The sequence below is a fragment of the Kitasatospora sp. NPDC048286 genome (genome assembly GCF_043201735.1).
GTDB lineage: Bacteria > Actinomycetota > Actinomycetes > Streptomycetales > Streptomycetaceae > Kitasatospora.
Map to the genome: position 1 here is coordinate 227,056 of NZ_JBICZE010000013.1, position 57,671 is coordinate 284,726.

Annotated in this window: 24 protein-coding genes (1 of these 24 running past the window's edge); 14 read left to right on the forward strand and 10 right to left on the reverse strand. The window is 72.4% G+C overall.

Annotated elements, in window-relative coordinates:
* The 4 genes in view from ACGF13_RS29395 to ACGF13_RS29410 are tightly spaced (at most 2 nt apart) and all read left to right on the forward strand, a layout consistent with a single transcriptional unit that may run on beyond the window.
* Positions 1-17,639, forward strand: the 3' portion of a protein-coding gene (locus ACGF13_RS29395) for an SDR family NAD(P)-dependent oxidoreductase (RefSeq protein ID WP_392880741.1). It extends 5,161 nt beyond the left edge of the window; the window shows 17,639 of its 22,800 coding nt (coding positions 5,162-22,800); its start codon lies off the left edge, out of view; it ends in the stop codon at positions 17,637-17,639.
* A 2-nt stretch (positions 17,640-17,641) separates the two neighbouring features.
* Entirely contained in the window at positions 17,642-35,050 is a 17,409-nt protein-coding gene (locus tag ACGF13_RS29400) for an SDR family NAD(P)-dependent oxidoreductase (RefSeq protein WP_392880743.1), read from the forward strand.
* Entirely contained in the window at positions 35,047-37,299 is a 2,253-nt protein-coding gene (locus ACGF13_RS29405) for a cytochrome P450 (RefSeq protein WP_392880746.1), read from the forward strand. The genes ACGF13_RS29400 and ACGF13_RS29405 overlap by 4 nt, the downstream gene beginning before the upstream one ends.
* Complete coding sequence (locus tag ACGF13_RS29410; RefSeq protein WP_392880748.1) at positions 37,299-38,462, forward strand: macrolide family glycosyltransferase; 1,164 nt, start codon at positions 37,299-37,301, stop codon at positions 38,460-38,462. Before ACGF13_RS29405 ends, ACGF13_RS29410 begins: the two co-directional genes overlap by 1 nt.
* A gap of 104 nt (positions 38,463-38,566) precedes the next feature.
* Here the strand turns inward: ACGF13_RS29410 and ACGF13_RS29415 are convergent, their stop codons facing one another.
* The gene (locus ACGF13_RS29415; RefSeq protein ID WP_392880750.1) at positions 38,567-38,956 is read right to left on the reverse strand and encodes a hypothetical protein; all 390 of its coding nucleotides are present in this window, start codon (positions 38,954-38,956) and stop codon (positions 38,567-38,569) included.
* A gap of 382 nt (positions 38,957-39,338) precedes the next feature.
* On the opposite strand from ACGF13_RS29415, the gene ACGF13_RS29420 reads away from it, so the two are divergent.
* From ACGF13_RS29420 to ACGF13_RS29430, 3 genes are all read left to right on the forward strand, one after another.
* Complete coding sequence (locus tag ACGF13_RS29420) at positions 39,339-39,530, forward strand: transposase family protein (protein ID WP_392880811.1); 192 nt, start codon at positions 39,339-39,341, stop codon at positions 39,528-39,530.
* A 159-nt stretch (positions 39,531-39,689) separates the two neighbouring features.
* A complete protein-coding gene (locus ACGF13_RS29425; protein ID WP_392880753.1) occupies positions 39,690-40,112 on the forward strand; it encodes a transposase in 423 nt (140 codons plus the stop codon).
* Between the two features lie 30 nt (positions 40,113-40,142).
* A complete protein-coding gene (locus ACGF13_RS29430) occupies positions 40,143-40,538 on the forward strand; it encodes a hypothetical protein (protein ID WP_392880755.1) in 396 nt (131 codons plus the stop codon).
* 282 nt (positions 40,539-40,820) lie between these two features.
* Here ACGF13_RS29430 and ACGF13_RS29435 read toward each other — a convergent pair whose 3' ends face one another.
* The 4 genes from ACGF13_RS29435 to ACGF13_RS29450 all read right to left on the reverse strand — a co-directional run bounded on the left by ACGF13_RS29435 (position 40,821) and on the right by ACGF13_RS29450 (position 45,208).
* Positions 40,821-41,495 carry a hypothetical protein gene (locus ACGF13_RS29435; protein ID WP_392880758.1) on the reverse strand — a complete coding sequence of 225 codons (675 nt, stop codon included), beginning with the start codon at positions 41,493-41,495 and terminating at the stop codon, positions 40,821-40,823.
* 101 nt (positions 41,496-41,596) lie between these two features.
* Positions 41,597-43,636, reverse strand: coding sequence for a hypothetical protein (locus ACGF13_RS29440; RefSeq protein ID WP_392880760.1), 2,040 nt, complete (start codon positions 43,634-43,636; stop codon positions 41,597-41,599).
* Positions 43,633-44,412, reverse strand: coding sequence for a hypothetical protein (locus ACGF13_RS29445; RefSeq protein WP_392880763.1), 780 nt, complete (start codon positions 44,410-44,412; stop codon positions 43,633-43,635). Before ACGF13_RS29445 ends, ACGF13_RS29440 begins: the two co-directional genes overlap by 4 nt.
* Before the next feature lie 109 nt (positions 44,413-44,521).
* Positions 44,522-45,208, reverse strand: a complete 687-nt coding sequence (locus ACGF13_RS29450; protein ID WP_392880813.1) for a Crp/Fnr family transcriptional regulator — start codon at positions 45,206-45,208, stop codon at positions 44,522-44,524.
* An 810-nt stretch (positions 45,209-46,018) separates the two neighbouring features.
* Between ACGF13_RS29450 and ACGF13_RS29455 the strand changes: the two genes are divergently transcribed.
* The 3 genes from ACGF13_RS29455 to ACGF13_RS29465 are packed head-to-tail and all read left to right on the forward strand — an operon-like array spanning position 46,019 to position 49,723.
* A complete protein-coding gene (locus ACGF13_RS29455; protein ID WP_392880766.1) occupies positions 46,019-47,635 on the forward strand; it encodes an alpha/beta fold hydrolase in 1,617 nt (538 codons plus the stop codon).
* A 52-nt stretch (positions 47,636-47,687) separates the two neighbouring features.
* On the forward strand, positions 47,688-48,410 hold the full coding sequence (locus tag ACGF13_RS29460) for a response regulator transcription factor (protein WP_392880768.1): 723 nt from the start codon (positions 47,688-47,690) through the stop codon (positions 48,408-48,410).
* Complete coding sequence (locus ACGF13_RS29465; RefSeq protein WP_392880771.1) at positions 48,410-49,723, forward strand: ATP-binding protein; 1,314 nt, start codon at positions 48,410-48,412, stop codon at positions 49,721-49,723. The genes ACGF13_RS29460 and ACGF13_RS29465 overlap by 1 nt, the downstream gene beginning before the upstream one ends.
* Positions 49,724-49,807: 84 nt before the next feature.
* Here ACGF13_RS29465 and ACGF13_RS29470 read toward each other — a convergent pair whose 3' ends face one another.
* Positions 49,808-51,073 carry a DUF4157 domain-containing protein gene (locus ACGF13_RS29470; protein WP_392880773.1) on the reverse strand — a complete coding sequence of 422 codons (1,266 nt, stop codon included), beginning with the start codon at positions 51,071-51,073 and terminating at the stop codon, positions 49,808-49,810.
* A 265-nt stretch (positions 51,074-51,338) separates the two neighbouring features.
* Between ACGF13_RS29470 and ACGF13_RS29475 the strand changes: the two genes are divergently transcribed.
* Both ACGF13_RS29475 and ACGF13_RS29480 read left to right on the forward strand, forming a co-directional pair.
* Entirely contained in the window at positions 51,339-51,650 is a 312-nt protein-coding gene (locus tag ACGF13_RS29475; RefSeq protein ID WP_392880775.1) for a hypothetical protein, read from the forward strand.
* Positions 51,651-51,684: 34 nt separating this feature from the next.
* On the forward strand, positions 51,685-51,927 hold the full coding sequence (locus ACGF13_RS29480) for a hypothetical protein (protein WP_392880816.1): 243 nt from the start codon (positions 51,685-51,687) through the stop codon (positions 51,925-51,927).
* 239 nt (positions 51,928-52,166) lie between these two features.
* On the opposite strand, the gene ACGF13_RS29485 is transcribed toward ACGF13_RS29480, so the two are convergent.
* From ACGF13_RS29485 to ACGF13_RS29495, 3 genes are read right to left on the reverse strand one after another with little or no spacing between them, the layout of a single operon-like run.
* Positions 52,167-52,403 carry a hypothetical protein gene (locus ACGF13_RS29485; protein ID WP_392880777.1) on the reverse strand — a complete coding sequence of 79 codons (237 nt, stop codon included), beginning with the start codon at positions 52,401-52,403 and terminating at the stop codon, positions 52,167-52,169.
* Between the two features lie 37 nt (positions 52,404-52,440).
* Positions 52,441-52,890 (reverse strand): hypothetical protein, encoded by a 450-nt coding sequence (locus ACGF13_RS29490; RefSeq protein ID WP_392880779.1) that lies wholly within the window; start codon positions 52,888-52,890, stop codon positions 52,441-52,443.
* Between the two features lie 39 nt (positions 52,891-52,929).
* A complete protein-coding gene (locus ACGF13_RS29495) occupies positions 52,930-53,481 on the reverse strand; it encodes a hypothetical protein (protein ID WP_392880780.1) in 552 nt (183 codons plus the stop codon).
* 63 nt (positions 53,482-53,544) lie between these two features.
* Here ACGF13_RS29495 and ACGF13_RS29500 point away from each other — a divergent pair, with 63 nt between their 5' ends.
* Positions 53,545-53,823, forward strand: coding sequence for a hypothetical protein (locus tag ACGF13_RS29500; RefSeq protein ID WP_392880783.1), 279 nt, complete (start codon positions 53,545-53,547; stop codon positions 53,821-53,823).
* Between the two features lie 35 nt (positions 53,824-53,858).
* Here the strand turns inward: ACGF13_RS29500 and ACGF13_RS29505 are convergent, their stop codons facing one another.
* A complete protein-coding gene (locus tag ACGF13_RS29505) occupies positions 53,859-54,980 on the reverse strand; it encodes an IS630 family transposase (protein ID WP_392880785.1) in 1,122 nt (373 codons plus the stop codon).
* Between the two features lie 990 nt (positions 54,981-55,970).
* On the opposite strand from ACGF13_RS29505, the gene ACGF13_RS29510 reads away from it, so the two are divergent.
* Entirely contained in the window at positions 55,971-57,038 is a 1,068-nt protein-coding gene (locus ACGF13_RS29510; RefSeq protein ID WP_392880788.1) for a protein kinase family protein, read from the forward strand.
* Positions 57,039-57,671 lie beyond the last annotated feature (633 nt).

Genomic DNA, 57,671 nt, shown 5'->3' on the forward strand with positions numbered 1-57,671 from the left:
CCACGGTCACCGGCGAGCCGGTCGACACCTCCGCCCTCGACGCCGACTACTGGTACCGCAACCTCCGCGAGCCCGTACGGTTCGACCTGGCCACCGCCCGGCTCACCGCCGACGGCCACGACCTGTTCCTGGAGGTCAGCCCGCACCCGGTGCTGGTGCCCGCGCTGGACGTCGCCGCCACCGGAACACTGCGCCGCGATCACGGCGGCCTCACCGAGTTCCTCGCCGCGGCGGGACGCCTCTACGCCGCCGGAGCCGACGTCGACTGGATGCCGCTCCTGCCCCGCACCGCATCCAGGGTGGACCTGCCCACGTACGCCTTCCAGCGCGAGCCCTACTGGGTGACCGCGACCCCGCCGGTGCCCCGCGACGACTGGCGGTACGAGGTGGCATGGGCACCGGTGAGCGGTACCGCGGCCCCGGTGGACCCGGCCCGCTGGCTCGTCCTGGCCGCGACCGGGCACCCGTGGGCCGAGGCCCTGCGCGAACGGGGCTTCGCGGTGGCCGACACCTGGGACGCGGCCGACACCGGGGACGCCCGGCCCGGGCCGGACGGCGTGCTGTCGCTGCTGGCGCTGGACGAGGAGCCGCACCCCGACCACCCGGTGCTCCCGGCGGGCCTGGTCCGCACCCTGGATCTGGTCCGCACCCTGGACCCGGTCCGCAGCCTGGACCCGGTGCGGGCGGCTGTCCCGCTGTGGTGCGCGACCAGCGGCGCCGTGAGCACCTCGGGCACCGACCCGGTCACCAGCCCGGCCCAGGCCCTGGCGTGGGGCACCGGCGCGTCCGCGGCGCTGGAGTTCCCGCACGGCTGGGGCGGCCTGGTCGACCTTCCCGCCGTGCCCGACGAGGAGAGCGTGAACGCGCTGCTCGTCGTGCTCGCCGGAACGGGCGAGGACCAGGTGGCGATCCGCGGCACCCGGCGCTTCGCCAAGCGGCTGCGCCGCAAGGCCCCGTCGGGCCCGGCCGCGCGGCCCTGGCGGCCGCGGGGCACGGTGCTGGTCACCGGCGGCACCGGCGCGCTCGGCGGACACGTGGCCCGCCGCCTCGCGCGGCAGGGCGCGGAGCACATCGTGCTGGCCGCCCGCCGCGGCCCCGACGCACCCGGCGCGGCCGGCCTGCGCGACGAACTGGAGGCAGCCGGGGCGCGGGTGACCGTGGCGGCGTGCGACGTGGCCGACCGGGACGCCCTGCGGGACCTCGTCGAGCGCGTCGGAGACATCCGCGCGGTCTTCCACACCGCCGGCGTGATCAGGGCGACCAGGCTGGCCGACACGACACCGGCGGAGTTCGCCGAGGTCGTCACGGCCAAGGTCGCCGGGGCGGCGAACCTGGCGGAACTCCTGCCGGACCTCGACACCTTCGTCCTGTTCTCCTCCACCGCGGGCGTGTGGGGCGACGGCCACGGCGCGGCCTACGCCGCCGGCAACGCCTTCCTCGACGCCCTGGCCGCACAGCACCGCGTCCAGGGCCGCGCCACGACCTCCGTCGCCTGGGGCATCTGGGCCGAAGGCGGCATGGCGGCCCTGGAGTCCGTGCAGCGCCAGCGCACCCTGCTCGGCCTCGGCGAACTGGACCCGGGCCGGGCACTCGACGCGCTGCAGGACGTCCTCGACCACGACGAGGCCCTCGCGGTCGTCACCGAGGCCGACTGGGCACAGTTCGCCCGCGCCTACACCCACGCGCGGCCGAGCCGGCTGCTGCGGGACCTGCCCGAGGCCCACAGCCGGCCGCAGGCTCCCCGACCCGCGCCCCCCGCCGGCGGCACCGACCTGCTGGAGCTGATCACCACCCACGTCGCCGGGGTGCTGGGACACGCCACCCCCGAGCGGCTCGACCCCCGGCAGGCGTTCAAGGACCTGGGCTTCGACTCGCTGACCTCGGTGGAACTGCGCAACCGCCTGACCGCCGCGCTCGGGGTGAAACTGCCCGCCACCCTCGTCTTCGACCACCCCACCCCGGCACGGCTGGCCGCCCACCTGTCCGGCGGGTCCGGCGAGCACGGCGCGCCGCAGGCCGCGGCCCCGGCCGCGACGGACGAGCCGATCGCGGTCATCGGCATGGGCTGCCGCTTCCCCGGAGGCGTCGGCACCCCCGAGGACCTGTGGCGGCTGGTCGCGGACGGCGTGGACGCGGTCGGCGACTTCCCGGCCGACCGGGGCTGGGACATCGACCGCCTGTACGACCCGACGGGAAGCCGTCCCCGCACGTCGACCACGTCCCGGGGCGGCTTCCTCGACGCCGCCGGCGACTTCGACGCGGCGTTCTTCGGGATATCGCCCCGCGAGGCGCTCGCCATGGACCCGCAGCAGCGGATCCTGCTGGAGACCGCGTGGGAGACCATCGAGTACGCGGGTATCGACCCGACCACGCTGGAGGGCACACCCACCGGCGTGTTCACCGGCATCTGGTCCACCGGCTACGCCGCCGGGCCGGTCCCCGACGACCTGGAGGGCTACCAGGTCACCGGCACCGCGTCGAGCGTGGGCTCCGGCCGGCTGGCGTACCAGCTGGGCCTGCTCGGCCCGGCACTGTCCCTGGACACCGGCTGCTCGTCGTCCCTGGTGGCCCTGCACCTGGCCGCTCAGGCACTGCGCTCGGGAGAGTGCTCCTTCGCCCTGGCCGGCGGCGTCACCGTCAACGCGGCACCCACGCTGTTCACCGAGATGTCCCGGCAGGGGGCGAGCGCGCCCGACGGCCGCAGCAAGTCCTTCGCCGCCGCGGCCGACGGGGCGGGCTGGGCCGAGGGCGCCGGCCTGCTGCTGCTGGAACGCCTGTCCGACGCCCGCCGCAACGGCCACGAGGTGCTGGCGGTCGTCCGAGGCTCCGCCACCAACCAGGACGGCGCCTCCAACGGCCTGACCGCGCCCAACGGCCCCTCCCAGGAGCGGGTGATCCGTCAGGCCCTCGCCAACGCCGGGTTGGAGGCGTCCGAGGTGGACGCGGTGGAGGCGCACGGCACCGGCACCACCCTCGGCGATCCCATCGAGGCCCAGGCACTCCTGGCGACCTACGGCCGGGACCGGGTGGAGCCGTTGTGGCTGGGGTCGGTGAAGTCGAACATCGGCCACACCCAGGCGGCGGCCGGCGCGGCCGGCCTGATCAAGATGGTCATGGCGATGCGGCACGGCGAACTGCCGCGAACCCTCCACGTGGACGCTCCCACCCCGCACGTCGACTGGGCCTCCGGCGCGGTCCGCCTGCTCACCGAACCGGTCGCCTGGTCCGGGAGCGGGCGGCCACGGCGGGCCGCCGTCTCCGCCTTCGGCATCAGCGGCACCAACGCCCACGTCATTATCGAGCAGAGCAGCCTCGAACAGCCCGCCGAGGCCGACTCCGCCGCACCCTCTCCCCGGGGCCGCGCGGACGACCAGGTCCTCTGGCCGCTGTCGGCCAGGTCCGAGGCGGCGTTGCGGGAGCAGGCGCGCCGGCTGGGCGCCTTCACCGCCGTGCATCCCGAGGTGAGCGCGGCGGCGGTCGGGGGTGCTCTGGCTGCCCGCACCGTGTTCGAGCACCGGGCCGTGGTGCTGAGTGGCGTGGAGGCGTTGGACGTCCTGGCCGAGGGCGGCACGGCGCCGGGTCTGGTCACCGGGACCGCCCGCTCGCTGGGTCGTTCGGTGTTCGTGTTCCCGGGGCAGGGTGCGCAGTGGGTCGGTATGGGTGGGGAGTTGTACGCCTCGGAGCCGGTGTTCCGGGAGGTGATCGACGCGTGTGACGCTGCGTTGGCGCCGTACACGGACTGGTCGTTGGTGGAGGTGCTGACCGGCGGTGGCTCGCTGGAGCGGGTGGATGTGGTGCAGCCCACGCTGTTCGCGGTGATGGTGGCGCTGGCGGAGCTGTGGCGTGCGCATGGTGTCGAACCCGATGCCGTGGTCGGGCACTCCCAGGGCGAGATCGCGGCGGCGTACGTGGCCGGCGCGCTGTCCCTGGACGACGCCGCGAAGGCGGTCGCCCTGCGCAGCAAGGCCCTGGTCGCCCTGGCCGGCCACGGCGGCATGGTCTCGGTCGTGCTGGCCGCGGACGACGCCGCCGGCTACCTGAGCCCCTGGGGCGAGCGGATCACCGTCGCGGTGGTCAACTCCGCCTCGACCGTCGTCGTGTCCGGCGAACCCGGGGCCCTGGACGAACTGCTGGCAGCCTGCGCCAGGGACGACATCCGCGCCCGCGCCATCCCCGTCGACTACGCGGCGCACTCGGCGCAGGTCGAGACGGTCCGCGAGCAGCTCCTGACCGACCTCGCGGACATCCGGCCCCGGCCCGCGGCGATTCCCTTCTACTCCACCGTCACCGCGGAACCCGTCGACACCTCCGCCCTCGACGCCGACTACTGGTACCGCAACCTCCGCGAACCCGTACGGTTCGACCTGGCCACCGCCCGGCTCACCGCCGACGGCCACGAGGTGTTCGTGGAAGTCAGCCCGCACCCGGTGCTGGTGCAGGACCTGGACGGCGTGGCGACCGGCACCCTGCGCCGGGACCAGGGCGCCATCGGGGAGTTCCACACCGCCCTGGCCCGCCTCCACGTCCAGGGCGTCGCCGTGACCTGGCCGCACGACCGCCCGCACGGCGTCAGGCTGCCGGGCTACGCCTTCCAGCGCAGCACCTACTGGCTCACCCCCGCGGCCGGCGACCACGGCACCGGGCACCCGCTGGCGGGCACCACGGTCGAGCTGCCCGACGGGGGCACCGTGCACAGCGGCCGCGTCTCCACCCGCACCCACCCCTGGCTGGCCGACCACGCCGTCGACGGCACGGTCCTGCTGCCGGGCACCGCCTTCCTCGAACTCGCCACCCTGACCGGCGGGACCCTCGACGACCTCGTCCTGCACCTGCCCCTCGCGCTCCCGGACACACCCACGGACATCCAGGTCTCGGTCGGCGCCCCGGACGACGCCGGCCGCAGCCCGGTCACCGTGCACTCCAAGGGCGGCGACGGCTGGGTCCGCCACGCGTCCGGAACCCTCGGCGGCCAGGTGACGGCCGGACGCCTCGACTGGCCGCCGAGGAACGCCCAACCCGTGGACCCCGAAGGGTTCTACGCCTTCCTCGCCGGACTCGGATACCAGTACGGACCCGCGTTCCGGGGCGTGCGGGAGTTGTGGCAGGGCGAGGACGAACTGTACGCCGAGGTGTCCGTCCCCGACGGCGCCGGCTTCGGCATCCACCCCGCGCTCCTGGACGCCGCACTCCAGCCGCTGATCCTGCTCAGCCCCGACACCCGGGTCCGGCTGCCGTTCTCCTTCTCCGGCGTCGCCGTGCACACCACCGGTGTGTCGTCCGCCCGGGTCCACCTCGCCCGCACGGGCACCGACACCTACCGCGCGACACTGACCGACCTGTCCGGCAACCCGGTCGCGGACATCACCGCGCTGACCGTCCGTCCGGCCGCCGCAGCCCGGGCCGCGGTGCTGCACACCCAGTGGGTGCCCCTCACCGCGAGCACACCGACCGAGGTGGTGCCGAGCCCGGTACTCACCGCGGAAGCCGACGCGGACTCCGTTCACGCCCTCGTCCAGCGGGCCCGCGCGCTCGTCCAGGACTTCCTGGCCGAGCAGCCGGAGCGGGCGGCCGCCCGCCTGGCCGTCCTGACCCGCGGCATGGCCGGCGCGGCCGTACACGGCCTGGTCCGCAGCGCCGCCGCCGAGCACCCCGGCCGGTTCGTCCTGGTCGACATGGGCGACGCGTCCGAGGAGGACGCGGTCCGGGCCGCCATGACAGCCGGCGACGAACCCGAACTGGCCCTGCGCCGCGAAGGCGTCCTCGTGCCGCGGCAGGCCAGGTACGCGCCGGAACCGACCGCCCCCGACGGCGCGTACCGGCTGAGCGAGTCCGGCACCGGGCAACTGGACGACCTGGCCCTGCTGCCCTGGCAGGAGGCCGCGCTGGAACCCGGACAGGTACGGGTCGCCGTACGCGCGGCCGGCCTGAACTTCCGCGACGTGCTCATCACCCTCGGCATGTACCCGGACCGGCCCCCGTTGGGCGGCGAAGGGGCCGGCACCGTCCTCGAGGTCGGGCCCGGCGTCACGGCCTGGCGGCCCGGCGACCGCGTCATGGGACTGGTGCCCGGCGCCTTCGGGTCGCGCGCGGTCGCCGACCACCGGCTCCTGACCGCGATCCCCGACGGCTGGAGCTTCACCGAGGCGGCGTCGGTGCCCGTCGCGTTCACCACCGCCTGGTACGGGCTGTTCGACCTCGGCGAACTGCGCCCCGGCGACCGGGTCCTGGTCCACTCCGGCGCGGGCGGTGTGGGCATGGCCGCCATCCGGTTGGCCCTGAACAGCGGCGCGGAGGTCTTCGCCACCGCGAGCCCCGCCAAGTGGGACACCCTGCGGCGCCTCGGACTGGCGGACGACCACATCGGTTCGTCCCGCGACACCCGCTTCGCCGACCGGTTCCCGGCCATGGACGTCGTCCTCAACTCGCTCGCGGGAGAACTCACCGACGCCTCCCTGCGGCTGCTCGCCGACGGCGGACGGTTCGTCGAGCTGGGCAAGACGGACGTCCGCTCACCCGAGGGCCTGATCTACCGGGCCTTCGACCTCAACGACGTCGACCCCGCGCGGCAGGGCGACATCCTCTCCAGGGTCGTGGAGATGGTCGCCGACGGGACGCTGGAGCCGCTGCCGGTCACCGCCGCGGACCTGCGCCAGGCCGTTGACTCCTTCCGGCTGATGAGCCAGGCCCGCCACACCGGCAAGATCGTCCTCACCGTCCCCCGGCCGATCGACCCCGACGGCACCGTGCTGATCACCGGCGGCACCGGCACCCTCGGCCAGGCCGTCGCCCGGCACCTGGTGTCCCGCTACGGGGTACGGCACCTGCTGCTCGTCAGTCGCGGCGGCGGCGCGGTGCCGCACCTGGAGCCGCAAGGGGACGTCGACGTGCGGGTCGTGGCCTGTGACGTCGCGGACCGGGACGCGCTGGCGGCCGTCCTGGACTCGATCCCGGCCGAGCATCCGCTCACCGCCGTCGTCCACGCGGCCGGCGTGCTCGACGACACCGTCATGGAACGGCTGACCGCGGAGCAGCTCGACCGGGTGCTGCGTCCCAAGGTCGACGGCGCCTGGCACCTGCACGAGCTGACCCGCGAGCACGACCTCGCCGCCTTCGTGCTGTTCTCCGCGGCCGCGGGTGTACTCGGCAACGCCGGCCAGGCCGGCTACGCGGCCGCGAACTCCTACCTCGACGCGTTCGCCGCACACCGGCAGACCCTCGGACTGCCCGCCGTGTCGATGGCCTGGGGCTACTGGGAGCAGGAGAGCGGCATGACAGCCCACCTCACCGCGGCCGACCGCCAACGCCTCGCCCGCAAGGGCATCCGCCCCATCAGCGTCGAACGCGCCCTGGCCATGTTCGACACCGCGCTGGCTGCCGGACGTCCCGCGCTGACCACGGCCGACCTCGCGATGCCGCAGACCCTGCCGACGCCCAAGGCGCCCGCGTCGGACCTGCTGTCCCTGGTCGCCGCCCACACCGCCACCGTCCTCGGCCACTCCGACGCCGCCGCGATCACCCCCGGACTCGCCTTCCGTGACCTCGGCTTCGATTCCCTGACCGCCGTCGAGCTGCGCAACCGCCTCGCCGGCGCCACCGGCCTGCGGCTGCCCGCGACCCTCGTCTTCGACCACCCCACCCCCGCCGACCTCGCCGACCACCTCACGGCCGAACTCTCCGGCGAGGGTGCGGACGTGGTGCCGGTGGTGCCGATGGGTGGAGTGGATGTCGGGGCCGATCCGGTGGTGATCGTGGGCATGGGGTGCCGGTTGCCGGGTGGGGTGGGGTCTCCGGAGGAGCTGTGGGGCCTGGTCTCGGGTGGGGTGGACGCGATCGGGGCGTTCCCGGCTGATCGTGGGTGGGACGTCGAGGGGCTGTTCCATCCGGATGCGGATCACCCCGGGACGTCGTACACGCGATCGGGTGGTTTTCTCGCGGACGCGGCGGGGTTCGATGCCGATTTCTTCGGGATCTCGCCGCGTGAGGCACTGGCGATGGATCCGCAGCAGCGGGTGCTGCTGGAGACCGCGTGGGAGACGTTCGAGGACGCGGGGATCGATCCGACGTCGTTGCGGGGCAGCCAGACGGGCGTGTTCACCGGCATCTGGTCCTCCGGCTACGTCGGCAGCCCCGACCAGGCACCGCCCGACACCGAGGGCTACCTCGCCACCGGCATCTCGCCGAGCATCACCTCCGGCCGGGTCTCCTACCTGCTCGGCCTCCAGGGCCAGGCTGTGTCCGTCGACTCCGCCTGCTCCTCGTCCCTGATGGCGATCCACCTCGCCGCGCAGGCACTGCGCACGGGGGAGTGCACACTCGCCCTGGCCGGCGGGGTGACCGTGAACGTCACCCCCCTGCAGTTCACGGAGTTCTCCCGCCAGCGGGCCCTGGCCCCTGACGGCCGGTGCAAGCCCTTCTCATCGACGGCCGACGGTACGGCGTGGGGTGAGGGTGCGGGGTTGGTGCTGCTGGAACGCCTGTCCGACGCCCGCCGTAACGGCCACCGGGTGCTGGCGGTGGTGCGGGGCTCGGCGGTGAACCAGGACGGGGCGTCCAATGGGCTGACCGCGCCCAACGGCCTCTCCCAGGAACGCGTCATCCGCCAGGCCCTCGCCAATGCCGGGTTGGAGGCGTCCGAGGTGGACGCGGTGGAGGCGCACGGTACGGGGACGACCCTCGGTGACCCCATCGAGGCGCAGGCGCTCCTGGCGACGTACGGCCGGGGCCGGGTGGAGCCGTTGTGGCTGGGGTCGGTGAAGTCGAACATCGGCCACACCCAGGCGGCGGCCGGTGTGGCCGGTGTGATCAAGATGGTGATGGCGATGCGGCACGCCGAACTGCCGCCGACGCTGCACGTCCAGGAGCCCACGCCGCACGTCGAGTGGGACACCGGTGACATCCGGCTGCTGACCGAGGCCCGGCCGTGGCCGGAGACGGGGCGTCCCCGCCGCGCGGGCATCTCGGCCTTCGGGGCCAGCGGCACCAACGCGCACGTCGTCATCGAACAGTTCCCGGAGGAAACCGACGGACAGCCCGCCGCGGACGACTCCGCGGAGCCCACCGTGTGGCTGCTGTCCGGCAAGACGGACGACGCCCTCCGCGCCCAGGCCCGACGGCTCGCGGACCACGTCACCGCCCACCCCGGACTCCGGCCGGCCGCGATCGGCCGGGCCCTCGCCACCACCCGCACCATGCTCGCGCACCGGGCGGCCGTGGTGGGCAGTACCCGGACCGACCTCATGGCGGAACTGGCCGCGCTCGCCGACGCGGACCCCCGCGTCATCACGGGTGTGGCCGGTTCGCCGGGTCGTTCGGTGTTCGTGTTCCCGGGGCAGGGTGCGCAGTGGGTCGGTATGGGTGGGGAGTTGTACGGCTCGGAGCCGGTGTTCCGGGAGGTGATCGATGCGTGTGACGCTGCGTTGGCGCCGTACACGGACTGGTCGTTGGTGGAGGTGCTGACGGGCGGTGGCTCGCTGGAGCGGGTGGATGTGGTGCAGCCCGCCCTGTTCGCGGTGATGGTGGCGCTGGCCGCGCTGTGGCGTGCCCATGGTGTCGAACCCGATGCCGTTGTCGGACATTCGCAGGGCGAGATCGCCGCGGCGTACGTGGCCGGGGCGCTGTCCCTGGACGACGCCGCGAAGGCGGTCGCCCTGCGCAGCAAGGCCCTGGTCGCTCTGGCGGACCAGGGCGGGATGGTGTCGGTCGGCCTCGGGCATGAGAAGGCCGCCGAGTTCATGGCCCGCTGGGACGGCCGGCTGACGGTGGCGGTGGTCAACTCGGTGGACAGCGTGGTGGTATCGGGTGATCTGGACGCGCTGGACGAACTGCTGACGGTCTGTGAGGCCGACGGCATCCGCGCCCGCCGCCTGCCCGTCAACTACGCCGCCCACTCCGCGCAGGTCGAGGCGATCCGCGAGCAACTGCTCACCGAACTGGCCGACATCACGCCCCACTCGGCGACGATCCCGTTCTACTCCACGGTCACCGGCGAGCCGGTCGACACCTCCGTCCTCGACGCCGACTACTGGTACCGCAACCTCCGCGAACCCGTACGCTTCGACCTCGCCGTCGAAACCCTCGCGCAGGACCGGCACGGCGTGTTCGTGGAGGTCAGCCCGCACCCCGTACTGGTGCCGGTGATGGACGGCGTCGTGACCGGCACACTGCGCCGCGGCAGCGGCCGGCAGGAATTCCACCTCGCCCTGGCGCGCCTGCACACGCAGGGCGTGGCCGTCGACTGGACGCCGGTCTTCCCCGGCGAGCCCCACCATGTCCCGCTGCCGACGTACGCCTTCCAGCACCGGCCGTACTGGTTGACGCCCACCGCCGCGAAGGGCGACGTGTCGGCGGCGGGACTGGACTCGGCCGGGCACCCGCTGCTCGGGGCAGTCGTCGAACTGGCCGGGGACCAGAGCGTCCTGCTCACGGGGCGGCTCTCGACGGCCACCCGGCCATGGCTGGCCGACCACGTCGTCCTGGGCTCCGTGCTGCTGCCCGGCACCGTGTTCGTCGAACTCGCCATGCACGCCGGACGGCAGGCCGGCTGCGACGTCCTGGACGAACTGGTGCTGGAAGCCCCCATGATCCTGCCGGACGACGGTTCCGTGCCGGTCCAGGTCGTCGTCGGCGCACCGGACGGGACGGGCCGACGCCCCGTCACCGTGCACTCCCGGACGGGCGGCACCTGGCTGCGGCACGCCACCGGCATGCTGGCGACCGGCGACCGCCCCCACCCGTACGACACCGGCGAGCCCTGGCAGCCGGCCGGTGAGCCCGTCGACCTGACCGACTTCTACGACACCCTCGCCGCCCAGGGCTACGAGTACGGGCCGGTGTTCGCGGGCGTACGCGAGATCCGGCGGCAGGGCGGCGAGCTCTATGCCGAGGTGGCGCTGCCCACCGACACCCGCGACCGCTTCGGTCTCCACCCCGCGCTGCTCGACGCCGCACTCCAGCCGCTGACCCTGCTGGCGGCCGGCCGCCTGCCGTTCTCCTTCGCCGGGGTGTCGATGCGGAAAGCCGGCTCCACGGCCCGGGTCCGCCTCACACCCACCGGCCCCGACACCTTCCGGGTCGCGCTCGCCGACGAATCCGGGCCGCTGGCGGTGATCGACGCGCTGACCGTGCGCCACCGGCCGCCGGGCATACCGGGCGCCGGGGCCAACCAGCTCTTCCGCCTCGACTGGGTGCCCGTCGAGAGCACCGGAGAACCCCCGGCCGTCCACCACGTGACGCCCCCGGCGGGAGACCCCGTGGCCGCCGCGCACACCGTCGCCGCCGAGACGCTGGGCGTGCTCCAGGACTTCCTGCGCGACGGGGACGGCCGGCTGGCCGTCGTGACCCGCGGGGCGGTCGGGCCGGACCCCGTCGACCTGCCGTCCAGCGTCGTCTGGGGCCTGGTCCGCGCGGCCCAGGCGGAACACCCCGACCGGTTCGTGCTCGTCGACACCGACGACCGCGTCCTCGTCGCGGGGGACGAACCGCAGCTGGTCGTCCGCGACGGCGCCGCCCGCGCCGCCCGCCTGGTACGGGCCGAAGCGGCCCCGGCACCCGGCCAGCTCGACCCGAACGGCACCGTGCTGATCACCGGAGGCACCGGAACGCTGGGCCGCCTCGTCGCCCGGCACCTGCGCGACCGGCACGGCATCCGGCACCTGCTCCTGCTCAGCAGGACCGCGGCGGAGGTGGACTTCGACGCCGAGGTGGTGGCCTGCGACGTGGCCGACCGGGACGCGCTGGCGGCCGTACTGGACTCGATCCCGGCCGCGCACCCGCTGACCGCGGTCGTCCACGCGGCCGGCGTGCTCGACGACGGCGTCGTCGAATCCCTCACGCCCGGCCGGATCGACCAGGTGCTGCGGCCCAAGGCCGACGCCGCCTGGCACCTGCACGAGCTGACGAAGGACCTCGGCCTGAGCGCGTTCGTGCTCTTCTCGTCCGCCGCCGGTGTGCTGGGCGGCCCGGGCCAGGCGAACTACGCCGCCGCGAACGCCTTCCTGGACGCCCTCGCCGTGCACCGGCGTGCCCTGGGTCTGCCGGGCGTGTCGCTGGCCTGGGGCCAGTGGGCCGAGGCCAGCGGGCTGACCGGACACCTCACCGACACCGACCTCAAGCGCCTCGCCCGCGCCGGCGTGCTGCCGATGCCCACGGACCAGGCGCTGGGACTGTTCGACCTGGCCCTGGGCGCCGCCGATCCCGTGCTGGTCCCCGCGCACCTCGACCTGTCGGCGGCGTCCACCCGCCCCCTGCTCAGCCGCCTCACCCGTACCAGGCCCGCCCGTCGCACGGACCGGCCGACCCTGGGCAGGGAACTGGCGGCACTGCCCGAGACCGAGCAGCACAGCCGCGTCCTGGAACTGGTCACCGGCCAGACGGCCGCGGTCCTCGGCCACACCGACACGTCGGCCGTCAGCGCCGAGCGGGCCTTCAAGGACCTGGGCTTCGACTCGCTCACCGCGGTGGAACTGCGCAACCGCCTGTCCGCGGTCGCCGGGGTACGGCTGCCCGCGACGATGGTCTTCGACTACCCGACCCCCGACGCGCTGGCCGGCCACCTGCGGAACCTCCTGCTCGGCGCCCGGCGCCAGGCCCCTGCCGCACCCGTGCCGGTCGGTGTTCCGGTGACGGATGATCCGGTGGTCGTGGTGGGACTGGGGGCCCGTTACCCGGGTGGGGTGGGGTCTGCCCAGGAGCTGTGGGACCTGGTGTCCGGTGAGGTGGACGCGGTGGGTGATTTCCCGTCGGACCGTGGGTGGGACGTGGGTCGTCTCTACGATCCGGCCGGCGGTCCGGGGAGGTCGTACACGCGGTGGGGCGGCTTCCTCGACGCCGCCGGCGACTTCGACGCGGCGTTCTTCGGGATCTCGCCGCGTGAGGCGTTGGCGATGGATCCGCAGCAGCGGGTGCTGCTGGAGACGGTGTGGGAGACGTTCGAGGACGCGGGGATCGATCCGACGTCGTTGCGGGGCAGCCAGACGGGCGTCTTCACCGGCATCTGGTCCTCGGGCTATGGAGCCGGGGCACAGCCGCCCGACCTGGAGGGTTACCTCTCGACGGGCACGGCGACGAGTGTGACCTCAGGGCGGGTGTCGTACCTGCTGGGGCTGGAGGGTCCGGCGGTGTCGGTGGACACGGCGTGTTCGTCGTCGCTGGTGGCGATCCATCTGGCGGCGCAGGCGCTGCGTTCGGGGGAGTGCTCGCTGGCCCTGGCCGGCGGTGTGACGGTGATGGCGACGCCGTCGGGGTTCGTCGAGTTCTCGCGGCAGCGGGGGCTTGCGGCCGATGGGCGGGTGAAGGCGTTCGCCGAGGCTGCCGATGGTACGGCGTGGGGTGAGGGTGCGGGTGTCGTGCTGCTGGAGCGGTTGTCGGACGCCCGCCGTAACGGTCACCGGGTGCTGGCGGTGGTGCGGGGTTCGGCGGTCAATCAGGACGGGGCGTCCAACGGCCTGACCGCGCCGAACGGTCCGTCGCAGGAGCGGGTGATCCGTCAGGCTCTCGCCAATGCCGGGTTGGAGGCGTCCGAGGTGGACGCGGTGGAGGCGCACGGTACGGGGACGACGCTCGGTGACCCGATCGAGGCGCAGGCGCTGTTGGCGACGTACGGCCGGGACCGGGTGGAGCCGTTGTGGCTGGGGTCGGTGAAGTCGAACATCGGCCACACGCAAGCCGCCGCCGGCATCGCGGGTGTGATCAAGATGGTCATGGCGATGCGGCACGGTGAACTGCCCCGGACCCTCCACGTGGACACGCCGACCTCCCATGTCGACTGGGAGTCCGGGAGCGTCCGGCTGCTCACCGAGGCCCGGCCCTGGCCCGACAACGGTCACCTGCGTCGCGCGGGCATCTCGTCGTTCGGCATCAGCGGTACCAACGCGCACGTGATCCTGGAGGCCCCGGCGCCGGAGTCGGCCGAGGAGACCTCGCCCGAGTCCCCTGCCACTCCCACGCCCGCCCCTGCGGCCGCGGTGCCGGTGCCGTGGCTGCTGTCGGCCAAGTCGGACGCGGCCCTGCGTGACCAGGCCCGCAGGCTGCGCGGGTTCCTCGCCGAGCACCCCGAGGTCACACCGACCGAGGTGGCCGTGGACCTGGCCGCGCGGGCCCGGTTCCCGCACCGTGCTGTGCTGACGGACCCGGCCGGCCTGGACGCGCTGATCGACGGAAAGCCCGGAATCGTCACGGGCACTGCCTCCCCGGGCAGGTCGGCGTTCGTGTTCTCCGGTCAGGGTGGTCAGTGGGCGGGGATGGGACGGGGCTTGTATCGGGAGTTCCCGGTGTTCGCGCGGGCGTTGGATGAGGTCTGCGGGTTGCTGGGGTTGCCGGTGGAGGTGCTGTTCGAGGACGGCGAAGGGGTGTTGGGGCAGACGCTGTACACCCAGGGTGGGGTGTTCGCGTTGGAGGTGGCGCTGTTCCGGCTGGTGGAGTGGCTGGGGGTTCGGCCGGACTTCGTGGTGGGGCACTCGGTGGGTGAGGTGGCGGCGGCTCATGTGGCGGGCGTTCTGAGTCTGGAGGACGCGTGTGCGCTGGTGGGTGCGCGGGGCCGGTTGATGCAGGAGTTGCCCGGTGGTGGGGCGATGGTGTCGCTCCAGGCGTCGCTGGAGGAAGTGTCGGGCTCGCTGGTGCCGGGTGCCGAGGTGGCGGCGGTCAACGGGTCGGATGCGGTGGTGGTGTCGGGCGACGAGGCCGCGGTTGCGGCGGTTGCTGAGGTGTGGCAGGGCCGTGGTCGTCGGGTGCGGCGGCTGGAGGTCAGTCACGCGTTCCATTCGGCGCGGATGGATCCGGTGCTGGAGGAACTGGGCCGGGTGGCTGAGGGTTTGTCGTTCGGTGAGCCGGTGATCCCGGTGGTCTCCACGGTGGCCGGGCGTCCGGTGGACCTGGGGGAGCCCGGGTACTGGGTGCGGCAGGTACGGGAGCCGGTCCGGTTCGCCGATGCCATGGAGTGGCTGACGGGCCAGGGGGTTACGGGGTTCGTCGAAGTGGGCCCGCATCCGGTGCTGGTGGGCAACGGCTTGATGCGGCGTGATGGTGACTCCCCGGAGCGGCTGTTCGCTGGGCTGGGACGGCTGTGGGCGGACGGCGCCGCGCGCTGGACGCCACCCGTGACCACGGCGGCGGGAACGCCGGACGTGCGGGTGCCTTCGTACGCCTTCCAGCACCAGCACTACTGGCTCCACCCCACCACCCCGGCACCGGCCGGTGACGGTCGGATCGACCACCCGCTGCTGCGGGACGCCATGGAACTCCCCGACGACAACGGCGTGGTGCTGACGGGACAACTCGCCACCGCCGCGCAGCCGTGGCTCACCGAACACGTCATCTCGGGCTCGCCCCTGCTGCCCGGCGCGGCGTTCGTTGACCTGGCGCTCCGGGCCGGCGAACACGTCGACTGCCCGGCGGTCGAGGACCTGACGCTGGAGACACCGCTGGTGGTCGCGGACGGCGTGCAGGTGTCCGTGACCGTCGGCCCCGACCGGGCGGGCCGGCGCAGCGTCTCGATCCACTCGCGCGCGGACGGCGAGTGGGTACGGCACGCCACCGGAACGCTGGGCGCCGTACCCGTCGCACCACGGGAGCCCTGGGCACGGCAGTGGCCGCCGCACGCCGAAGCCGTCGACCTCGACGCCTTCTACGACAACCTGGCCGACGCCGGATTCGCCTACGGCCCGGCCTTCCAAGGTCTGCGAGCGGCCTGGCGCGACGGCGACACCCTCTACGCGGAGGTGGCGATACCCGCCGGCGACACCCGGTTCGCCCTGCACCCCGCCCTGCTCGACGCCGCGATCCAGACCGTGACCGTCGCCGACGACCGGGCAAAGATGCCGTTCTCCTTCGCCGGGATCTCCTGCGGGCGCGGCGCCGAGCACGCCAGGGTCCGGCTGACCATGACCGGCCAGGACACCTGCGCGATCGGCCTCGCCGACCAGTCGGGCGCGCCGATCGCCGAGATCGCCTCGTTGACCCTGCGCCGGCCGGCCGGGGCCACCACGCAGGACGTGCCGTACCAGGTGGCGTGGCCGGTCCTGGAAGCGGCGACCACCGAACCGGACATCCCGGTCCACCACGCCACCTTGCCCGTCGAGACCCTGCGGGTGATCCAGGACTTCCTCACCACGGACACCCCGCGCATGGTGGTCGCCACGCGCAACGCCGTGCCGGTCCGTCCGGGCGAGGACGTCGACCCGCAGGCCGCCGCCGTCTGGGGCCTGGTCCGGTCGGCCGCCACCGAGCACCCCGGCCGGTTCGTGCTGGTCGACGGCGACGACGGCGACGGGGTCCGGCTGGCCGGCGACGAACCCCAGCTCGCGATCCGGGCCGGCGCCGTTCACGTCCCCCGCCTCGAACGGGCGCGGACCGAACCGCTGCCCTCGCCGCTCAGCCCCGAGGGCACGGTGCTCGTCACCGGCGGCACCGGCACCCTGGGCGGCACGATCGCCCGCCACCTCGCCGGACGGCACGGCGTGCGGCACCTGCTGCTGGTCAGCCGGAGCGGCCCGGACGCCCCCGGCGCGGCCGCGCTGACCGCCGACCTGGCCACGCTGGGCGCGACCGCCGACATCGTGGCGTGCGACGTGTCCGACCGCGAGGCGGTGGCGCGGCTGCTCGCCGAACACCCGGTCACCTCGGTGATCCACACCGCGGGCACGCTGGCCGACACCGTCGTGGAATCCCTCACCCCGCAGCAGTTCGCGCGTGTGTGGGAGCCGAAGGCCCTCGCGGCGCGGCACCTCCACGAACTGACCTCGGACCTGGAGGCGTTCGTGCTGTTCTCGTCGGCGGCCGGTGTGCTGGGCGGCGCGGGCCAGGCGAACTACTCGGCGGCGAACGCGTACCTCGACGGCCTCGCCGCACACCGGCACGCCCAGGGACAGTCGGCCGTGTCGCTCGCCTGGGGCTACTGGGCGGAGGCCAGTGGCATGACCGGAGGTCTGAGCGCCACCGACCGGCACCGCCTGGCCAGGGCCGGCGTACGGCCGCTGCCGACGACGGACGCGCTGGCCCTGTTCGACGCCGGGCTGACCGCGGGCACCCCCACCCTCGCCCCCGTCAGGTTCGACCTGCCGGCGCTGCGCCGCGCCGGCGACCCGCCCGCCCTGCTGCGGGAGCTGGTACGCCCCCGGCGCAGGCAGGCCGCCGACCGCGTGTGGACGCAGGCCGACGTGCTGCAACTGGTCGTGGGCCAGGTCGCCCTCGTCCTGGGGCACTCGTCACCGGAGGCGGTCAACCCCGACCAGGCGTTCACCGACATCGGGTTCGACTCGCTCACCGCCGTGGAACTGCGCAACCAGCTCGACGCGGACACCGGCCTGCGCCTGCCCGCCACGCTCGTCTTCGACCACCCGACACCGACCCGCCTCGCCGCCTTCGTCCACACCCGGCTGCACGGCACCGAAACCGAACCCGACCCCCTGCTCGCCGAACTCGACCAGCTCAAGTCTACCCTGGACGCGGCAGCCGCCGACGCCGACTACGAGACCGTCGCGGCCCGCCTCGAAGCACTTCTCGCGGCCTGGACCGCGAAGCGCACCGGCTCCGCGGCCGGTGTCGACGAGGCCAGCGACGACGAACTGTTCAGCCTTCTGGACGATGCGCACCGCAGGACCCAGGTAATCCGCTCGGGCGAGTCCCGAAACGCTGAGGAGCAGTAGCGATGTCCGACGAAGAGAAGCTCCGCACTTACCTCAAGCGCGCCACGGCCGACCTGGGAGTGCTCAGTAAGCGCCTCGCCGACATGGAGGAGGCCGCGCGCGAACCGATCGCGATCATCGGCATGGGCTGCCGCTACCCGGGCGGAGTGGAGTCCCCGGCCGACCTGTGGCGGCTCGTCTCGGACGGTGCCGACGCGATCACCGAATTCCCGCCGGACCGTGGATGGGACGTCGTCTACGACCCTGACCCGGACCGGCCGGGCACGACCTACAGCCGATCGGGCGGCTTCCTCGCCGACGGCGCCGGCTTCGACGCCGGGTTCTTCGGCATCTCGCCGCGCGAGGCACTGGCGATGGACCCGCAGCAGCGGGTGCTGCTGGAGACCGCCTGGGAGACCTTCGAGTACGCCGGCATCGACCCGACCACGCTCGGCGGCAGCCGCACAGCCGTGTTCACCGGCCTGTGGTCCTCCGGCTACGGCAACCAGCCGCCGCCGGACCTCGAAGGTTTCCTCGCCACCGGAACGGCCACCAGCGCCACGTCCGGGCGGGTGTCGTACCTGCTGGGGCTGGAGGGCCCGGCGGTGTCGGTGGACACGGCGTGCTCGTCGTCGCTGGTGGCGATCCACCTGGCGGCGCAGGCGCTGCGGGCGGGGGAGTGCTCGCTGGCGCTGGCCGGTGGCGTGACGGTGATGGCGACGCCGGCGGGGTTCGTCGAGTTCTCGCGGCAGCGGGGGCTCGCCGCCGACGGCCGGGTGAAGGCGTTCGCCGAGGCGGCCGACGGCACCAGCTGGGGTGAGGGCGCCGGCCTGCTGCTGCTGGAGCGGTTGTCCGACGCCCGCCGCAACGGCCACCGGGTGCTGGCGGTCGTCCGGGGCTCGGCGGTGAACCAGGACGGCGCGTCGAACGGGCTCGCCGCGCCGAACGGCCCGTCCCAGGAACGCGTCATCCGTCAGGCCCTCGCCAACGCCGGACTGTCGACGGCGGACGTGGACGCGGCGGAGGCCCACGGCACCGGCACCACCCTCGGCGACCCGATCGAGGCGCAGGCGCTCCTGGCGACGTACGGCCGGGACCGGGTGGAGCCGTTGTGGCTGGGGTCGGTGAAGTCGAACATCGGCCACACCCAGGCGGCGGCCGGTGTGGCGGGTGTGATCAAGATGGTCATGGCGATGCGGCACGGTGAACTGCCGCGGACCCTCCACGTGGACGCGCCGACCTCCCACGTCGACTGGTCGGCGGGCCAGGTCTCCCTGCTGACCGAGGCCCGGCCGTGGCCGGAGACGGGGCGTCCCCGCCGTGCCGGCGTGTCGGCGTTCGGCATCAGCGGCACCAACGCGCACGTCGTCATCGAACAGTTCCCGGAGGAAACCGCCGGACAGCCCGCCGCGGACGACTCCGCGGAGCCCACCGTGTGGCTGCTGTCCGGCAAGACGGACGACGCCCTCCGCGCCCAGGCCCGACGGCTCGCGGACCACGTCACCGCCCACCCCGGACTCCGGCCGGCCGCGATCGGCCGGGCCCTCGCCACCACCCGCACCTTGCTCGCGCACCGGGCGGCCGTGGTGGGCAGTACCCGGACCGACCTCATGGCGGAACTGGCCGCGCTCGCCGACGCGGACCCCCGCGTCATCACGGGTGTGGCCGGTTCGCCGGGTCGTTCGGTGTTCGTGTTTCCGGGGCAGGGTGCGCAGTGGGTCGGTATGGGTGGGGAGTTGTACGGCTCGGAGCCGGTGTTCCGGGAGGTGATCGATGCGTGTGACGCTGCGTTGGCGCCGTACACGGACTGGTCGTTGGTGGAGGTGCTGACGGGCGGTGGCTCGCTGGAGCGGGTGGATGTGGTGCAGCCCGCCCTGTTCGCGGTGATGGTGGCGCTGGCCGAACTGTGGCGGTCCTACGGCGTGCAGCCGGACGCCGTGGTCGGCCACTCCCAGGGGGAGATCGCGGCGGCCTACGTGGCCGGGGCGTTGTCCCTGGACGACGCCGCCAAGGTGGTCGCCCTGCGCAGCCGCGCGCTGGCGGTGTTGGCCGACCAGGGCGGGATGGTGTCGGTCGGCCTCGGGCATGAGAACGCCGCAGAGTTCGTGGCCCGCTGGGACGGCCGGCTGACGGTGGCGGTGGTCAACGCCCCCGGTTCGGTCGTCGTGTCGGGCGACCTGGACGCGCTGGACGAGCTGCTGGCGGTCTGTGAGGCCGACGGAATCCGCGCCCGCCGACTGCCCGTCAACTACGCCGCCCACTCCGCGCAGGTCGAGGCGATCCGCGAGCAACTGCTCACTGAACTGGCCGACATCACCCCCCACCCGGTGGCGATCCCGTTCTACTCCACGGTCACCGGCGAGGAGATCGACACCTCCGCCCTTGACGCCGACTACTGGTACCGCAACCTCCGCGAACCCGTGCTGTTCGACCAGACCACCCGTGCGCTGCTCGACCACGGCCACACCGTCTTCGTCGAGGTCAGCCCGCACCCGGTCCTGGTCTCCGCGGTCGAGGAGACCGGTCACCACCACGGCTCCGACCTCCTCGTCACCGGCACGCTCCGGCGCGACCAGGACGACTTCCTCACCTCGCTCGGCCGCCTGCACGTCCATGGTGTCCCGGTCGACTGGCGGTTCCCGGACGACACCGAGCCCGTCAGCCTGCCGACGTACGCCTTCCAGCGCCAGCCGTACTGGCTGCGGCCCGTCCCGACGGCGTCGGGCGACCACCCCCTGCTCAGCACGTTCGTGGAACTGCCCGACGGCGCGGTGCTCAGCGGACGGATCTCGCTCGCCACCCACCCGTGGCTGGCCGACCACGCCGTGCGGGGCTCCGTCCTCCTGCCCGGCACCGCGTTCGCGGAGATGGCGGCCTACGCGGCCGGACGGCTCGGCCGCGCGGTCGAGGAGCTGGTGCTCGAAACGCCGCTCGTCCTCGACGACACCCCGGTGGACCTCCAGGTCGTCGTGGGCTCCGAGGACGACGGCCGCAACCCGCTCACGGTGTACTCGCGTGACGGCGACGAGTGGGTGCGGCACGCCACCGGGACCCTGGGCGAGGAGCCGGCGCTGAGCGCCTGGGACTGGCCGCAGGCCGGTGAGCCCCTCGACGCCGACGGGCTCTACGACTCGCTGTCCGTGCTCGGCTACGAGTACGGGCCGGCGTTCCAGGGCGTCACGGCGGCCTGGCGGGTCGGCGACACCGTCTACGCCGAGGTGGAGCTTCCCGCCGAGGAATCGTTTGCTCTGCACCCCGCGCTGCTTGACGCCGCACTGCACCCCATGGCGTTCCTCACTGACCGCACCGGCCTGCCGTTCGCGTTCACCGGAGTCGCGATGCGGCCCGCTGGTCGCGGCCCGCTGCGCGTACGCCTCTCCGCCACCGGGCCGGACACGTACACCGTGGCCGTGGCCGATCCGGACGGCACCCCGGTCGCGGTCATCACGTCGTTGACCGTCCGGGACGCCACCGCCGTCCCGGACAGCCTGTACGCACTCGACTGGCTGCCCTTCGAACGGCTGGCCCTCGACCCGGCGTCGACGGGCGGCGACCCCGCGGACCTGGTCGTCTACGAGGTGCCCGGGCCGGAGCCCGAGGCGGACACCGTCGAGGCGGCGTACGAGAGCGCGCGGAGCGTACTCGCCGTGATCCGGGACCACTTGGCGGGCGAGCGGACGCGGCTGGCGGTCGTCACCCGCAACGCCGTCGCCGCCTCGCCCGGTGACGTGGTCGGCCTCCACCACTCGATGGTCTGGGGTCTGGTCCGCGGCGCGCGGGCCGAGCACCCCGACCGGTTCGTCCTGGTCGACGCCGACCCGACCTGGGACCCCGCGCTGATTGCTGGCACGGACGAGCCGGAACTGGCGGTACGCCAGGGGACGTTGCGCGTCCCCCGGCTGGTCCGCGTCGGCGCGAGCCTCACCCCGCCCGACGGGACCTGGCGGCTGGAGGACACGGGCACCGGCAGCATCGACGACCTGGCGCTGGTGCCCCGCCCGGAGCTCATGGAGCCGCTGGGGCCCGGGCAGGTCCGGATCGCCACGCGGGCGGCCGGACTCAACTTCCGGGACGTGCTGATCGCCCTCGGCGTCTACCCCGGCGAGGCCCTGATGGGCGGCGAAGGCGCGGGCGTCGTCCTCGAAACCGGCCCGGACACCCGGTTCCGGCCCGGCGACCGCGTCATGGGCCTGGTCCCCGGAGCCTTCGGCCCGGTCACCGTCGCCGACCAGCGGCTGCTGGTCCGGATGCCCGAGGACTGGTCGTTCGCCAGGGCCGCGTCCGTGCCCGTGGTGTTCCTGACCGCCTGGTACGGCCTGCGCGACCTGGGCGGGCTGGAGGCCGGGCACCGGGTGCTGATCCACGCGGGTACCGGTGGTGTCGGCATGGCGGCGATCCAGCTGGCCCGGCGGCTCGGGGCGGAGGTGTTCGCCACCGCCGGCCCGGCCAAGTGGCACATCCTGCGCGCCCTGGGACTGGACGAGGACCACATCGCCTCGTCGCGCACCCTGGAGTTCGAGAAGAAGTTCCCGCCCATGGACGTGGTTCTGGACTCGCTGTCCGGCGAGTTCGTCGACGCCTCCCTGCGGCTGCTCGTGCCCGGCGGCCGGTTCGTGGAGATGGGCAAGACCGACATCCGCGACGCGGCCGACCATCCCGACATCGTCTACCGGGCGTTCGACATCGCCGACGCGGGGCCGGAACGGCTCGGCGAGATCCTGGACGCCGTCGTACGGGCGTTCACGGACGGCGGGTTCGCACCGCTGCCGTTGGACGTCCGCGGGGTCCGGGACGCGGTCGACGTGTTCCGGTTCATGAGCCAGGCCGCTCACGTCGGGAAGATCGTCCTCACTGTTCCCGCGGATCTCGATGCGGCCGGTACGGTGCTGATCACCGGTGGTACGGGGACGCTGGGGGGCCTTGTGGCCCGGCATCTGGTGGCCGAGCGGGGTGTGCGGCATCTGGTGCTGGTCAGCCGCAGCGGTGGCGGGGCGGCGTTGCGCGAGGAGCTGGAGGGGCTGGGCGCGGAGGTGACCGTGGCGGCCTGCGACGTGGCCGACCGGGACGCGCTGGCGGCCGTCCTGGACTCGATCCCGGCCGCGAACCCGCTCACCGCGGTCGTCCACGCCGCCGGCGTGCTCGACGACGGCGTGGTCGAGTCCCTGACCCCCGACCGTCTCGCCGCCGTCTGGGAGCCCAAGGCCCGGGCGGCCTGGAACCTGCACGAACTCACCCGGGGACGGGACCTGACGGCCTTCGTCCTCTTCTCCTCGGCCGCCGGCACGCTCGGCGCGGCAGGGCAGGCCAACTACGCCGCGGCCAACACCTTCCTCGACGCCCTCGCCGTGCACCGGCGCGCCCTCGGACTTCCGGCGACCTCGCTGGCCTGGGGCTACTGGGCCGAGGCCAGCGGCATGACCGGGCACCTGACTGGTGCCGACCAGGACCGGCTGACGCGAGCCGGGGTCGTGCCGCTGGCCACCGAACACGCCCTGTCGCTGTTCGACGCGGCCCTGGCCACGGACCGGGCCGCGTTGGTGCCGGTACGCCTCGACCTGTCCGTGATGGCGGGCTCCCCGGCGGCCCCGGCGGCCCTCAAGGGCCTCGTCTCCCGCAAGGCGGCCCGGCGCCCGGCGCGGCACGGTGCGATCGCCGACCGCCTGCGGTCACTGCCGGAGGCCGAACGGCTGCGCGCCGCACTCGACCTGGTCACCGCCAACACCGCCGCCGTGCTCGGTCACCGCGAACCGGGGGCCGGATGGGACCGGCAGGCGTTCAAGGACCTCGGCTTCGACTCGCTGACCGCCGTCGAACTGCGCAACCGCCTCGCCGGCGCCACCGGCCTGCGGCTGCCCGCGACCCTCGTCTTCGACCACCCCACCCCGCGGCAACTCGCCGAGCACCTGCTGAGCGGGATCCTCGGCGCGAGCGCGGAGGTGGTGCCGGTGGTGCCGGTGGGTGGAGTGGTTGATGGCGCGGATCCGGTGGTGATCGTGGGCATGGGGGCCCGGTATCCGGGTGGGGTGGGGTCGCCGGAGGAGCTGTGGGGCCTGGTCTCGGGTGGGGTGGACGCGATCGGGGGGTTCCCGTCGGATCGTGGGTGGGACGTCGAGGGGTTGTTCCATCCGGATGCGGATCACCCGGGGACGTCGTACACGCGGTCGGGTGGTTTCCTCGCGGACGCGGCCGGGTTCGACGCGGACTTCTTCGGGATCTCGCCGCGTGAGGCGCTGGCGATGGATCCGCAGCAGCGGGTGCTGCTGGAGACCGCGTGGGAGACGTTCGAGGACGCGGGGATCGACCCGACGTCGCTGCGGGGCAGCCAGACGGGCGTGTTCACCGGCATCTGGGCATCCGGCTACGGCGACCAGGCACCCGCCGACGCCGAGGGCTACCTCGGTACGGGCGCCGCGACCAGCGTGACCTCCGGCCGGATCGCCTACCTGCTGGGGCTGGAGGGCGCGGCGGTCTCGCTGGACACCGCCTGCTCGTCCTCGCTGGTGGCGATCCACCTGGCAGCGCAGGCGCTCCGCTCGGGGGAGTGCTCACTGGCCCTGGCCGGCGGAGTGACCGTGATGGCGACCCCGCTGGGGTTCACGGAGTTCTCGCGCCAGCGCGGCCTGGCTCCCGACGGCCGGGTGAAGGCGTTCGCCGAGGCGGCCGACGGTACGGCCTGGGCCGAGGGCGCGGGCCTGCTGCTGCTGGAGCGGTTGTCGGACGCCCGTCGCAACGGCCACCGGGTGCTGGCGGTCGTCCGCGGTTCGGCGGTGAACCAGGACGGCACCTCCAACGGCCTCGGGGCGCCGAACGGTCCGTCACAGGAGCGGGTGATCCGTCAGGCCCTCGCCAACGCCGGACTGTCGACGGCGGACGTGGACGCGGTGGAGGCGCACGGCACCGGCACCACGCTCGGTGACCCCATCGAGGCCCAGGCACTCCTGGCGACCTATGGCCAGGACCGGGTGGAGCCGTTGTGGCTGGGGTCGGTGAAGTCCAACATCGGGCACACGCAAGCCGCCGCCGGTGTGGCGGGCGTGATCAAGATGGTCATGGCGATGCGGCACGGTGAACTGCCGCCGACGCTGCATGTCGACGCGCCGACCTCGCACGTCGACTGGGAGTCCGGCAACATCCGACTGCTCACCGAGGCCCGGCCCTGGCCCGACAACGGCCACGTGCGTCGCGCGGGCATCTCGGCGTTCGGCATCAGCGGTACCAACGCGCACGTGGTGATCGAGGCGGCTGCCGAGGAGCCGGTCGGGGTTTCGACGGAGCCCACGGGTGGGGTGGTGCCGTGGGTGTTGTCGGGGAAGTCGGAGGCGGCGTTGCGGGAGCAGGCGCGCCGGCTGGGCGCCTTCACCGTCGTGCGTCCCGAGGTGAGCGCGGCGGCGGTCGGGGGTGCTCTGGCTGCCCGCACCGTGTTCGAGCACCGGGCCGTGGTGCTGAGTGGCGTGGAGGCGTTGGACGTCCTGGCCGAGGGCGGCACGGCGCCGGGTCTGGTCACCGGGACCGCCCGCTCGCTGGGTCGTTCGGTGTTCGTGTTCCCGGGGCAGGGTGCGCAGTGGGTCGGTATGGGTGGGGAGTTGTATGCCTCGGAGCCGGTGTTCCGGGAGGTGATCGACGCGTGTGACGCTGCGTTGGCGCCGTACACGGACTGGTCGTTGGTGGAGGTGCTGACGGGCGGTGGCTCGTTGGAGCGGGTGGATGTGGTGCAGCCGGCGCTGTTCGCGGTGATGGTGGCGCTGGCCGCGCTGTGGCGTGCGCATGGTGTGGAACCCGATGCGGTCGTCGGGCATTCGCAGGGGGAGATCGCGGCGGCGTACGTGGCGGGGGCGTTGTCGTTGGAGGACGCCGCGAAGGCGGTCGCGCTGCGCAGCAAGGCCCTGGTCGCCCTGGCGGACCAGGGCGGGATGGTGTCGGTCGGCCTCGGGCACGAGCAGGCGGCCGAGTTCGTGGCCCGCTGGGACGGCCGGCTGACGGTGGCGGTGGTCAACGCCCCCGGTTCGGTCGTCGTGTCGGGCGATCTGGACGCGCTGGACGAACTGCTGAAGTCCTGTGAGGCCGACGGCATCCGTGCCCGCCGCCTGCCCGTCAACTACGCCGCCCACTCCGCGCAGGTCGAGGCGATCCGCGAGCAACTGCTCACCGACCTCGCCGACATCACACCGCACCCGGCGGTGACCCCGTTCTACTCGACGGTGACCGGCGAGGAGATCGACACCTCCTCCCTCGACGCCGACTACTGGTACCGCAACCTCCGCGAACCCGTGCTGTTCGACCAGACCACCCGGCTGCTGCTCGCCTCGGGTAGCGCCCCCGTCTTCGTCGAGATCAGCCCGCACCCGGTGCTCACGCCCGCGCTGGAGGAGCACGAGGCGGGTGTGGTGACCGGCACGCTGCGCCGCGACCACGGCACCCCGGCCGAGTTCCTGGCCGCCGCGGCGCGGCTGTTCGTCGCGGGTGTGCCGGTGCGGTGGCCGTTCCCTGAAGGGGAGCCGGTGGCGCTGCCCACCTACCCCTTCCAGCGGACGCGGTTCTGGCTCGCCGGAGGCGCGGGAGACGTGTCCGCGGCCGGGCTCGACTCGGTGGACCACCCGTTGCTCGGCGCTGCCGTCGAGGTGGGCGAGCAACGGGTCCTGACGGGTCGGCTCTCCCTGGCCACCCACCCCTGGCTCGCGGACCACTCCGTCCTGGGGACGGTGCTGCTGCCCGCGACGGCGTTCGTGGAACTGGTGGTGCACGCGGCCGGGGCGGCGGTGGAGGAACTGGTCCTGGAGGCGCCGCTGGTGTTGCCCGCGGACGGCGCGGTCGACGTGCAGGTCGTCGTGGGCGAGCCGGACGAGACCGGCCGCCGCACGGTCGACGTCCGGTCCCGTACGGACGGTTGGGTGCGGCACGCCACCGGCACGGTGAGCGGGGAGCCTGTGGTCGGGCGGGAGCTGACGCAATGGCCGCCGGCCGACGCGGAACCGGTCACCGGGCTCTACGACACGCTCGCCGCGGCGGGCTACGAGTACGGGCCGGCCTTCCAGGCCGTGCAGGCGGTGTGGCGCCGCGGCAACGAGGTGTTCGCCGAGGTCACCGTGCCGGACGCGGCCCGGTTCTCCGTCCACCCGGCCCTGCTGGACGCCGCCCTGCAACCGCTGGCGCTGCTGGCCGGCACGGAAGGCGACGTGCGGCTGCCGTTCTCGCTGGGCGGCATCGCGGTCCACCGCACCGGCGTGACCTCCGCGCGCGTACGGCTGACGGTGGTGCGCCCCGGCACGTACGCCGTCCACCTGGCGGACCGGTCCGGCGAGCCCGTGGCGACCATCGAGGCGCTGACCACCCGTCCGATGGCCGAACGCGGCCCGCTGTACGCCCTCGACTGGATTCCGCTGACCCCCGGCGAAGGCGCGCTCGGCGACGCCGTCGTCTCGCCCGGCTCGGTCGCCGAGGCGCTGACGGCCGTCCAGGACTTCCTGGCCGGGCCCGGCGAACGGCTCGTGGTGCGCACGCGGGGCGCGGTCGCCGTCGTTCCCGGTGACGCGGTGAGCGACCCGGAAGCCTCGGCCGTCTGGGGCCTGGTCCGGTCCGCGCAGTCCGAGCACCCCGGCCGGTTCGTGCTCGTGGACGCCGACGAGCTGCCCGACGGCCTGTCGGTCGGCGACGAGGACCAGCTGGCGGTGCGCCAGGGGGCCGTCCACGTGCCCCGGCTCGTGCGCTCCACACCGGAGGAGGCGTTCGACGGTCGGCTGACGCAGGCGGTCACGGGCAGTCTGGACGACCTCGCCTTCCTGTCGTACGAGCAGGCCCCGCTCGGGCCCCTGGAGGTGCGCGTCGCCGTGCGGGCGGCGGGCCTGAACTTCCGGGACGTGCTGATCGCCCTCCGGGTCTACCCGGACCCGGCGCTGCTCGGCAGCGAGGGCGCGGGCGTCGTCACCGAGGTCGGCGCCGAGGTCACCGGGCTGCGGCCGGGTGACCGGGTCGCCGGGCTGCTGCCCGGCGCGTTCGGCCGGGTGGCCGTCGCCGACCACCGGGTGCTGGTGCGCATCCCCGACGAGTGGACGTTCACCGAGGCCGCCACTGTGCCGATCGCGTTCATGACGGCGTGGTACGGCCTGCGCGATCTGGGCGGGCTGGAGGCCGGGCACCGGGTGCTGATCCACGCGGGTACCGGTGGTGTCGGCATGGCGGCGGTCCAGCTGGCCCGGCGGCTCGGGGCGGAGGTGTTCGCCACGGCCGGCCCGGCCAAGTGGCACATCCTGCGCTCCCTGGGGCTGGACGAGGACCACATCGCCTCGTCGCGCACCCTGGAGTTCGAGCAGAGTTTCCCGCCCATGGACGTCGTCCTGAATTCGCTGTCCGGCGAGTTCCTGGACGCCTCCCTGCGGCTGCTCGCGCCCGGCGGGCGGTTCGTGGAGATGGGCAAGGCCGACGTCCGGCCCGGCGTGCTGGCCTTCGACCTGGCCGACGCGGGACCGGAGCGGCTGGCGGAGATCCTGGCCGAGGCCGTCCGGCTGCTCGGCGCGGGCGAGCTGCGGCTGCCACCGCTCACCACCTGGGACGTCCGCCGCGCGCGGGACGCCTTCCGGTTCATGAGCCGGGCCGCTCACGTGGGGAAGATCGTCCTCACTGTTCCCCAGCCGGTCGACCCCGACGGCACCGTGCTGATCACCGGTGGTACGGGGACGCTGGGGGGGCATGTGGCCCGGCACCTGGTGGCCGAGCGGGGTGTGCGGCACCTGGTGCTGGTCAGCCGCAGCGGTGGCGGGGCGGCGTTGCGCGAGGAGCTGGAGGGGCTGGGCGCGGAGGTGACCGTGGCCGCCTGCGACGTGGCCGACCGGGACGCGCTGGCGGCCGTCCTGGACTCGATCCCGGCCGGGCGTCCGCTGACCGCGGTCGTCCACGCCGCCGGCGTGCTCGACGACGCCGTGGTCGAGTCCCTGACCCCCGACCGTCTCGCCGCGGTCTGGGAGCCCAAGGCCCGGGCGGCGTGGAACCTGCACGAACTCACCCGGGGGCTGGATCTGACGGCGTTCGTCCTCTTCTCCTCGGCCGCCGGCACGCTCGGCGCGGCAGGGCAGGCCAACTACGCGGCGGCGAACGCCTACCTCGACGGCCTGGCCGCGTACCGGCGTGCCCAGGGCCTGCCGGGGGTGTCGCTGGCCTGGGGCTACTGGGCCGAGGCCAGCGGGCTGACCGGGCAGATGTCCGAGGCCGACGGTGAACGCCTCGCCCGCGCGGGGCTGTTGCCGATGGCGGCCGACTACGCACTCGGGCTGTTCGACGGGGGCCTGGACATCGCGGAACCGGCGGTGGTCGCGGCCCGGATCAAGGTGTCCGCACTGGGTGACCGTCCGGTGCTGCGCGCGCTGACACGCGCCCGCAAGCCGGTGCGGACCACCGGGCTGGCGGGCGAGCTGGGATCGCTCCCCGAGGCCCGGCAACGCGAGATCCTGCTCGACCTGGTCAGCACCCACGCCTCGGCCGTGCTGGGCCGCGGCGACGAGATCGGTGGCGACCTGGCCTTCAAGGACCTGGGCTTCGACTCGCTGACCGGCGTGGAGCTGCGCAACCGGCTGTCCACGGCGGTCGGGACCCGGCTGTCGGCGACGATGGTCTTCGACCACCCGACCCCGGCCCGGCTGGCCGAATACCTGCGGGAGGTGGTCCTCGGCAAGGAGCGCGGGACGGTCGCGCCCGCGCCGGCCGGGGTTCCCGTGTCGGGTGATCCGGTGGTGGTGGTCGGGTTGGGGGCCCGGTACCCGGGTGGGGTCGGGTCGGCCCAGGACTTGTGGGGCCTGGTGTCGGGTGGGGTCGATGCGGTGGGTGATTTCCCGTCGGATCGTGGCTGGGACGTGGGTCGTCTCTACGATCCGGCCGGTGGCCCGGGGACGTCGTACACGCGGTCGGGTGGTTTCCTGGGGGATGCGGGCGGCTTCGATGCCGCGTTCTTCGGGATCTCGCCGCGCGAGGCGCTCGCCATGGATCCGCAGCAGCGGGTGCTGCTGGAGACGGTGTGGGAGACCTTCGAGGACGCGGGGATCGATCCGACGTCGTTGCGGGGCAGCCAGACGGGCGTCTTCACCGGCATCTGGGCGTCCGGCTACGCGGGCGGAGTGGACCAGATCTCGCGCGACGCGGACGGCTACGTGGCCACGGGCACGGCGACGAGTGTGACCTCAGGGCGGGTGTCGTACCTGCTGGGGCTGGAGGGTCCGGCGGTGTCGGTGGACACGGCGTGTTCGTCGTCGCTGGTGGCGATCCACCTGGCGGCGCAGGCGCTGCGCTCGGGGGAGTGCTCACTGGCCCTGGCCGGCGGTGTGACGGTCATGGCGACACCCGCCGCCTTCATCGACTTCTCCCGCCAGCGGGGGCTTGCGGCCGATGGGCGGGTGAAGGCGTTCGCCGAGGCTGCCGATGGTACGGCGTGGGGTGAGGGCGCGGGTGTCGTGCTCCTGGAGCGGTTGTCGGACGCCCGCCGTAACGGTCACCAGGTGTTGGCGGTCGTCGCGGGAAGCGCGGTGAACCAGGACGGGGCGTCCAACGGCCTGACCGCGCCGAACGGTCCGTCGCAGGAGCGGGTGATCCGTCAGGCTCTGGCGAACGCCGGGTTGGAGGCGTCCGAGGTGGACGCGGTGGAGGCGCACGGTACGGGGACGACGCTCGGTGACCCGATCGAGGCGCAGGCGCTGTTGGCGACGTACGGCCGGGACCGGGTGGAGCCGTTGTGGCTGGGGTCGGTGAAGTCGAACATCGGCCACACGCAAGCCGCCGCCGGCATCGCGGGTGTGATCAAGATGGTGATGGCGATGCGGCACGGTGAACTGCCGCCGACGCTGCATGTCGACGCGCCGAGCTCCCACGTCGACTGGTCGGCGGGCCAGGTCTCCCTGCTGACCGAGGCCCGGCCGTGGCCGGAGACGGGGCGTCCCCGTCGTGCCGGTGTGTCGGCGTTCGGCATCAGCGGTACCAACGCGCACGTGATCCTGGAGGCCCCGGCGCCGGAGCCGGCCGAGGAGACCTCGCCCGAGTCCCCTGCCACTCCCACGCCCGCCCCTGCGGCCGCGGTGCCGGTGCCGTGGCTGCTGTCGGCCAAGTCGGACGCGGCCCTGCGTGACCAGGCCCGCAGGCTGCGCGGGTTCCTCGCCGAGCACCCCGAGGTCACACCGACCGAGGTGGCCGCGGACCTGGCCGCGCGGGCCCGGTTCCCGCACCGTGCTGTGCTGACGGACCCGGCCGGCCTGGACGCGCTGATCGACGGAAAGCCCGGAATCGTCACGGGCACTGCCTCCCCGGGCAGGTCGGCGTTCGTGTTCTCCGGTCAGGGTGGTCAGTGGGCGGGGATGGGACGGGGTCTGTATCGGGAGTTCCCGGTGTTCGCGCGGGCGTTGGACGAGGTCTGCGGGTTGCTGGGGTTGCCGGTGGAGGTGTTGTTCGAGGACGCGGAGGGGGTGCTGGGGCAGACGCTGTTCACCCAGGGTGGGGTGTTCGCGTTGGAGGTGGCGCTGTTCCGGTTGGTGGAGTGGCTGGGGGTTCGGCCGGACTTCGTGGTGGGGCACTCGGTCGGTGAGGTGGCGGCGGCCCATGTGGCGGGCGTCCTGGGCCTGGAGGACGCGTGTGCGCTGGTGGGTGCGCGGGGCCGGTTGATGCAGGAGTTGCCCGGTGGTGGGGCGATGGTGTCGCTCCAGGCGTCGCTGGAGGAGGTGGAGGGCTCGTTGGTGCCGGGTGCCGAGGTGGCGGCGGTCAACGGGTCGGATGCGGTGGTGGTGTCGGGCGACGAGGCCGCGGTTGCGGCGGTTGCTGAGGTGTGGCAGGGCCGTGGTTGTCGGGTGCGGCGGCTGGAGGTCAGTCACGCGTTCCATTCGGCGCGGATGGATCCGGTGCTGGAGGAACTGGGCCGGGTGGCTGAGGGTTTGTCGTTCGGTGAGCCGGTGATCCCGGTGGTCTCCACGGTGGCCGGGCGTCCGGTGGACCTGGGGGAGCCGGGGTACTGGGTGCGGCAGGTGCGGGAGCCGGTTCGGTTTGCCGATGCCATGGAGTGGCTGACGGGCCAGGGTGTTACGGGGTTCGTCGAGGTGGGCCCGCATCCGGTGCTGGTGGGGACCGGCTTGATGCGGCGTAATGGTGACTCCCCGGAGCGGCTGTTCGCGGGGCTGGGCCGGCTGTGGGCGGACGGCGCCGCGCGCTGGACGCCACCCGCGACCACGACGGCGGGAACGCCGGACGTGCGTGTGCCCTCGTACGCCTTCCAGCACCAGCACTACTGGCTCCAGCCCACCACCCCGTCGGAGGGCCTCGACACGCCCGACCACCCGCTGCTGCGGTCCCTGGTGAAGCTCCCCGACGGGCAGGGCGTGGTGCTGACCGGGAAGCTCTCCGCTTCCCTCCACCCGTGGCTGGCCGAGCACACCGTGCTCGGTTCGACGCTGCTGCCCGCGATGGCGTTCGTGGACATGGCCGTCCACGCCGGCGAGCACACGGCCAGCCCCGTTCTGTCCGAACTGGTCCTGGAGGCGCCGCTCGTGCTGTCCGAGCGCGACGGTGTGCACGTGCAGGTCACCGTCGGCGCGCCCGACGACACCGGACGCCGGGCCGTCACCGTCCACTCCCGCACCTCCGCCGAGCCCGACGAGTGGACCCGCCACGCGACCGGCGTGCTCAGCCCGCCGGACCGGGCGACAGGGGCCGACCGGACGGCCGTGCCCGGGGCGGACGACAGCGAGGCCGCGCCGATCGACATCGGCTCGCTCTACGACCGGCTCGCCGAAGCCGGCTACGAGTACGGGCCGGCCTTCCAGGGGCTCACCGGCATCCGGCGACACGGCGAGGACCTGTACGCCGAGGTGAGCTTCCCGGAGGACCCCGCGCAGCTCACCGGTTACCGCGTCCACCCCGCGCTCCTGGACGCCGCCATACAGCCGCTGACCCTGCTCGCCGGCCTCGCGGCCGAGGACGGCGGCGCCGGCGGCAGCCAGGCGCGGATGCCCTTCTCGTTCTCCGGCGTGTCGGTCACCGGGTCGGCAGCGACGGCCCGCGTGGTGCTGCACCCGACCGGGCCGGACACCTACGCGGTACGGATCACCGACACCGCCGGGATACCGGTCGTGAGCATCGACGAGATCGTCCTGCGGCCCGTCGAAGCGACGGGTCACGGCGCCGGACGGCGGCCGAACACGCTGTTCGCCGTCGACTGGACCCCGATGGCGGCACCGGACGGCCCGGACACCGAGACGGTCCTCCACGAGGTCGTCGGCGAGGGCGAACCGGTCGCGGCCGCCCACGCGGTGACCCGCGAACTGCTCGGCACGGTCCGGGAGTTCCTGGCCACCGACACACCGGCCCGGCTCGTGGTCCTCACCGGCGACGACCTGGCCTCGGCCGCCGCCCGCGGCTTCCTGCGCAGCGCGCACAGCGAGAACCCCGGGCGGATCCTGACCGTCCGGCACGACGGCACGGCCGCCTCACGACGGGCGATCCCCGCCGCGGTGCGCGCCGCCGTGAGCGACGGCGAGCCCGAGATCCAGCTGCGCGACGGAACCGCCCTCGTGCCGAAGCTGGTGAGGGCCGCCCCGGCCGCACCGACCGCCCCGGCCGGGCCCCTGGACGGTGCGCCCCTGGACGGCACCGTGCTGATCACCGGCGGCACCGGCACCCTCGGCGTCCTGGTCGCCCGGCACCTGGTCACCCGGCACGGCGCCCGGCACGTGGTGCTCGCCGGCCGCCGCGGCGTCGAGCCGCCCGGGCTCCGGGAGGAGCTGGGCGCCGCCCTCACCGTGGTCGCCTGCGACGCCGGGGACCGCGGGGCACTGAGGGATCTCGTCGCCTCGATCCCCGACCTGCGGGCCGTCGTGCACGCCGCCGGGGTCGTCGACGACGCCGTGGTGGGATCGATGACACCCGAGCAGATCGACACGGTGCTGCGCTCGAAGGCCGATGCCGCGTGGCACCTGCACGAGGCCACCGAGCACCTGGACCTGCGGGCGTTCGTGCTGTTCTCCTCGGCGTCCGGGGTGTTCGGCGCCCCCGGGCAGGCCAACTACGCCGCCGCGAACGCGTTCCTCGACGCGCTCGCCGAGCACCGGCACGCGCGCGGTCTGCCGGCCACCTCCCTGGCCTGGGGCCAGTGGGCCGAGTCCAGCGCCATCACCGGGAACCTGACCGAGGCCGACCAGCGCCGGCTGGCGAGGACCGGGATGCTGCCGCTGGCCACCGAGCAGGCCCTCGGCCTGTTCGACACCGCCCTGGCCGGCGAACGCCCGGCGCTGGTGCCGGTCCGCCTCGACCTCGCGGCGATCGACACCCCGCCCGCGCTGCTGCGCGGACTCGCCCGGCCGCGGCGCGCGCCGGCCCCGGCAGCCGGCCCCGGCGACCTGCGGGCCAGGCTCGACGCCCTGCCCGAGCCCGAGCAGCGCGCCCTGCTGCTCGACCTGGTCGTCAGGCACAGCGCGAGCATCCTCGGAATGGCCCCCGGCGGGATCGACGACCCGCGCCGGCTGTTCCGCGACCACGGCGTCGACTCGCTGACCGCCATCGAGCTGCGCAACCAGCTCAACGCGGCCACCGGGCTCCAGCTCCCGGCGACCCTCGTCTTCGACTTCCCGACGCCCGAACAGCTCGTCAACCACCTCTACGGGCAGCTGTGCTCGCCGGAGAACCGGGTCGCCGGGCCGATGGAACGCCTGCTGCGCAAGGCCGTCGACGTCGGCCGCGCGCAGGACGGCCTCGATCTGCTGGCCACGGTGTCCCGGCTGAGCCCGGCCACCGACGCGCCCAAGGCCGAGGCGGTCGCCCTCGCGACCGGCTTCCTCCAGCCGTCGCTGGTCTGCCTGCCGTCCGCGCTGGCGTCCGGCGGCATCGAGGAGTACGGGCGGTTCGCCGCGGCGCTGGAGGCCGCCCGCGACGTCACGGCGGTCACCCTGCCGGGCTTCGCCGGCGACCCGCTGCCCGCGGACGCCGACGTCCTGGTCCAGGCACTTGCCGAGGCCGCGTCGACCGTCGCCGCGCCGGTGCTGGTCGGCCGTTCGGTGGGCGCGTGGATGGCCCTGGCGACCGCCGGGGAACTGGAACGGCGGGGGGCCCGGCCGAGCGCCGTGGTGCTCATCGACGGCTACCCCGACGACCTGCCGGGTGTGCTCACCGGCATGCTCGACGCCGGCCACCAGGTCCACCCGGTCGACGACGACCGGCTGGTGGCCATGGGCCGCTACCTCGATCTGGCCGGCGCCCCGGAGCCCGTCACCGCGCCGGTGCTGCTGGTGGGCACCGGGGAGCGCTCGTGGCCCCGGCTGTCCACCACCGTCCAGGAGGTGCTCACCGTCCCTGGCGACCACTTCACCGCACTGGAGGAGAACTCCGCGGCCACGGCGCTGGCCATCAGTACATGGCTCCTCGACTTCGACGGGTACGGGGCCGGGTTGTCCGAACTCAGGGGAAAGGACCAAGCATGATCTGGGACAACGTCTACATCGGCGGAACGGGGCGGTACCTGCCGCCCCGCACGCCCGCGACGCAGGCAGTGCCGGACACCGAGACCATGCGGCGGCTGCTCGCGCTGTCGGACTTCGTGTCGTTCACCAGCTCCGACGACGTCACCGAGCACGCGATGGCCGTGCACGCGGCGATCGGAGCCCTGCGCGAGTCCGGCCTCAGCGGCGCCGACATCTCCATGGCCGCCTACGCGCAGATGGACCACCAGGACCACATGGCGTCCTCCTGCCACCTGCAGCGCGTCCTCGGCCTCGGCCACGCCCTCGTCTACGAGGTCGAGGCGACCAGCAACGGCGGCTCGGCCGCGCTGCAGTCCGCCGCCGCGCACCTGGTGGCCGACCCGGCCGCGACCGCGACCCTGGTCACGGCCACCGCCCGGTTCCTGCCGCCGCGGTGGGAACGCTGGCAGCCCACCGTCGGGATCTTCCTGGCCGACGGTGCGGCCGCGGCCGTGCTCAACCGCGAGGGCGGCCGGGCGCGGCTGGTCGCGACCGCCAACAGCTCCGCGACCCAGATGGAGGTCCTCGCCACCCCGACGATCCCGGACCCCAAGGGCCACCGCAACCGTACGCCGATCGAGGTCACCGGCCTGGCCCCGTATCTGACGCTGATGAGCGGGGCACTGGTCACCGCGGTCGAGCAGGCCGCCAAGGAGGGCGGCGTCGACATCGCCGACATCACCAGGTTCGTCGTCACCGGTCTGGGCCTGGCCCAACTGGAGGTCGTCGTGCTGGAGCCGCTCGGCATCGACCTGAGCCGCACCACCTGGCCGATGCTGCGCGAGCTCGGCCACGTCGGGCCGTGCGACCAACTGCTCGGCATGGACCACCTGCTGCACGACGAGACCCTCAAGCCCGGCGACACCATCATGTCGATCGGCCTCGGCATGGGCTCGCGGTTCACCGCGACCCTGCTGGAGGTCACCGAGCCCCCCAAGCCCCGTACGACCACCGTCTTCACCGAACCGGTGCGCGCGCAGGCCCCGTCCGCCGACACGTACGTCATCGACCCCTCGGGCGGCGACATCTTCGGCGAGGCCGCTGCGTTGCGCGAGCGCGGCCCGGCCACGCCCGTCGAACTGCCCGGTGGCGTGTCGGCCTGGGCCGTCACCGGGCACGACCTGACGAAGAAGCTGCTGCTCGACCCGAAGGTCTCCAAGGACGCGAACAAGCACTGGCCCATGTGGCGCGACGGCGACATCCCGCCGGACTGGCCGCTGATCATGTGGGTCGCGATGCAGAACATGTTCACCGCCTACGGGTCCGACCACACCAGGCTGCGCAGCCTGGTGGCCAAGGCGTTCACCCAGCGCCGCATCGAAGCGATGCGGCCGCGCGTCGAGGAGATCACGGCCGGCCTGATCGCCGACCTGGCCACGGTGCCGCCGGGGCAGACGGTCGACCTGCGCGCACGGTTCGCGTTCCCGCTGCCGATCCAGGTCATCACCGGACTGTTCGGGGTGACCGCGCAGACGGGCGCGGACCTGCGGCGGCTGGTGGACGCGGTGTTCAGCCTCGACGCGGACCCGGCGGGCGTGCAGGCCGCCTCCGGCGAGCTGTACATGCTGCTCAAGGACCTCGTGGCCGCCAAACGGCGCGACCCCGGCGACGACATGACCAGCGACCTGATCGCCGCGCAGGAGGCGGACGGCACACGACTGTCCGAGCGGGAACTGCTGGACACCCTGCTGCTGACCATCTCCGCCGGCTTCGAGACGACGGTCAACCTGCTCGACCACGCCATCCACGCGCTGGCCACGCACCCGTCCCAGCTCGCCCTGGTCCGGTCCGGGACCAGCACGTGGGAGGACGTGGTGGACGAGACCCTGCGCTGGCAGGCACCGGTGCCGAACCTGCCGCTGCGGTACGCCGTGGAGGACATCTCCGCGGACGGCGTGCAGATCCGCAAGGGCGAGGCGATCCTGCTGTCCTACGGCGCGGCCGGCCGCGACCCGGCGCAGCACGGGGCCGACGCGGAGGACTTCTCCGTCACCCGGCCGTCGCGGGCCGACCACCTCACCTTCGGGCACGGCGTGCACTTCTGCCTCGGCAGCCCCCTGGCGAAGCTGGAGGCGACGACGGCGCTGTCCGCGCTGTTCTCCCGGTTCCCCCGGCTGCGGCTGGCCGTCCCGTCGTCCGAACTCGAGCCGCTGGGTTCCTTCTTCACCAACGGACACAAGACTCTTCCGGTCATCCTGGAGGAGGGCTGATGGCCCATGTCGCCTTCGTGAGCGCGCCCGCGTCCGGGCATGTGAACCCGACCCTGCCGCTGGTCGAAGAGCTGGTCCGGCGCGGTCACCGGGTCAGCTACGCCACGGGACCGGCCACCATGGACGCCGCCGTCGCCGCCGGGGCGTCGCCGGTGACCCTGCCCTCGCAGCTGCCGCCCGACATGGCGGCGCGGGGCGAGTTCACGGCGGAACAGCTCGCCGTGACGATGGAGTACTACCTCGACGACGCGCGTGCCTCCTTCCCCGTCCTGGCCGAGCACTTCTCGGCTGACCCGCCGGACGCGGTGTGCTACGACTCGGTGACCTTCACCGGGAGGATGCTGGCGAACCTGCTCGACGTGCCGGAGATCTCCCTGGTGCCGACCTTCGCGGAGAACGAGTCCTTCTCGGCGGCGCAGGTGTACCTACCGGCCGACTTCGACCACACCAACCCCCGACTGGTGGCCGCGATCCAGGACATGGGGACGTTCGCGCAGGGCCACACCTTCGTCAAGGACCCGAACCTGATGTTCGGCTACGTGGCCCCGACGAGCCTGGTGTTCGTCCCCCGCGAGTTCCAGCTGTCGGGGGACACCTTCGACGAGCGCTTCCACTTCGTCGGGCCGTCGCTGAGCAGCCGGCAGACCACTGAGGAGTGGAGCCCCCGGTCGCAGGCCCCGGTGCTGCTGATATCGCTGGGAACCGTCTTCAACGACCGGCCCGAGTTCTACCGGACCTGCATCGAGGCGTTCGGGGACAGCGACTGGCAGGTCGTCATGGCGGTGGGCGGGCTGGACCAAGAGTCGCTGGGCCCGATCCCGGCGAACGTCGAAGTGCACGCGCACGTGCCGCAGGTGGCGGTGCTGCGACACACCGACGTGTTCCTGAGCCACGCCGGGATGAACTCGACGATGGAGTCCCTCTACCACGGGGTGCCCTTCGTGGCGGTGCCGCAGATCCCGGAACAGCGGGCGATCGCCCGGCGGGCGGAGGAACTGCAGGTCGGCAGGACGCTCGCCGAGCCGACCGTGCAGGGCCTGCGCGACGCCGTCCAGGACGTCCGGTCCTGCCGCCCCCGGGCGGCGGCCCTGAGCCGGATCGTGCGCGGGGCGGGCGGCGCGTCAAAGGGGGCGGACGTCCTGGAGAAGCTGCTGACGCGGTAGCGGCCGGACTCCACCGGGCGGTCCGCAGCCGCACCCCGCCCGGTGGAGCCCGCTCCCGCGCACGGCGCTCGGGCGCCTTCACACTGGGCGCGAAGCCGCCAACGTTACTTCTGGGCTTCGCAATAGGCCCCCTTCTCCTTGAGCTCCACCAGGATCTTGTCGATGGTTGCCGTGGGCAGATCCTTCAGGTCCTTGTCCTTCTTGGCCGCATCCTCGATCCTCTTCAGGAGCTTCTTCTGCTCGTCAGCCGAGGTCTTCGTCAGGGGGCCGTTCATGACTTCGGCGTCGACGATCCTCTGGAGCGCCTTGAGCTGGACGTCGGTGAGATGACCGTCTCCCTTGCGTGCGGTATTTTCCTTCTCCATCTCCGCGTTGACGCAGGTGACGATCTTCTCCCGTTGCGTCTTCCCGTCCACCGCCGAGGCGTGGGCGGGACTGCAGAGCAGGAGGGCAGTGGCCGCCATGAGGGTCGCGGCCGGGCGATGCAGATTCATTCCGTTCCTCCGAGATCGCCGGACGTTGCCGTCCGGGCATTTCCGCGCTTGAAGAAGTGTGTTGAGCGCTGACCGGGGCCGAAGATGTCAGGACGCGTGACATCCGACCGGGTGGGTGCGTGATGCGGGCCATCCTGCCACCCCTCGGGGACGAGAAGGGTGATCGACTCCATCTGGCCGAATGCCCGGTCCGGTTCCGGCGGCCCGCAGTGTCAGCGGACACGGCAGACTGGCTCTGGCGCGAGTTCCGTGAAAGCCGCCTGCGGATCTTGTCGGTTGGCGATCATGTCGGGTGTCCGTTGCTGATCTTCTGGCCGTCCTGTTCCCTCAGTTCGCCTTGCTGAACATCGAGTCGGTCAGAAAGGTCGGCCAATCGGTCCGTGTGCATGCGTGGGGGCGGACGCCGGGGGCGACGTGCCCGGGCTGCGGGGCCTGGTCCGAGCGTGTGCACAGCGGTTACGAGCGGCGGATCAGCGACACGGCCGTCTCCGGCCGGGAGCTGCTGCTGCACCTGCGGGTCCGCCGGTTCTTCTGCGGCAACGCCGCGTGCGAGAAACGAACGTTCGCCGAGTAGATCGCCGGTCTGACGTTCTGGTATGGCCGGTGCGCGCTGCCGCTGCGGAAGGCCCGGGAGGCGATCGCTCTCGCGCTGGGCGGCCGGACCGGCGCCCGGCTCGCTGAGCAACTGGCGGTCGGAGTCGGCCGCGACGCCTTGATACGCCTGATCCGAGCGATGCCGGACCCGATCACCGGGCGGGTGCGCGTGTTCGGCGTCGACGACTTCGCCCTGCACAAGGGCCACAACTACGGCACGGTCCTCATCGACATCGAGGGCCACCGCCCCATCGAGGTCCTGCCCGAGCGATCCGCCGACGCGCTGGCCGACTGGCTCAGCGAGCACCCCGGCGTCGAGGTGGTAGGCCACGACTGTGCCCGCTGCTACGCCGACGGCGGGGACCGCGGCGCCGGCACGGCGGCGCACGTCGCGGGTAGGTACCACCTCTGGAAGAACCTCGGCGAGGCAGTCGAGCGGCTGGTTGCCCGCCCGCGCCAGCAGTGGGTCCCACCCGTGCCGGAGAAAGAGAAAGCAGTGCCCTTCGCATCCGCGAGCGTCACGTATGAGGTGTCACAGTACGGCTGTACTCTCCGGGGCTGACCGTCGTTGCAGGTATGGGAGGGGGCACCCGTGCAGATCGCCGGGCTCGACCTGTACGTGAACCACCCGATCATCGCGCTGGGATCCTCGGAATGGATGCCGGCGTCGCTAGAACTCGCAGGTCGGGCGGCCGCAGCATGCGAGACCCATCTGCTGGTCCGAGTACAGCCACAGACCGCCCTGGTCAAAGTGCGGATCTTCCTCCCCGACACCGAAGACCTGAGCGGTCCCGCCATTGGATTCACCACCGTGTTCGACGGGCCGCTCATGCTGCCCGACGGACGTTTCGTCATCGGGGATGTCATGGGACAGAGCCGGTTCGCGACCACCCTGCCGGGACCAGGCACCCGGCGTGTGCGCGTCGACGTAGACGATGCAGTTGGGCACGCACATGCCGTCGATATCACCGTCGCACGGGATTCGTAGAAGCCTGGCCAGCGCACCAGATCACGGAACTCCCGCCAGAGCCAACTCCTACTGTCCCTTGACACCGCAGAACGACTTCACCGGAAATTCCCTAGCCGGGGTCGTCGCTGCGAGGCGGCCGCTGTAGTCTCCGCCCCCGATAGACCATGTCGTCGGGGCGCAGCATCAACCGGGCGTACTGCCAGGCCGCGTCGAAGGGCATGCGGGTCGAACCCGCTGCCCGGATTCGCAGCGCCAGGAGACTTGTCACCGGAGCCAGGACCCAGCGCCACACGGACAGTCTCATTTCGCCGCTCCCGACCCGCCGGCCCGCGGCCGCGCCTCGTGACCGGCACCAGTCTTCGTGGCCGGTTCGGACGGCTCCCACCAAGTCCTGGTGTCTGCCCATCCCATCCGGTCGAAGACGTCCTGCACGGTGGCGGCGAACCGGGCGTGCCTACCAGGGTCGTTCTCCAGCTTGTCCCACAGGTGGACCACCCCGTGCGCGAAGCGTTCCGCCTTGGCCTGCGCGTCGTCGGTGTCGCCCACGAGCGGCAGGATGTGTTCCCGGAATTCCTTCCATCCCGGGTGCGGAGCGATATCGGTGTGGTTGAGCAGCCACCAGACGCGTGCGCTGTCCGGTGCGGCGAGGACCACGTCCCGGATCCAGTCCTGTCTGACCTGTTCCTGTTGTGCCGTCCGTCGAGCGTCGCGGAGGGCGTCCAGGTAGTCCTGGGACCTGGCTTCGTCCTCCTGGCTCAACGTCAGCGTGAGCCGGGCCCGCCAGCGGGCCTGCGAGCCGTCCCCGACCTCGCGCCATGACCGGGTCTCCTGGGCGAGCCGTTGCCGGACGATCTCCAGTTCGTCCGGCGCGTGCACTCCGGCGATCGCCCGCCCCGTGTGCTCCAGGGCGAGCCGTGCGGCCGCCTCGGCGGCCGCACGGTCACCCCGGGCTCCGGGCGGGGGGCGGAAGGCCACGGCTCCGCGCACTCGGAAGCCGATTCCGGGAAGCTTCGTCGGCCAGCGGCCGTTCACCCGCCCCCGCCTTCTCCACCACCGGAAGCCGGGCCCACCGGACTTCACGGTGCGGTGGTCTCTCGCGGCGGCTCGGGCGGCACGTGGGTGCGCCGCAGGGTCTCGCGCCAGAACGGGATGACGCTTCCGCTGTCGTCCACCATCACCATGTCGAAGAACCGCTGGAACTCGCTCGCGCCGAGGACTTCGGCGAGCATGTTCTGCACGGTGTCCCGCTGGGCGGCGTCTTCTTGGTCGAACCGGGCCCGCCAACGCTGCATCTGGGCCACCCCGGCCTCTTTGCCGCCCTCGATGCCCAGCAGGCCCTGCCAGGCCTGGACGATCTGCTTCCGGGTGTCCGGCTCGGCGGCGCCGGCCAGGATGAGGTCGGTGCCCTCATCGCTGCCGATGACGGCGAGGAAGACGCCGAGCACCTGGCGCTTCAGTTTCGGGTCCGCCCACACCCGGGGGGCGGCGAGCCACTGGCCGACCGCCTTGCGCACCTCGTCCGGTCGCTTGTCGGCCAGCTGCTGGAAAGCCCGGCGCACCCCATCCGCTCCGAGCTCTTTGCGGCCCGCGGCCTTGCCGAGCCGGGTGAGGGCCGGCCCCGGATTCTCCTCGCCCCACTTTCCACCGCAGATCTCGACCACGAGGTCGACCTTGTGCTCGGCGGTTCCGTTGCTGCTGACCCACTGCAGCAGCCTGTCGCGGACGTAGCGGCCGAGTTCGGGGTCGCCGGCTGCTGTCGTCAGCGTCTCCGCCGCGAGGGAGCGACGGCTGGCCCGGACGTCCGCCAGCTCATCCAGGATGGACCGGTCGCGCCGGTCCACCGCCAGGTTGTGCAGCGCCTTGGCGGCGAGACGGGCGTCGGCCTCGGGAATGCTCCGGTTGCTGATGACGCCGACGGCCCAGCGTCGGATCAGGTCCCGCTGGGTGGGGAATTCGGTCCACAGGCTGCGCAGGACCGCCATCGCCAGGCCGGGCTTGCTCGGGTCGTGGTGGACGCGTTCTCCGTTGGACTCGATGCCGGCCGCTTTGAGCCTGCTCGCGCTGGTGGCATCGGCCAGCACCTGGGCGGGCGAACGTTCCAGGGCGAGTTCCTTCTGCAACGCGTCGCTGGCCCGGATCACCGAACCGCGCTGTCCGCCGTCGAGCAGCGCGCCCGCCCACACCGTCGCGCGGATCGCCAGAACCGTGGCCTGGGCTGCTGCCGCGCCCCTCTGCAGCAGCTCCTCCACGGCAGTCGGCCAGTTCCTGAACTCGTCCACCAGCGGGCCGAGTCCGTCACGCTTCTCGGCTCGGGAGATGACGCCGGCCAGCCGGTGGGCTTCACGGGCGCCCGGATTCCCCGACCAGATCCTGTCCAGTGCCGGCTCGTTCAACCAGTCGATGCGGTCGGCCAGCGGTCCGGCCCGCAGTTCCGCCTCCACCAGGGCCCGGGCGTCGGGCGCCTCCGGCCAGGCGGTGAACTCGACGGTCCGGTCGGCGAGGTGGCCGTTCCAGTCGTCCGGCGTAGCCAGCACCACCAGGTACGACCCCTTGGCGCGGAGCTTCTTGCCGTAGGTGACCAGGTCGTCTACGAACCGGTCGGCGGGCGGCTCGGGAAGGTTGGAGAGGTCGAGGACGAAACCGCAGCCCTGGTCGTCCGGCAGCGGCCCGGTGGACACCTTGGACCACTCGGGGACCAGGTCCTCGATCTGCCGCACGGCGAGGTCGCGAAGCAGCCGAAGCGCCTGCGTCCGCCTGCCCGTTCCCGGCGGGGCGTTCAGCACGACCACCCCGAAGGTCCGGCAGGCGTCACGGGCGGCGCTCCACTGCTCCGGGTTCCGCGGCCGCACGAACCGCCCGTTGGCCGAGGCGAGGAACTCGGCGTCCGTCGGCGGCACCTGCACCCGGTTCACGAAGTCGCCGTGCAGGAACAGCATGTACGCCTGGACGTTCCGGTCACCGACCTGGCTCAGGGCGGGGGAGTCCTGGCCGGTCTGCGACGGCAGCGGCCCGGCGGCAGCGGTCTCTCGCCCCGGGCCGATCGGTGCCGTCGGCCGAGCGGGCGGCAGGTCCTGGGGTCCGGGTTCCTGAGGCGCCCCGGCTCCGAAGCCGTTCACTCGATTACCAGCCTCTCAAGGTGCTTGACCTGGACGTTCTTCTGTCCGTGCTGTGTGAAGGAGGCCCCGGTCGAACCGGGGGACGCCGGCTGCGGCGGTCGGTCTCCCGCTTCGTCGGCCGACGGCGCCGGGCCGGGTCCGTTGCCCTGCTCGAAGATCGCGGGGTCGGCGAGCCCCCAGTCGAAGCCCGGGATGTGCAGCCAGGCGGGGCGCTGAAAGGTCTTCACCCGCACCAGGTGCGGGACGAACTGCCCGGTCAGGGCGTCGCCGCCGATGCAGCCGCTCTCGAAGACGTCTTCGTGGACCCGCTGCGAGATGATCACCGCGGTGCTGGTGATCGCCGGATTGGCGCGCGCCAGCAGGTCCCGCAACGCCTGGTCGTCCAGCAACCGGTGGGTCTGAACCATCGGCACACCGAGGCCGCTCACGGGAAGCGGGCCGACATGGATGCTGACCCTCAGCTGCAGCGGCGTCTCGTGGGGGCGCTCCGCCCGACGGTTCGCCAGCTCGTCGCGCAGGGCGCCTGGGAAGCACGCGACCAGGGCGGGAAGGGCCTCCGGCTCCACACCGGCGACGTAGCCGTCGCCCGTGTGCTGACCGAAGACCCTGCGCTCCCAGTGCGCACTCACGTTGCTGGTGCTCAGCGCCTTCGCGAGCAACTGCGGGATGTCCGCGTTGACACGCTGCATGTCCCGGCTGGTCAGCGTGCCGAAGTTCCGTGCGTCGACCGCGAGTACGGCCCGGTAGGGCCACAGCGGCTCCCAAGACGGCAACACGAAGTGTTCCTCTCGTCGTGTCTGGCACCGCGTATCGCGGCAGCAGCCACCTTCCCGGGGCCGGCCGGGTGAGAATGTCCAGCGTTGGACGCTACGGATGTGGGCCAGGTCACATCGCGCCGGAGGCTTGCCCGTACGCCTCTCCGCGGGCCGCGGCCGCCAGCTGCCCGGGGTCGGTGACGATCAGATGCCGCCGCGCCAGGGAGAGGACTCCGGCCGCCTGGAGGCAGCCGAGCGCCATCGCGGCCGAAGACCGCTTCATCGAGGCCATGGCAGCCAGCTCGGCCCGCGCCATTCCCAGGCCCACCACCACCGTGTCGCCCTCCGGTCGGCCCAGTTCCTCGGCCAACAGGCTCACCACGCTGGCGATCCGCGCCACCGGGCTGGTGTGCAGCAGCGCGACCCGCAGCCGCTCATGGCTGTTCAGTCGCTCGACGGTCAACTGGTAGATCACCGCCTGGAGTTTGTGCCGGTCGACGTAGTGGCGGAACGCGTGGGTCGGCAACACCATGCCCACGCAGCGCTGCGCCGCCGTCACGTTCGCCGACCGAGGGCGCCCCACGAGGGCCCCCATCTCTCCCAGCACTTCGCCCGGCCCGCGGAGCATCAGGACCAACTCGTCGCCGCACTCGTTGAGTTGCGTCACCCGTACCTGGCCTTCGAGCAGGGCGATCACCGAGTCCGGCGACTCGCCCTGACGGAGCAGCAGCGTCCCCCGCGGGAAGGTCCGTCTACGCCCGCGGTCCACCAGATCGCGCCACGCCTCCGGCGGCACCAAGGAGCGGAAGTTCACCATGGCCACCGGAGCCGTCACCCCGCGATCGCGGCGAGACCGAAGGTGACACGTCCGCCGACGGCGTGGAGTGGCGACCACCGCACACGCCGATGCCTGAACCGGGCCGGATCGCCCGGCACCACCACCCGCCACGCCGTCTCGATCGCGCCCGTCGCCACCGCATCAGCTCCCTCGGTCCGGCCGGCACATCACCGGCACGCGCTCACCATCCTGTGCTCAGTGCCGAACGGGAAAACCCGGCCGGTGGACATTGGCCGATATCCGGCCGGTTGCGGAATCATGCGGAAACGGGCCGAATATCCCCGCCCGAACCAGTCCGGCCCGCAGATTTCGATCCCTTGTCCGAATCCGCGCCGATCCGCGGAAATGGGGGTGGGGTGCCGCTTTCGGGAGAGTCGTCAGGCAGCGGCACGACGCAGCGGCACGCCACCGCAGGGCGCAGAACACTCCTCATGGTCGGCGATGAGCCGGGCGCAGTCGGAGGCGGGAAGCGGGAATGTCACCCAGGGCGGGATGAGCGGATTGTGGACGACGATGTCAGTGTTCGACGTGCGGATGAGCGCATCGTTTCGGATTTCGGCCCGTCGGGCTGCTTCTCGGGTCCGGGTGTTGGCGACAGCAGGGATTGCCAATTCGTCGGCCCGGTCCGGACTTCGTCTGAACGTCGGAGGGAACCTCGACGGCCCCGGCTCGGGGGCGTACGTCTCCCGCGGGTTCTTACACGCCTTTGCCGTCGCTCTGCCGGGCGGCTGACGGGCGCCCGGCAGAGTCGTGCTCACACCGACCGCAGGACGCATGGAGGGCACGGCGATGACGACGAACACGGGCACGGGCATGAACGCGAGCACGGGCACGAACGCGGGCACGAGCACGGGCACGGGCACTCGGACGAACACGAACGGGCCGGCGAGGCGCGGCACCCTGGCGGCCGCGGCCCTGGCCGTACTGGCGGCCGTGCTGCCCCTCACCGCCGTCCCGGCCGCGCAGGCCTCCCCGGCCGACACCCGGGGTCGAGCCGCATGGTGTCCGGCCGTCCCCGGGCACCGGGTCGACTGCACGACCATGCGCCGCCCGCTGGTCGCGGACGAGCCGCGCCTGGGAGGCATCGACGTGAGCTACGCGGTGGTGCGCCACAGCCGCCCCGGCCCGGCGCTGGGCACCGTCGCGCTCAACCCCGGCGGCCCCGGCGAGACCCTGATCGACCGCGCCGAACAGGTGGCCGGCGCGTTGCAGGGGGTGCTGGACGACTACGACCTGCTGCTGCTGGACCCGCGCGGTACCGGCCGCTCCGGCCGGCTGCCCTGCGACGTCACCGAGGCCGAGTACCGCTTGGCCCCGCGGGCCGGCCAGCGCGAGGTCGTCGCCGAGTGCGCCGAGGAGCTCGGTCCGCGTGCCCGCGGCTACACCAGCGCCGCCACCGCCGACGACATCGACGCCGCCCGCGAGCGCCTGGGCGCCCCCAGGCTGGTGCTGTACGGCATGTCGTACGGCACCTACCTGATGCCGGTCTTCGCCGACCGCCACCCCGAGCGGGTCGAGTCGATGGTGCTGTCCGGCGCCTACCCGGTCGCCTTCGACTCCCTGGCCCGGCCCGGCGCCCAGCAGGTCTCCCTGACGCTGCGCCGGATCTGCGAGCGCAGCGGCGCCTGCGACCCGGACACCGCGGTGCACGACCTCGCCGCTGTCACCGGGCGGCTGCGCAACCGCCCGCTGAAGGTGACCGCCAAGCTCGACGGCGAGCGGCGCACCGTCCTGTTCACCGAGGACAAGCTCGCCGACCTGATGTACGAGCCGGCCACCCGCGGCATCGGCCTGCACCCCGGAGAGCCCGGACTGCTCGGCGCCCTGCCCGCCGCCCTGCACGCCTTCGCCACGGGCGACGACAAGCCGCTGTCCGCCCTGGTGCGCGGCGAGATGGAGGGCACCGGCACCGAGGACCAGGCCTCGTTCCTGGCCGTCACCTGCAACGACTACACCCCCACCTGGGACCCGAACACCCCGGTGTCGGAGCGCCGCCGCCAGTACAACGCCGCCCTGGCCGCCGCCGACCCGGCCGACTTCGGGGCCTTCAGCCCCAAGGGCTGGGCCGCGGGCCAGACCGATGGCGGGGACAACTGCCTGAACTGGCCCAGTCGGGGGACCGCCCGCCCGCAGCCGACCGACCTCAGGAACCTGCCCGACGTGCCCGTCCTGGTGCTCTCCGGAGACCTCGACACCAACACCCCCGAGGTCAACTCCCGCCTGTCGGCGGCCCAGTTCCGCCACAGCGCGTTCGTCTCGGTGCCCAACAGCGGACACCTCCCGGAGATGAAGTCCACCGGCTGCGCCCTGGAGATCTCCAGCCGCTTCATCCGCACCGGGGAGGTCGGCGACACCTCCTGCCTGTCCGCGATCCCGCCGGTCACCGTCGTCCCCGTCCCGCGCTGACCGGCCACCCCCGACCGGCATGACCACGCCCGCCACCAGCGAAGATGATGCCATGACAGATCCCACCGTCGACGCCCGGCGTACCGTCCTGGTCGTCGAGGACGACCCCGGCGTCCGCAGCACCCTCGACCACCTGCTGCGCTTCGAGGGTTACCGGGTGCTCACCACCGCCGACGGCCAGGAGGCTCTGGAACTCCTGGAGCACCGGCGCCCCGACCTCGCGCTGGTGGACGTGGTCATGCCCCGCCTCGACGGCCTCGCGCTGTGCCGGATGCTGCGCCGGCGCGGCGACCGCCTGCCCATCCTGGTCCTCACCGCCCGCCACCAGCTCGGCGACCGGGTCGCCGGGCTGGACGCGGGCGCCGACGACTACCTCGCAAAACCCTTCGCCACCGAGGAACTGCTGGCCCGGATACGCGCCCTGCTGCGCCGCACCGAGCCGCCCCGCGCCGAGGACGGCGACGGCACCGACAGCGCCCACCTCGCCCTCGCCGACCTCACCCTGGACCCCGCCGCCCGCCTGGCCCACCGCGGCACACGCCGACTCGACCTGACCAAGACCGAGTTCGACCTGCTGGAACTGCTCCTGCGCAACCAGGGCACCGTCCTGACCCGTCATCAGATCTACCAGCGCATCTGGGGCTACGACTTCGACACCGACTCGCGCTCGCTCGACGTCTACGTCGGCTACCTGCGGCGCAAGACCGAGGAGGACGGCGAGCCCCGGCTGATCCACACCGTGCGCAACGTCGGCTACACCGTCAGGACCGCCTGATGCTGCGCACCAGGATCGGCCTCGTGGTCCTCGCCTCCGTCCTGCTGGCGATCGCCGTGCCCGTCACCGCCGCCTACCGCGGCGTCAGCACCCTGGTCTCCGAACAGCTCGACCGGAGCCTCCAGGACCGGGCCCACACCGTGCTCGCCGCCCTGGATCTCGGCCGCCTGCCGCCCGCCAGGCCCGACACCGTCGAACAGCTGCTGCCCGCCGACGGCACCGCACGCCCGCTGACCCCGGGCGGTCCCGCACTGCCGGTTTCGGCCCGCGCCCTGGAGGTGGCCCGCACCGGGCAGGGCTCCCACCAGGAGGACGCCACCGTCGACGGCACCTCCTACGGCGTGCTCACACAGGCCCGCCCGGACGGGCAGGGCGCGGTGATGGTCGGCCAGACCTACGCCGGGGTCACCGAGGTCGACGAGGCGTTCCTGCAACGGATCACCGTCACCAGCGCGGCGGCCGCGGCCTCCTGCGCCCTGCTCAGCTGGCTCGTCCTCGGCCGGATCCTGCGCCCGGTGCGGCGCCTGGCCGCCGCCGCCGAACACATCACCACCACCCGCGACCTGGCCACCCCGCTGCCCGCCGCCGGGCGCGACGAGATCGGCGGCCTCACCCGGGCCTTCGAGTCGATGGTCGGCGCGCTGCGCCGCTCCCGCGAGCAGCAGCAGCGCCTGGTCCAGGACGCCAGCCACGAGCTGCGCACCCCGCTGACCTCGGTGCGCGGCTGCGCCGAACTCCTCCAGCGCGCCCGCGGCCGGCTCGCCCCCGAGGACGAGGAGCAGATCCTCGCCACCCTGGTCAACGAGACCGTCGCGCTCGACGAAATCGTGCGCGAGCTCGTCGAGTTGGCCACCGACCGGCAGACCGCGGAGGACCCGGAACCGCTCGACCTGCCGGCCGCCGCCGAGGACAGCGCCCGGCGATTCCACCGCCGTGTCGGCCGCGAGATCGCCGTCACCGTCGAGGACCCGGTACCGGTGTTGGCCCGCCCCCGCGCACTGCAACGCTGCGTGGACAACCTGGTGGGCAACGCCGTCAAGTTCAGCCCGGACGGCACCCCGGTGGAGATCCGGGTCACCGGCACTCGGCTGTCCGTGCGCGACCACGGGCCCGGCATCGCCCCCGGCGACCGGCAGGCCGTCTTCGAGCGCTTCTTCCGCGCCGCCGGCACCCAGGCCACCCCGGGCTCGGGGCTGGGGCTGGCCATCGTCCACGACCTCGTCGCCGCCGACCACGGCACCGTCTTCGCGACCGCCGCCCCCGGCGGCGGCGCCGAGGTCGGCTTCCACCTGCCACCCGCCCCTGAGCAGTGACCACCCGTCGGGGAGCCGTCGCCGCTCGCCCCGTGCCGCGAGGACCTCGGTGCGGGGCGATGGGAACTGTCCGACGATCGGCGGCTACCTGGATTCCTCGTTGATCCTGCGCATGACCTGCAGATACTTCTGGAACAGGTTCCACATGTGCGTCTTCGTCGTTCCGACCCAGGCGTTGAGCGCGTCCTGCTTCTTCTTCCCCCTCATCCCGTTCTCCTGTGTCTTCCTCCGGTAGGCGTCCTGGTCGAAGATCTTCGCCTCGAGGTCGGCGACGGTCGTCACGTCGGTCACGGACACCACCATCTGCTCTTCCTCCCAGGCGACGCCGTAGTGCACGGTGGCGGCCGCGTGCCGCATGGCCCGGACGAACTCTCCGTAGACCTGGGAGTTCGCGTCACCGGCCCGGCCGGCACCACCCCCCACCACGGCCTGCGCCGATTCGTACTCCTCGTTCGCCCGCAGTCTCTTCGCCTGCTCCGCGAGCGTCTGCAGCTCGTCGATCAGGCCATTGACCGCCTGCTGCGCGTCCGGATGGTCGGACGGCAGGTTCTCGCTCTGTTCCCTGAGCTTCGGGATGAGGCTGATCATCGCGTCCCCGAGGGCGTTGAACAGGTGGTCGCCCTGCTTGGGGCCGTCCACGGGCTTGCCTTTCGCGGCATCTCCTTTCGAGGACCCTTGACCGCTGTTCTTCTTGCCCATCCGCTGGACCGGTCCCGGGGCCGTTCCCGTTCCCGTTCCCGCGCGCGGTGTCCGCTGGACCGCGGTCTCACCGGCGTTCGCGCGCATGACCCGGGTCGCGTTGGCCTCCGCTTCGCGTTCGAAGCGGTCGGAGGGGTCGGAGACCTTCAGGCCCGCTCCGTTGTCGGTGCCGGCAACGGAGCCCTGGCGCTGTTGGATGACGTGGGTGAGTTCATGGGCGAGAGTGTGCTGGTCGCCGCCGCCGTCGCCGAGGACGATGTGACTCCCGCTGGTGTAGGCGTGAGCACCGATCTCGGCGGCGGAAGCCCTGGCGGCACCGTCGTCATGGACGCGGACATCGGTGAAGTCGGCGCCGAAGCGGTTCTCCATGTCGGTGCGGGTGGCCTCGTCGAGGGGCCGTCCGGCGGTGCGCAGGACGGCATGGACGGAGGAGCGCTGCACCACGGGTGCGGAGTGCGCGGCTTGCCAGTCGTCGAGGAGTCCGGCGCGGCGCATCATCTGAACGACGGCGGCGTTGCCGGCCGAAGCCTGCAGTCCGAGGAGTCCCTGATCGGGGGTCAGCCCCGGGGCGGGCGTCGAGGAGGAGCGCGAGGCAGGCCGCTGAGCGGGTTTGCGCCGGCCGGTCTCACGGCCATGGTCGTGTACGGGCATGGGCACACTCCGGTATCCGATGTCACTACCCGGACAGCACAACAGCCCGAGCGTGAACGCACCATGCCGAGAGGAGCAGTGTTCGTGTACCAGCTGATACGCCCGGGGTGCCCACAAGGGCGGCGGGGAAGGAACGTCAGGCCGCCCGCGCCGGCGGTGCGGTGCGGGAGCCGGCCGGGGACGACCGCGCCCCGGCCGGCCCCCGACGGCACAACGGCGGTGGCGCTTGCGGCGGGAAGCCGCCAGCAGGATCAGGCCGCCGCCGATGACGAGCGCGGCGATGCCGGTGGTGAGGGCGATCTGGCTGTCGGTGCTGGCCAGGATGCCGCCGCCCGAGGACGGCTGGCTGGGCTGGCCGGTGGGCGCCGGGCTGCTGTCACCGTTCGGGCCGGTGCTCGCACCAGGGTTCTGCGTGGGCGAGCCGCTCGGTGCCGGGGCCGAGGTGTGGCCCGTGACGGTCGCGGTGCACTCGCCGGCGGTCGCCGCGGGCGGGCAGTTGTCGGCGGGCCGGTCCGCCGTGACGGTGTTGCGCAGGATGTGGTCCCTGGCGGCCGGGTTGTGGAGCGTGACGCTGTAGGTCAGCTTGGCGGTGGCGCGGGTGGCACCGTGTTCTGCGGTTGCTCTTCGTCCCCGGCCTGGCCCCGGCACAACTGGCCCAGGCAGTCGATCGCATCAAGAGCGGGATCAGTGCAGCGGGACTGCTGAGCGAATGGAGCGATGACCGTCACGTCGCTGTCGACATCCCACCCGATACGGACGCATCTCAGCTGTTCGAAATCATGGAACGCGAGGTGACGGAAGGCCGAGCGTTCTGGGAGTGGGTCGATGCCATGCCGTTCTCCGCCCCCAGCTGAGCCGACCCGTCAGTCTCGCCTTCTTCCGAACCGAACTCCGCTCCTCTGTGTCGCAATGCCACCTGAGCTTCCTTGGGTTCGCCCAGCCGATACTTCAGAATCTCTGAACTCGCGGAAGATCCAGTTCTCCGCGTTCTACTGAGCGCCCGGTGAAAGACGGCGCCCACGAGAAGGGCGGGGTGGAGCATGAAGGCGGCCGCCTCCGCCACAAGCACCCGGTCCCACCGCCTTCTCTGAACCTACTGCCGAGCCTTGCTCGTGGCCACGATGTCGATGGCGACTCGGAGCGGTGTCTCCGCGTTCCCCAGTAGTGCCCGGGTGATTGCGATCGCCTGGATGACGCTCATCCCGCGCTTGGCCAGGAGGGTCTGAACAGCCTCCATTCCATCGCTCTCTAGGACTGGCCGGGACTCCTCGACAATCGCGGCCAAGCGTGCGGCTTCCTCGGGACGTAGTCCGATCACGTGGTCAAACACGACTGCTTCCTTCCCATGCTGATCCGGTGGGTTGTACTCACGTCTCATTGGAGCTGACTACTGCGCTCAGAGCCTTCACGGCGTCATCGTATTGATGGCGGTCGAAATGGAACGGACCGAATCCCGAGTAGTCGCGTGCCTTGCGGTGGGGCTGTTCGAAGGAGTCCCAGGTCACGTGGTCAGATTCCACTGTGATGCTGGCCATCAGCGGCCAGCATCCCCACTCGCCGCATTCGCAGCCGAGCACGGGCGTCTTCGGCCCCATGGCTCCGGTGGACTGTCCGTGGAAATGGTCTTCCATCGGGCCGAACCGAAAGAACTGCGGGATAAGTCCACCGTAGGCGTCTCCGGCTGGCTGCATCCCGGCATCCGTTTCGAACTGGTCGATCAAGTTGGTGAGTGGTATTCGGTCGATGCACGGGACGACCTCGAGTACGCCACGTTCAGCGTGGCGTCGGCAGTCGAAGTGGATATCCTGGTTGGTCATATTCTGATTGTCTTCTCTGCACTGGTCTGGCTGCTGCTGTCAGCGCTGGTGGTAGAGCTCGCGGTAAGTGCGAAAGTCGAAGAAGCGCAGGCCGTCAAACTCGGCCCCGGACTCGATTTCCTGCAGAGTCCAGGGGCGGTCGGAGTAGTCGTCAGTCGCGACGCCTCCGTGCTCAAGCAGCAGTGCGACCAGTTGGTGGACCTCCCCGGTTCCATCGATCCGCCCGGAGATGTCGATCTGGACTGCCCAGGTTGGCTGGTGACCGAGGGCCACTTCGACGGCCGCCACGTCGTCGGGATCCCAGTCGGAGAAGAGGTAGCCGGTCTGCTCATCGTCGATGTCGATGTAGAGGCCGCCAGCCAGAATCCACGGCTTGCGCTGCTGGGGCAAATGCCGATCGAGTGAGGCAACGGTCTCAGCTCGCTCACCTGTAGGGAAGACGAACACGGTGCGCATGGGTGGAGCGTAGGTGGTACAGGTTCTCCGCGGCCATGGATATTCAGAGCGCGCCTCCTGGAGCAGGGTGCGGATGCCGTCGATGGGGATCGGGCGGTCCTCCAGCCCGATCTTGTGCTGGAACAGCAGCGGCATGGCCGGGCGCTCAGTGCTCTGACCGGGAACGTTCACCGGTTGGGCCCGGGGTAGCCTGCGCCCGTGAAGGTCTATCCCCTCTGGCACATCAGCCACCAGAACGAAGCCGGCCCCAACGACGAGACGATTCACCTCGACGACGGGGTCGTGTTCATCGACGAGCAGGACGGCGACGACGTCAAGCTGCTCGGCATCTACTCCTCCGAGGCCGCCGTCGAAGAGCGGATGCGCCGCGCGCGTCTTCTACCGGGCTTCGCCGACGAGCCAGACTGCTTCCAGATCGGAGAGTATGACCTCGATGAGGACCACTGGACCGAGGGCTTCGTCCGCGTGCCGGTCTAGGTCTTCGGGTGAGCGATCCTGCCGAGGCGGGCCATTCACGCCGCTTCGGTGAGCGTCCTTCCTCCCCAGCGGAGGCCCTTCTCGCTGCGAATACGGGCGCGCTCTCTGTGCTGGGCTGTGAGGACGTCGGGGTGGCGGGCGTTGGCGTTGCGCCAGCGCAGGTAGGCGTGCAGCGCGCGGGTCTGGACCGTGTGGTTCGGATGGTTCGAGTTGGCGAGCGTGAACTGCCGCAGCGGTCCGAAGTGCGCCTCGATCGGGTTGGCCCAGGAGGTGTTGGTCGGGGTGAAGCAGAGGTGGACGTTGTTGTTCTTCGCCCAGCGCAGGATCCTCTTGCCGTTGTGGGCGGACAGGTTGTCCAAGATCACGTAGACCGGAGCGCCGTCCGGCCGCGCGGCCCGGATCGACCTGAGCGCGGCCAGGGAGTTCGTCGTGCCCTTGCGACGGCGGTTGACGTCCCAGAGTTTGTCGTCGCCGACCGAGTAGCAGCCATGGAAGTACGTGACACCGTGGGTCCGCTTGTAGGTCGCCGGCAGCCGGTTCGGCCGTCCCTGTTCGGCCCAGCAGCTGCCCGCAGTGGGGCGGATGCCGAGCGGGCCGAACTCGTCGAACGCGAACGTGCGGTCCGGGAAGCGCTCCAGGATGAGCTCGATTCGGTCGAGTTTGGCGTCGTACTCGGGGTCGGTGGACTTCTTCCACGTCTTGGTGCGCTGGAAGGTGACGCCTCGCCAGGCGAGTAGGCAGCGCAGGGCCTCACGGCCGATGCGGATCACCCGACCGTGGACTTTGCGCAGGTAGGCCAGGAGTTTGCGGATGGACCAGCGGGTGAAAGGCTGGCCGAGCTTGGTCGGGCGGGTGGTGGCCGTCTGGACGACGAAGTCCTCGTCGTCAAGGTTGAGTAGGCGGGGACGGCCTCCCGCCCACCGAGGGTCCAAGCAGGCCAAGCCGATCTCGTTGAACCGGTGGATCAGGTCCCGCACCGTGTCCTCGTCTGCCTGCACAAGCTGGGCGATGACCGGGACCCGGTTGCCGCCGGCCGAGGCCAGCAGCATCATCGCCCGCCGATACCGCACCGAGTTGGTGCTGCCCCGACGCACGATCCTCTGTAACTGCTGGCCTTCTTGGTCCGTGAGCCTGCGGGCCCTGACCGGCTCTGCCATCGTGCCCCCTCCCGAGCTGAACGTCTCGCGACATCCAACCGGCCGAGGGCCCGCCAGCGCCAACCCGGCGAACCTATGCGGTCACAGCACTCAGCTCCTCGAGGCGCACTCCGGTCATGTGCAGGACCTCGACCGCAGCCCAGCCCCAGAACGAGTTGCTCTCCTCGCGGGCAAGGTTCCGGCGCCGACCTGTCCCGGGTTCCTCGGCCCAGAGGTGGGGCGGGTGCCGCTTGAGGACCGCGCGCTGCAGCGTCTGGCCGCCGGCGGTGAACAACCTCGTCGGGCCGGACACGTCCGGCGGCCTCCAGACGGGCCGCGGCGGCCCTGCGGTTCCGGTCGACGGCTTCGACGAGGGCCGGGAGGACGGGCAAGCGCTCGCGGGTGCGCTGGTCCATCCGGGCCTTGCGGCGAGCCTTCATCTTGTGGTGTTGAATGTCGTCGACGCGGACCGGGCAGGGGGCCGCCCACGGGCCCCAGTGGGAGGGCTCGTCGAGCGCCCATCGCGCGAGGTCCAGGTAGAAGGCCCGCACCGTCATGAGGCTGTCGGATGCGGTTGCCCGCTCCACCGTGGACTCCACGATGTTGCCGCGCTCGTTGGTGGTGCGGACCGCGCGGGTTTGAAGCCGCCTCTTCCGGGCCGCGGCGATGTCGGGAGCGGTCCGGAGCGAGTCGATGCCGGGGTGGTGGTTCTCCAGGTCCTTCCAGAACCACAGTGCCAGCGCGGTCGCCAGTCCGGTCAGAGTGTTGTAGTCGGCCGGGGGCTGACGTTCCCTCAGATAGTGGGCCCTGATGGAGATCCAGAGGGCGACCAGGGCAATGACCTCCGGCAGAGGCCGACCGGTCGGCGTCGCACGTCGTGCGGGCAACGGCCCGCCAACGGCAGATCAGATGCCGAGCGGTTTTGCGGTCCGAGGGAGACCTTGGCGGCGGGAGTCGATTACGTTTGAGCGATCACCGACGCCCTGGTCCCGGGGCACAGAGGAGCCGTCGATGCGCCACGAATCTCAGCACGACGCACGTCTGGCCGCCTACGGGACCGTTGCTACCCGCCTGTCCCTGCTGAGCGACCGGCGTCTCGGCGAGATCGTGGCGTCCGCTCCTCCGGTCGGATCCGGTATCGGCGGCAGGTCGGCGGAGCTGGACATCGACGGGACGCGGGTCTTCGTCAAGAGGGTGCCGTTGACGGACGTCGAGACCGAGCCGGAGAACATCCGGTCCACGGCGAACCTCTTCGGTCTGCCGATGTTCTACCAGTACGGAGTTGGCTCGGCCGGGTTCGGTGCCTGGCGAGAGCTGGCCGTCCACATCATGACCACCAATTGGGTCCTCGGGAAGGAGTACGAGGGCTTTCCCCTGATGTACCACTGGCGGGTCCTGCCCGACTCCCCTCCCGAGGGCTTCGTGGACGAGTTCGGGGGCATCGACGGAGCGGTTGCCTACTGGGAAGGCTCGCAGGCCGTACGCGAGCGACTGGAAGCCATCGGCCGATCCTCCCGCAGCCTGGCGCTGTTTTTGGAACACCTGCCGCAGACACTCCGCACGTGGTTGCACGAGCACGGGGAGACTGCTGTGGCCACTGGTGGTGGCTCTCCTGCGTGGGTGGAGGATGCTTTGGCGCGGGGCACGACGTTCATGAGCTCTCACGGACTCGTGCACTTCGACGCCCACTTCAACAACCTGCTGACCGACGGCAGGCTGATCTACTTCGCGGACTTCGGACTGGCCCTGAGCTCAGGCTTCGAACTCTCAGCAGCAGAGTGGCAGTTCTTCTCGGAGCATCTCGGGTACGACCGCTACCACACCGCGAGCCATCTGATCCGCCACCTCGTCGACCGCGTCCGGGGCGGCATGGAAGCAGACGTGTTCCTTCAGGAGTGGATCGCAGGTCGAAGGCCCGAGGCTGTTCCGCCGGAGATCGCTGTGATCGTCGAACGGCATGCCCGGGCCAGCGTCGTCCTGGACGGCTTCCACCGCCGGCTGCTGTCGGAGAGCAAGCAGACTCCGTTCCCCGGTGCCGAGCTCAACCGCGTCGCAGACGCCGGTGAGGCATCGCGCTGACATTCGGAGGAGCGGGATTTTTGGTACTCCAGCACCTGGACACTCCGCTCCGGTCGAGAAGGTCACTCGATCAGTGGCTCCCAATCTCGCGGAAAAACCTTGAGCACGATCAATTACATCCGCGTCACGAACGGCCCAACCAGGGGCCGACTCTCACCGGAGACGTGGTGCCCATATGACCCGATGAAATCACCTTGTCCGTCGAGCCGGTCAGGTGACCGGCTCGGGTGCCGGTACAGGTCCCGGCATCGGGGCAGGGTGGGGGCCCGGTTCCGGCGCGGGCACAGGGGGCGGCTGCGGATCGGGCTCGGGCTGCGGAGGAGCCGGCGGTACCGGGTCGGGGCCACCCGGTGCGGGAACCGGGCCGGGCACGGGCACGGGCCCGGGCTCCGGTCCACCGGTCCGCCGGGGCCCGGCGCCGGTGTCGGGTTGGGCGGCACCGGATCGTTCGGAGGCGTACCCATCCTCTCGCTCCTTCCGGCTCAACGTGTCCGCCGGTGGACACCGCGTGAGCGCGATCGCCCGCGCGGAGTCAGCTACGTCCGGTCGGTGGTCGGAGCCGTCGGTCGCTGCCGGCACCGACGAGGCATGCATCGACAGCGACACGTCGGAAAAGGCGTCGACGCCCGGGAC

What these genes read in the sequence shown, in the direction of transcription:
- ACGF13_RS29470 (WP_392880773.1), bottom strand. Translation starts at nt 51,073, where the DNA reads ATGCCCGTACACGACCATGGCCGTGAGACCGGCCGGCGCAAACCCGCT.
- ACGF13_RS29505 (WP_392880785.1), bottom strand. Translation starts at nt 54,980, where the DNA reads ATGGCAGAGCCGGTCAGGGCCCGCAGGCTCACGGACCAAGAAGGCCAG.
- ACGF13_RS29465 (WP_392880771.1), top strand. Translation starts at nt 48,410, where the DNA reads ATGCTGCGCACCAGGATCGGCCTCGTGGTCCTCGCCTCCGTCCTGCTG.
- ACGF13_RS29495 (WP_392880780.1), bottom strand. Translation starts at nt 53,481, where the DNA reads ATGCCGCTGCTGTTCCAGCACAAGATCGGGCTGGAGGACCGCCCGATC.
- ACGF13_RS29415 (WP_392880750.1), bottom strand. Translation starts at nt 38,956, where the DNA reads ATGAATCTGCATCGCCCGGCCGCGACCCTCATGGCGGCCACTGCCCTC.
- ACGF13_RS29410 (WP_392880748.1), top strand. Translation starts at nt 37,299, where the DNA reads ATGGCCCATGTCGCCTTCGTGAGCGCGCCCGCGTCCGGGCATGTGAAC.
- ACGF13_RS29400 (WP_392880743.1), top strand. Translation starts at nt 17,642, where the DNA reads ATGTCCGACGAAGAGAAGCTCCGCACTTACCTCAAGCGCGCCACGGCC.
- ACGF13_RS29510 (WP_392880788.1), top strand. Translation starts at nt 55,971, where the DNA reads ATGCGCCACGAATCTCAGCACGACGCACGTCTGGCCGCCTACGGGACC.
- ACGF13_RS29455 (WP_392880766.1), top strand. Translation starts at nt 46,019, where the DNA reads ATGACGACGAACACGGGCACGGGCATGAACGCGAGCACGGGCACGAAC.
- ACGF13_RS29475 (WP_392880775.1), top strand. Translation starts at nt 51,339, where the DNA reads ATGACGAGCGCGGCGATGCCGGTGGTGAGGGCGATCTGGCTGTCGGTG.
- ACGF13_RS29450 (WP_392880813.1), bottom strand. Translation starts at nt 45,208, where the DNA reads ATGGTGAACTTCCGCTCCTTGGTGCCGCCGGAGGCGTGGCGCGATCTG.
- ACGF13_RS29425 (WP_392880753.1), top strand. Translation starts at nt 39,690, where the DNA reads ATGCCGGACCCGATCACCGGGCGGGTGCGCGTGTTCGGCGTCGACGAC.
- ACGF13_RS29490 (WP_392880779.1), bottom strand. Translation starts at nt 52,890, where the DNA reads ATGACCAACCAGGATATCCACTTCGACTGCCGACGCCACGCTGAACGT.
- ACGF13_RS29405 (WP_392880746.1), top strand. Translation starts at nt 35,047, where the DNA reads ATGATCTGGGACAACGTCTACATCGGCGGAACGGGGCGGTACCTGCCG.
- ACGF13_RS29460 (WP_392880768.1), top strand. Translation starts at nt 47,688, where the DNA reads ATGACAGATCCCACCGTCGACGCCCGGCGTACCGTCCTGGTCGTCGAG.